The organism is Nonomuraea sp. NPDC049152 (genome assembly GCF_040648355.1).
Taxonomy (GTDB): Bacteria; Actinomycetota; Actinomycetes; order Streptosporangiales; family Streptosporangiaceae; genus Nonomuraea.
This window is the reverse complement of sequence record NZ_JBEZDO010000017.1, coordinates 1-56460: the sequence shown is the minus strand read 5'-3', so window position 1 is coordinate 56460 and position 56460 is coordinate 1. Positions and strand designations below refer to the sequence as shown.

General features: G+C 70.6%; 51 protein-coding genes and 1 pseudogene (1 of these 52 only partly in view). 28 read left to right on the top strand and 24 right to left on the bottom strand.

What is annotated here, in order from left to right; genetic code table 11:
* Positions 1 to 499 carry the start of an ADP-forming succinate--CoA ligase subunit beta gene (gene sucC / locus AB0B45_RS28360; RefSeq protein ID WP_358136410.1) on the bottom strand. The gene continues 683 nt to the left of window position 1, outside the view, so 499 of the gene's 1182 nt are visible here — the first part of the coding sequence; it begins with the start codon at positions 497 to 499; its stop codon lies beyond the left edge, outside the window.
* Between the two features lie 220 nt (positions 500 to 719).
* On the opposite strand from sucC, the gene AB0B45_RS28355 reads away from it, so the two are divergent.
* The 4 genes from AB0B45_RS28355 (at position 720) to AB0B45_RS28340 (ending at position 3179) form a co-directional block, all read left to right on the top strand.
* On the top strand, positions 720 to 1541 hold the full coding sequence (locus AB0B45_RS28355) for a hypothetical protein (protein ID WP_358136408.1): 822 nt from the start codon (positions 720 to 722) through the stop codon (positions 1539 to 1541).
* Positions 1542 to 1680: 139 nt separating this feature from the next.
* Complete coding sequence (locus tag AB0B45_RS28350; protein WP_358136405.1) at positions 1681 to 2070, top strand: hypothetical protein; 390 nt, start codon at positions 1681 to 1683, stop codon at positions 2068 to 2070.
* Between the two features lie 37 nt (positions 2071 to 2107).
* Positions 2108 to 2941 (top strand): hypothetical protein, encoded by an 834-nt coding sequence (locus AB0B45_RS28345; RefSeq protein ID WP_358136402.1) that lies wholly within the window; start codon positions 2108 to 2110, stop codon positions 2939 to 2941.
* 64 nt (positions 2942 to 3005) lie between these two features.
* Entirely contained in the window at positions 3006 to 3179 is a 174-nt protein-coding gene (locus AB0B45_RS28340; protein WP_358136399.1) for a hypothetical protein, read from the top strand.
* Positions 3180 to 3270: 91 nt separating this feature from the next.
* On the opposite strand, the gene pcrA is transcribed toward AB0B45_RS28340, so the two are convergent.
* Positions 3271 to 5490, bottom strand: a complete 2220-nt coding sequence (pcrA, locus tag AB0B45_RS28335) for a DNA helicase PcrA (protein WP_358136805.1) — start codon at positions 5488 to 5490, stop codon at positions 3271 to 3273.
* Between the two features lie 127 nt (positions 5491 to 5617).
* On the opposite strand from pcrA, the gene AB0B45_RS28330 reads away from it, so the two are divergent.
* Both AB0B45_RS28330 and AB0B45_RS28325 read left to right on the top strand, forming a co-directional pair.
* Entirely contained in the window at positions 5618 to 6319 is a 702-nt protein-coding gene (locus AB0B45_RS28330; RefSeq protein ID WP_358136397.1) for a PIG-L deacetylase family protein, read from the top strand.
* A 63-nt stretch (positions 6320 to 6382) separates the two neighbouring features.
* Positions 6383 to 7129, top strand: coding sequence for an ABC transporter permease (locus AB0B45_RS28325; RefSeq protein ID WP_358136394.1), 747 nt, complete (start codon positions 6383 to 6385; stop codon positions 7127 to 7129).
* On the opposite strand, the gene AB0B45_RS28320 is transcribed toward AB0B45_RS28325, so the two are convergent.
* From AB0B45_RS28320 to AB0B45_RS28290, 7 genes are all read right to left on the bottom strand, one after another.
* Positions 7071 to 7751 carry a CPBP family intramembrane glutamic endopeptidase gene (locus tag AB0B45_RS28320; RefSeq protein ID WP_358136392.1) on the bottom strand — a complete coding sequence of 227 codons (681 nt, stop codon included), beginning with the start codon at positions 7749 to 7751 and terminating at the stop codon, positions 7071 to 7073. The genes AB0B45_RS28325 and AB0B45_RS28320 overlap by 59 nt on opposite strands.
* A 9-nt stretch (positions 7752 to 7760) precedes the next feature.
* Positions 7761 to 8024 carry a WhiB family transcriptional regulator gene (locus tag AB0B45_RS28315; RefSeq protein ID WP_358136389.1) on the bottom strand — a complete coding sequence of 88 codons (264 nt, stop codon included), beginning with the start codon at positions 8022 to 8024 and terminating at the stop codon, positions 7761 to 7763.
* A 62-nt stretch (positions 8025 to 8086) separates the two neighbouring features.
* Complete coding sequence (locus AB0B45_RS28310; RefSeq protein WP_358136386.1) at positions 8087 to 8731, bottom strand: neutral zinc metallopeptidase; 645 nt, start codon at positions 8729 to 8731, stop codon at positions 8087 to 8089.
* Positions 8732 to 8855: 124 nt separating this feature from the next.
* On the bottom strand, positions 8856 to 10226 hold the full coding sequence (locus AB0B45_RS28305) for a glutamate--cysteine ligase (protein WP_358136384.1): 1371 nt from the start codon (positions 10224 to 10226) through the stop codon (positions 8856 to 8858).
* Between the two features lie 113 nt (positions 10227 to 10339).
* Complete coding sequence (locus AB0B45_RS28300; protein WP_358136381.1) at positions 10340 to 11476, bottom strand: FAD-dependent monooxygenase; 1137 nt, start codon at positions 11474 to 11476, stop codon at positions 10340 to 10342.
* 57 nt (positions 11477 to 11533) lie between these two features.
* Positions 11534 to 12166, bottom strand: a complete 633-nt coding sequence (locus tag AB0B45_RS28295; protein ID WP_358136379.1) for a response regulator transcription factor — start codon at positions 12164 to 12166, stop codon at positions 11534 to 11536.
* Positions 12163 to 13365, bottom strand: a complete 1203-nt coding sequence (locus AB0B45_RS28290) for a PspC domain-containing protein (protein ID WP_358136376.1) — start codon at positions 13363 to 13365, stop codon at positions 12163 to 12165. Before AB0B45_RS28290 ends, AB0B45_RS28295 begins: the two co-directional genes overlap by 4 nt.
* Positions 13366 to 13490: 125 nt before the next feature.
* On the opposite strand from AB0B45_RS28290, the gene AB0B45_RS28285 reads away from it, so the two are divergent.
* From AB0B45_RS28285 to AB0B45_RS28250, 8 genes are all read left to right on the top strand, one after another.
* Positions 13491 to 15110: a PspC domain-containing protein gene (locus AB0B45_RS28285; protein ID WP_358136373.1), complete on the top strand. Its 1620-nt coding sequence runs from the start codon at positions 13491 to 13493 to the stop codon at positions 15108 to 15110.
* A complete protein-coding gene (locus AB0B45_RS28280; protein WP_358136372.1) occupies positions 15100 to 15306 on the top strand; it encodes a hypothetical protein in 207 nt (68 codons plus the stop codon). The genes AB0B45_RS28285 and AB0B45_RS28280 overlap by 11 nt, the downstream gene beginning before the upstream one ends.
* 138 nt (positions 15307 to 15444) lie before the next feature.
* Entirely contained in the window at positions 15445 to 15912 is a 468-nt protein-coding gene (locus AB0B45_RS28275; RefSeq protein WP_358136369.1) for a (2Fe-2S)-binding protein, read from the top strand.
* Between the two features lie 50 nt (positions 15913 to 15962).
* Positions 15963 to 18299 carry a xanthine dehydrogenase family protein molybdopterin-binding subunit gene (locus AB0B45_RS28270; protein ID WP_358136802.1) on the top strand — a complete coding sequence of 779 codons (2337 nt, stop codon included), beginning with the start codon at positions 15963 to 15965 and terminating at the stop codon, positions 18297 to 18299.
* On the top strand, positions 18296 to 19138 hold the full coding sequence (locus AB0B45_RS28265; RefSeq protein ID WP_358136367.1) for a xanthine dehydrogenase family protein subunit M: 843 nt from the start codon (positions 18296 to 18298) through the stop codon (positions 19136 to 19138). Before AB0B45_RS28270 ends, AB0B45_RS28265 begins: the two co-directional genes overlap by 4 nt.
* A 197-nt stretch (positions 19139 to 19335) precedes the next feature.
* Entirely contained in the window at positions 19336 to 20004 is a 669-nt protein-coding gene (locus AB0B45_RS28260; protein ID WP_358136364.1) for an SRPBCC family protein, read from the top strand.
* A gap of 80 nt (positions 20005 to 20084) precedes the next feature.
* On the top strand, positions 20085 to 22760 hold the full coding sequence (locus AB0B45_RS28255; RefSeq protein WP_358136361.1) for a CDP-glycerol glycerophosphotransferase family protein: 2676 nt from the start codon (positions 20085 to 20087) through the stop codon (positions 22758 to 22760).
* Positions 22757 to 23806: a glycosyltransferase gene (locus AB0B45_RS28250; protein ID WP_358136359.1), complete on the top strand. Its 1050-nt coding sequence runs from the start codon at positions 22757 to 22759 to the stop codon at positions 23804 to 23806. Before AB0B45_RS28255 ends, AB0B45_RS28250 begins: the two co-directional genes overlap by 4 nt.
* Here AB0B45_RS28250 and AB0B45_RS28245 read toward each other — a convergent pair.
* The 3 genes from AB0B45_RS28245 to AB0B45_RS28235 are packed head-to-tail and all read right to left on the bottom strand — an operon-like array spanning position 23791 to position 27258.
* Positions 23791 to 24834, bottom strand: a complete 1044-nt coding sequence (locus AB0B45_RS28245) for a sulfotransferase (RefSeq protein WP_358136357.1) — start codon at positions 24832 to 24834, stop codon at positions 23791 to 23793. The two genes, AB0B45_RS28250 and AB0B45_RS28245, sit on opposite strands and share 16 nt — an antisense overlap.
* On the bottom strand, positions 24827 to 25741 hold the full coding sequence (locus AB0B45_RS28240; RefSeq protein WP_358136354.1) for a CDP-alcohol phosphatidyltransferase family protein: 915 nt from the start codon (positions 25739 to 25741) through the stop codon (positions 24827 to 24829). The genes AB0B45_RS28245 and AB0B45_RS28240 overlap by 8 nt, the downstream gene beginning before the upstream one ends.
* Before the next feature lie 23 nt (positions 25742 to 25764).
* Entirely contained in the window at positions 25765 to 27258 is a 1494-nt protein-coding gene (locus tag AB0B45_RS28235) for a glycosyltransferase family 2 protein (RefSeq protein ID WP_358136351.1), read from the bottom strand.
* 124 nt (positions 27259 to 27382) lie between these two features.
* Here AB0B45_RS28235 and AB0B45_RS28230 point away from each other — a divergent pair, with 124 nt between their 5' ends.
* Both AB0B45_RS28230 and pseI read left to right on the top strand, forming a co-directional pair.
* Positions 27383 to 27883: a GNAT family N-acetyltransferase gene (locus tag AB0B45_RS28230; protein WP_358136348.1), complete on the top strand. Its 501-nt coding sequence runs from the start codon at positions 27383 to 27385 to the stop codon at positions 27881 to 27883.
* Positions 27880 to 28923 (top strand): pseudaminic acid synthase, encoded by a 1044-nt coding sequence (pseI, locus tag AB0B45_RS28225; RefSeq protein ID WP_358136346.1) that lies wholly within the window; start codon positions 27880 to 27882, stop codon positions 28921 to 28923. The genes AB0B45_RS28230 and pseI overlap by 4 nt, the downstream gene beginning before the upstream one ends.
* 35 nt (positions 28924 to 28958) lie before the next feature.
* Here pseI and AB0B45_RS28220 read toward each other — a convergent pair whose 3' ends face one another.
* Both AB0B45_RS28220 and AB0B45_RS28215 read right to left on the bottom strand, forming a co-directional pair.
* On the bottom strand, positions 28959 to 29912 hold the full coding sequence (locus AB0B45_RS28220) for a hypothetical protein (protein ID WP_358136343.1): 954 nt from the start codon (positions 29910 to 29912) through the stop codon (positions 28959 to 28961).
* A complete protein-coding gene (locus tag AB0B45_RS28215; protein ID WP_358136341.1) occupies positions 29909 to 30637 on the bottom strand; it encodes a glycosyltransferase family protein in 729 nt (242 codons plus the stop codon). Before AB0B45_RS28215 ends, AB0B45_RS28220 begins: the two co-directional genes overlap by 4 nt.
* A gap of 128 nt (positions 30638 to 30765) precedes the next feature.
* On the opposite strand from AB0B45_RS28215, the gene pseB reads away from it, so the two are divergent.
* Both pseB and AB0B45_RS28205 read left to right on the top strand, forming a co-directional pair.
* Complete coding sequence (gene pseB, locus AB0B45_RS28210; RefSeq protein ID WP_358136338.1) at positions 30766 to 31725, top strand: UDP-N-acetylglucosamine 4,6-dehydratase (inverting); 960 nt, start codon at positions 30766 to 30768, stop codon at positions 31723 to 31725.
* A complete protein-coding gene (locus AB0B45_RS28205; protein ID WP_358136336.1) occupies positions 31725 to 32849 on the top strand; it encodes a DegT/DnrJ/EryC1/StrS family aminotransferase in 1125 nt (374 codons plus the stop codon). The genes pseB and AB0B45_RS28205 overlap by 1 nt, the downstream gene beginning before the upstream one ends.
* Here AB0B45_RS28205 and AB0B45_RS28200 read toward each other — a convergent pair.
* The 3 genes from AB0B45_RS28200 to AB0B45_RS28190 are packed head-to-tail and all read right to left on the bottom strand — an operon-like array spanning position 32842 to position 37216.
* Complete coding sequence (locus AB0B45_RS28200; RefSeq protein ID WP_358136333.1) at positions 32842 to 34713, bottom strand: glycosyltransferase family 2 protein; 1872 nt, start codon at positions 34711 to 34713, stop codon at positions 32842 to 32844. The two genes, AB0B45_RS28205 and AB0B45_RS28200, sit on opposite strands and share 8 nt — an antisense overlap.
* An 11-nt stretch (positions 34714 to 34724) precedes the next feature.
* Positions 34725 to 36383, bottom strand: a complete 1659-nt coding sequence (locus tag AB0B45_RS28195) for a hypothetical protein (RefSeq protein WP_358136330.1) — start codon at positions 36381 to 36383, stop codon at positions 34725 to 34727.
* On the bottom strand, positions 36374 to 37216 hold the full coding sequence (locus AB0B45_RS28190; RefSeq protein WP_358136327.1) for a hypothetical protein: 843 nt from the start codon (positions 37214 to 37216) through the stop codon (positions 36374 to 36376). The genes AB0B45_RS28195 and AB0B45_RS28190 overlap by 10 nt, the downstream gene beginning before the upstream one ends.
* Before the next feature lie 172 nt (positions 37217 to 37388).
* Here AB0B45_RS28190 and AB0B45_RS28185 point away from each other — a divergent pair, with 172 nt between their 5' ends.
* From AB0B45_RS28185 to AB0B45_RS28165, 5 genes are all read left to right on the top strand, one after another.
* Positions 37389 to 37628, top strand: a complete 240-nt coding sequence (locus AB0B45_RS28185; protein WP_358136325.1) for an acyl carrier protein — start codon at positions 37389 to 37391, stop codon at positions 37626 to 37628.
* Positions 37615 to 38361 (top strand): glucose 1-dehydrogenase, encoded by a 747-nt coding sequence (locus AB0B45_RS28180; protein WP_358136322.1) that lies wholly within the window; start codon positions 37615 to 37617, stop codon positions 38359 to 38361. Before AB0B45_RS28185 ends, AB0B45_RS28180 begins: the two co-directional genes overlap by 14 nt.
* Before the next feature lie 98 nt (positions 38362 to 38459).
* Complete coding sequence (locus AB0B45_RS28175) at positions 38460 to 39773, top strand: AMP-binding protein (protein WP_358136319.1); 1314 nt, start codon at positions 38460 to 38462, stop codon at positions 39771 to 39773.
* Positions 39770 to 40798 carry an acyl-protein synthetase gene (locus AB0B45_RS28170; protein WP_358136316.1) on the top strand — a complete coding sequence of 343 codons (1029 nt, stop codon included), beginning with the start codon at positions 39770 to 39772 and terminating at the stop codon, positions 40796 to 40798. The genes AB0B45_RS28175 and AB0B45_RS28170 overlap by 4 nt, the downstream gene beginning before the upstream one ends.
* Positions 40798 to 42048 (top strand): acyl-CoA reductase, encoded by a 1251-nt coding sequence (locus tag AB0B45_RS28165; protein ID WP_358136314.1) that lies wholly within the window; start codon positions 40798 to 40800, stop codon positions 42046 to 42048. Before AB0B45_RS28170 ends, AB0B45_RS28165 begins: the two co-directional genes overlap by 1 nt.
* Here AB0B45_RS28165 and AB0B45_RS28160 read toward each other — a convergent pair.
* Positions 42008 to 43429, bottom strand: coding sequence for a glycosyltransferase family 39 protein (locus AB0B45_RS28160; protein WP_358136311.1), 1422 nt, complete (start codon positions 43427 to 43429; stop codon positions 42008 to 42010). The genes AB0B45_RS28165 and AB0B45_RS28160 overlap by 41 nt on opposite strands.
* Before the next feature lie 160 nt (positions 43430 to 43589).
* On the opposite strand from AB0B45_RS28160, the gene AB0B45_RS28155 reads away from it, so the two are divergent.
* From AB0B45_RS28155 to AB0B45_RS28145, 3 genes are read left to right on the top strand one after another with little or no spacing between them, the layout of a single operon-like run.
* Positions 43590 to 44270 (top strand): polysaccharide deacetylase family protein, encoded by a 681-nt coding sequence (locus tag AB0B45_RS28155; protein ID WP_358136309.1) that lies wholly within the window; start codon positions 43590 to 43592, stop codon positions 44268 to 44270.
* Between the two features lie 44 nt (positions 44271 to 44314).
* Complete coding sequence (locus AB0B45_RS28150; RefSeq protein ID WP_358136307.1) at positions 44315 to 45694, top strand: hypothetical protein; 1380 nt, start codon at positions 44315 to 44317, stop codon at positions 45692 to 45694.
* Between the two features lie 10 nt (positions 45695 to 45704).
* Positions 45705 to 46856, top strand: a complete 1152-nt coding sequence (locus AB0B45_RS28145) for an acyltransferase (protein ID WP_358136304.1) — start codon at positions 45705 to 45707, stop codon at positions 46854 to 46856.
* Here the strand turns inward: AB0B45_RS28145 and AB0B45_RS28140 are convergent.
* Complete coding sequence (locus tag AB0B45_RS28140) at positions 46843 to 47259, bottom strand: helix-turn-helix domain-containing protein (RefSeq protein WP_358136301.1); 417 nt, start codon at positions 47257 to 47259, stop codon at positions 46843 to 46845. The two genes, AB0B45_RS28145 and AB0B45_RS28140, sit on opposite strands and share 14 nt — an antisense overlap.
* A 79-nt stretch (positions 47260 to 47338) precedes the next feature.
* Between AB0B45_RS28140 and AB0B45_RS28135 the strand changes: the two genes are divergently transcribed.
* A complete protein-coding gene (locus tag AB0B45_RS28135) occupies positions 47339 to 48733 on the top strand; it encodes an MFS transporter (protein WP_358136298.1) in 1395 nt (464 codons plus the stop codon).
* 117 nt (positions 48734 to 48850) lie between these two features.
* On the opposite strand, the gene guaA is transcribed toward AB0B45_RS28135, so the two are convergent.
* The 4 genes from guaA to AB0B45_RS28115 all read right to left on the bottom strand — a co-directional run bounded on the left by guaA (position 48851) and on the right by AB0B45_RS28115 (position 54225).
* Positions 48851 to 50416: a glutamine-hydrolyzing GMP synthase gene (gene guaA, locus AB0B45_RS28130; protein ID WP_358136295.1), complete on the bottom strand. Its 1566-nt coding sequence runs from the start codon at positions 50414 to 50416 to the stop codon at positions 48851 to 48853.
* Between the two features lie 69 nt (positions 50417 to 50485).
* Entirely contained in the window at positions 50486 to 51325 is an 840-nt protein-coding gene (locus AB0B45_RS28125; protein ID WP_358136293.1) for an SDR family NAD(P)-dependent oxidoreductase, read from the bottom strand.
* Between the two features lie 104 nt (positions 51326 to 51429).
* Complete coding sequence (locus AB0B45_RS28120; protein WP_358136290.1) at positions 51430 to 52923, bottom strand: DUF885 family protein; 1494 nt, start codon at positions 52921 to 52923, stop codon at positions 51430 to 51432.
* A gap of 324 nt (positions 52924 to 53247) precedes the next feature.
* A complete protein-coding gene (locus AB0B45_RS28115) occupies positions 53248 to 54225 on the bottom strand; it encodes a LacI family DNA-binding transcriptional regulator (protein ID WP_358136287.1) in 978 nt (325 codons plus the stop codon).
* 91 nt (positions 54226 to 54316) lie between these two features.
* Here AB0B45_RS28115 and AB0B45_RS28110 point away from each other — a divergent pair, with 91 nt between their 5' ends.
* The gene (locus AB0B45_RS28110; RefSeq protein ID WP_358136285.1) at positions 54317 to 55549 is read left to right on the top strand and encodes an MFS transporter; all 1233 of its coding nucleotides are present in this window, start codon (positions 54317 to 54319) and stop codon (positions 55547 to 55549) included.
* A 231-nt stretch (positions 55550 to 55780) separates the two neighbouring features.
* Here the strand turns inward: AB0B45_RS28110 and AB0B45_RS28105 are convergent.
* Positions 55781 to 56239, bottom strand: a pseudogene (locus AB0B45_RS28105) (pyridoxal-dependent decarboxylase); the annotation flags it as partial.
* Positions 56240 to 56460 lie beyond the last annotated feature (221 nt).

The following is a 56460-nucleotide window of genomic DNA, read 5'->3' as shown; positions in this document are numbered from 1 at the left end:
CCAGGGACTGCTCGGGCAGCCCGCCGGCGACGGCGATCTCGCGCGCCTTGGCGCGGTCGACGCCGGTCATCGCGGAGACCGGCACCTTGGCGACCTTGTCGGGTGCGCTGTGGGCGACCTCTTCGATGTCCATGCCGCCGGCGGCGGAGCAGATCGCGAGGAAGGTACGGTTCGCACGGTCGAGCAGGAAGGAGAAGTAGTACTCCTCCGCGATCGCGCTGGCCTCCTCCACGAGCACCTTGTGGACCGTGTGGCCCTTGATGTCCATGCCGAGGATGTCGGTGGCCTTCGCGACGGCGTCCGCCGCGTCATCGGCGACCTTGACGCCGCCGGCCTTGCCACGACCCCCGGTCTTGACCTGGGCCTTGACGACAACACGGCCGGTCAGCTGCTCGGCAGCCGCACGCACCTCCTCCACGGTGTGCGCGACGATGCCGCGTGGCACCGGGATGCCGTAGTCCGCGAAGAGCTCCTTCGCCTGATGTTCGAACAGGTCCACGAGGGTCCGTCCTTGCTATTCGACTGATGTTCGACGGCCCGGGCCCACCCCGTGTGCCGGGCGTTTCCGCCAAGGAAGCCTAGTCCCAAGCTTGACCTGCCCAGGTCATCGGGTCATACATATCGCTTGCGAGCCATACCAATGTGCGGTAAATCGCCCGATTGTCCCCTTTAGCGATCTAGGATGTCCCGCACATCTGACCGAAGGGGCACATAAACACATGAGGCGTTTGATCGCCGCCACCGCGCTCACCGTATCCGCGGTCGCGGTCGCCACCCCCGCATTCGCGTTCTCCGCCGCGCCGAAGAACCCGGTTGAGGCGCTGAAGAAGCAGTTCGTCGCCGGCAAGGGCGTCAAGGTCTCCGAGACCACCACCATGCTCACGGACGGCAAGCCCTCCGGCGGCGTCGGCCGCATGACCGGCGTGCTCGCGTTCGGCAAGTCGGGCGTCGTCGCGTCCGACCTGACCCGCCGTACCAAGGGCCCGAAGGTCAAGGCCGACGACGAGTTCGCCGCCCTGTTCAGCCCCACCAGGTACATCAGCGTCAAGGGCCAGACGTACGCCAAGGGCGGCCTCTACTCCCGCGACCTGCCCGAGGGCAAGAAGTGGGTGCGCGTCGAGGGCGCTCCCGACGCCACCATGTCCAGCAGCCAGCTGATCAACATCTTCGACGCCTCGGTGCTGAAGACCGTCCTCAAGGGCGCCAAGAACGCCAACGGCGGCGTCTACAAGGGCGCGATCAGCCTCAGCGACCTCAGCAAGGCCTCCGGCGGCTCCTCGCTGCCCGGCAAGATGGGCAAGGTCAAGGTCGCCTACGCGATCACCCTGAACTCGAAGCAGCTCGTGACCAGGGTGACCACCGTGGCGAAGCTGGACTTCGGGCTACTGGGCGTCATGAGCATGACCGCCGACACCCGGTACAGCGACTGGGGCTCCAAGGTCACCATCACCGCTCCGCCGGAGGAGGAGGTCGTCGACGCGGCCGACCTCGACACCGAGGTTCCCGAGCTGCCCAGCGTCCTCACCGAGGCCGCCGGCTAACTTTCCCCGTCAGCCCGGCGCCCCCATCCCGGTGCGCCGGGCTGCTTCCTGCCCCGGAAGTACTGGCCTGCACCGAAATTTCACAATCTGTGCGCATCGCCTCCCTCCTTTTGTGATCTTCGGTTGGCAGGCTCGCCGCATGCTCGTCTTGTCGATCCTGACGGCGGCCGCCCTGGTCGCCCCGCCCTCCCGCCGCGGGCGCGTGATCGAGGGAAGCACGCCGTACGGGAGGCTCGTCGCCGTGTCGCCGTCGTTCCGGCGGGACTTCGAGGACCTGGTGAACATGGCCCCGCACCTGCGTCTCCGTTGGGCGCTCCACCTGGACTCCAGGGGGCTGGTCCAGCGGTTCACCAGCACCGCCCGGCTGGGCAGGGACGAGTTCGTCAAGGCGGATCTGAGATTCACCGGCTGGGGCTCGCGAGCCGCCGTCACCGCGCCACCCGCCGGCCAGGTGATCGACGAGTCGGAGCTCGACGACACGCTGCCCGGAAAGCCCACTTCGCGAGACAGCCTCGTGATCTCCAGGTGAAAAGATCTTTCCCCCCTCTAGAAGGACACGTACACGTATGAAGCGAACCATCATCGGCCTCGCCTTGACGACAGGCGTCGCGTTGATCACCGCCGTTCCGGCTCAGGCGGCGGCGCCCAAGGCCGACCCGGTCAAGGCGCTCAAGTCCCAGTACGTCGCGGGCAAGGGCGTCAAGACCTCCTCCACCATCCGGATGTCGATCTCGGGCGACCCGATCATCACCACCCGTGAGAGCGGTGTCTCCGAGTTCGGCACGTCGGGGGTCGCCGCCTCCGACAAGACCATGAAGTTCAGCATCAGCCCGATCGTCGCCTCGGCGCTCGACGACGAGGAGGAGGGCCAGGCACTCAAGGACCTGGTGCGCACTCCCACGCGCCAGATCGACATCAAGCGCTGGAGCTACCTCTCGGGCGGGCTCGTGGCCGGCTCGCTGCCCGAGGGCAAGACCTGGGTGCGCGGTCCGAGGGTGAACGCCAGTCCGCTGGGCCCCGAGGTCGACCTGTTCACCCCTGGCACGCTCAAGGCCCTGCTCGCCAGCGCCTCCTCCGTCAAGAACGGCGTCGCCAAGGGCACCATCAAGGTGGGCCACCTCCCCAGCAGGCCTGCCGGCTTCAAGGCCAGCCAGAAGCTCACCTGGGCGCTCTGGTTCGACGGCAAGGGCCTCGTGAGCCGGTTCACCACCAAGATCTCGCTTCCCGCGGGCCGCGGCGAGAAGCTGGACTTCACCGCCGACAGCAGGTTCAGCGGCTGGGGTTCCAAGGTCAAGGTCACCGAGCCGGCCGCCGAGACGTGGGTCGACGCCAAGGACCTCGACAAGGGGATCCCCACCGTTCCCGGCATGCCCGAGGCGCTCACCGAGGTGGGCAAGTGAGGCGTGTCATCGCCGGCCTCGCGCTGACCACCGGCGCCGCCCTGACAGGCCCTTCCCGTCGAACGTGAGCGTCCAGGAGACGCTGCCCGACGCCGACGGCGTCTCGGTGAAGACCGAGACGCGGGTCAGCCGCTGGGGTTCGATCAAGGTCACGCCGCCGGCCGGCGGGGTTTACGACTCCGACGCGCTCGGCGAGGCGGTCCCCATCCCTGACCCGATCGCCGAGGCGAACAAGTAGGTGAACGACACGAACGGCGGCCCATGACAGGCCGCCGTTCGTCCGTCCGAGTTCGGCTCCCCCGAGAAACGCGTGGGGCCCGACGACCCGGCTAGAGCTTCTCCAGGGGTGCGTAGGCGAGCAGGAGCGTCTTCTCGCCGCCGCTGCCGAAGTCGATCTTCACCTTGGTCTTCTCCGCCATGCCGTCGACGGACACCACGGTGCCCAGGCCGAAGGCGTCGTGGGTGACCCGGTCACCGGGCGCCAGGGACGGCATCGGCTTTCCTCCGGTCTTCTTCGCCGGGGCGGGGCTCTCCCTGCGGGCCGTGGCCGCGGTCCACGCCGACTTCTCCGGGTCGCTGCGCCACTCGATGAGCGTGGCGGGCACCTCGTTGACGAAGCGCGAGGCGGGGTTGAACGACGGGGAACCCCACGAACTGCGCACCGCCGCCCGCGTGATGTAGAGGCGCTGCTCGGCACGCGTGATGCCCACATAGGCCAGGCGCCGCTCCTCCTCCAGCTCCTTCGGCTCGCCGAGCGAGCGGATGTGGGGGAAGACGCCGTCCTCCATCGCGGTGAGGAAGACGACGGGGAACTCCAGGCCCTTGGCGGTGTGGAGGGTCATGAGCGTCACCACACCCTGGCCGCCGTCGCCCTCGGGGATCTGGTCGGCGTCGGCCACCAGCGAGACCTGCTCGAGGAACTCCACCAGCGTGCCCTCGGGGTTGGCCTCCTCGAACTCGGAGGCGACCGAGATCAGCTCGTTGAGGTTCTCCAGGCGCGACTCGTCCTGCGGGTCCTCTGAGGCCTCCAGCTCGGCGCGGTAGCCGGTCGACACCAGGATCTCCTCGGCCAGCGCCGAGGGGGGCATCCCCTCGCCCTTGCCGATGAGGTCCTCGATCAGGGCGACGAACTCGCGGATGGCGTTGAGCGACCTGGTCGCCATGCCGTACGCCTCGTCGGCCCTGCGCAGCGCGTCCCAGAAGGAGATGCGCTCGCGCGAGGACAGCGCCTCGATCAGCGCCTCCGCGCGGTCGCCGATGCCGCGCTTGGGCACGTTGAGTATGCGGCGCAGGGAGACCACGTCGTTGGGATTGGCCAGCACCCGCAGGTAGGCCAGCAGGTCCTTGACCTCCTTGCGCTCGTAGAAGCGCACACCCCCGACCACCTTGTACGGCAGGCCGGTGCGGATGAAGATCTCCTCGAACACACGGGAGGCCGCGTTGGTCCGGTAGAAGACCGCCACGTCGCCTGGCCGCACCCCCTCCTCGTCGGTGAGCTTGTCGACCTCCTGGGCGACGAACATGGCCTCGTCGTGCTCGTTGTCGGCCACGTAGCCGACGATCTTCGGCCCGTCGCCCTGGTCCGACCACAGGTTCTTCGGCTTGCGCGACTCGTTGCGCGCGATGACCGAGTTGGCGGCGGCCAGGATGTTCTGGGTGGAGCGGTAGTTCTGCTCCAGCAGGATCGTGCGCGCGTCGGGGTAGTCGCGCTCGAACTCCAGGATGTTGCGGATCGTCGCGCCGCGGAAGGCGTAGATCGACTGGTCGGCGTCGCCGACGACGCACAGCTCGGACTGATCGGCCCCCGACCGCACGGGATCGCCGTCGACGGTGGTCAGCTGCGGCCGTCCGACCAGCTCCCTGATCAGGATGTACTGGGCGTGGTTGGTGTCCTGGTACTCGTCGACGAGCACGTGCCTGAAGCGCATCCGGTAGTGCTCGGCCACCTCGGGGAAAAGCTGGAACAGCACCACGGTGTTCATGATGATGTCGTCGAAGTCCATCGCGCCGGACTCGGTCAACTTCAGCTGGTAGGCCTTGTATGCCTGGGCCAGCACCTTCTCCAGGTGTGAGCCCGCCTTGTCGATGGCGCTCTCGTAGTCGATCAGCTCGTTCTTGAAGTTGCTGACCTGGGCGGAGAACGAGCGCGGCGGGTAGCGCTTGGGGTCGAGGTCCATCTCGCGGCAGACCATCGCCATGAGCCGCTGGGAGTCGGCCTGGTCGTAGATGGAGAAGCTGGACGGGTAGCCGAGCCGCTTGGCCTCCCTGCGCAGGATGCGCATGCAGGCGCTGTGGAAGGTCATCACCCACATGGCCTTGGAGCGCGGGCCGATCAGCCGGTCGATGCGCTCCTTCATCTCCTTGGCGGCCTTGTTGGTGAAGGTGATCGCCAGGATCTCGCCCGGGTGGACGTGGCGCTCGGCCAGCAGGTAGGCGATGCGATGGGTGAGCACCCGAGTCTTGCCTGACCCCGCCCCCGCGACGATGAGCAGGGGGCTGCCGTGATGGATCACGGCCTCGCGCTGCTGCGGGTTGAGGCCGTCGAGCAAGGGGTGGTCAACAGAGACTTGGGTGGGCACGGACCTAGGGTAAAGCGCGCCACCGACAAACGCGTCAAGGAATGCGCCGCCGCTCTCCAAGGTTGCCAGATTGGATCCCCCTTCCGAAGGAGAGAACATGGAGATCACCCGCGTCCTTGTGGTGACCGCACACCCCGACGACGTCGACTTCGGCGCGGCGGGCACGATCGCCCAGTTCGTCGACAAGGGCATCGAGGTGACCTACCTGCTCGTGACCTCGGGGGACGCCGGTGGCCACGAGCGCGAGCTCGACGGCGAGGGCATGGCCGAGCTGCGCAGGGCCGAGCAGTCCGCGGCCGCCAAGGCGGTCGGCGTCACCGACGTGCGCTTCCTGTCCGGCTACCACGACGGCAGGGTCGAGCCCACGATCGAGCTGCGCCGCGACATCGCAGGCGTGATCCGCCAGGTGCGCCCCGACGTGGTGATCACGAGCACGCCCGAGCGCAACTACCAGTTCATCGGCCCCAGCCACCCCGACCACCGCGCGGTCGGCGGCGCCACGCTCGACGCCGTCTACCCCGACGCGCGCAACCCCTACGCCTACGCCGAGCTGGCCGACCTCGAGCCGTGGACGGTCGGCGAGGTGTGGTTGATCGGCGGCATGAGCCCCAACCACTGGGTGGACATCACCGACACCATGGACCGCAAGATCACCGCGCTGTCCGCGCACGTGAGCCAGGTCGGGCACCGCGAGGGCTTCGAGGAGTTCGTCCGCGAGCGCTGGGCGGGCATCGCGCTGAAGGGTGGTCTGGGCGAGGGCCGCTACGCCGAGGCCTTCCAGGTGGTCCCCACCGCCTGACCCGGCCCGCGCGTCCGAGCGGCATGACGCGGAAGTGCCGCCGGTCCCAGGTAGAAACCTTGCATGGGACTCACGCTCACCCCCGCGCTCGCCGTCGTCGTCGTCCTGCTCGCCGTGGGCGGGGCCGCCGTGGCGGGGCTGGGCGGGCTCGGCCACGCCCGCGCCATCCTCACCGCGAGCCTTCGCGCCGCCGTCCAGCTGGGCGCCGTCTCCCTGGTGATCGCCTGGGTGGTCGGCACACCGCCCGCGATCGCCGCCTTCGTGCTGGTCATGTACGGCGTGGCCACCGTCACCGCGGGCCGCCGCATCGCCAAGGACCGCCCGTGGCCGGCCGCCGTCCCCATCGCCGCGGGCACCCTCCCCGTCCTGGTCGCGCTGTTCGGCACCGGCGTGGCCCCCATGCGCGGCGTCACCGTCATCCCGATCGCCGGGATCCTGCTCGGCGGCTGCCTCACCGCCACCGCCATGGCGGGCAGGCGCGCCCTCGACGAGCTGCGCCAGCGCAAGGGCGAAGTCGAGGCCGCGCTGTCGCTCGGCTTCCTCGACAGGGACGCCAACCTGGAGATCTGCCGCCCCGCCGCGGCGCAGGCGCTGATCCCCGCGCTCGACCAGACCAGGACCGTCGGCCTGGTCACGCTGCCGGGCGCGTTCGTGGGGATGCTGCTCGGCGGCGCGCGACCGCTCGAAGCGGGCGTGGTTCAGCTCGTCGTGCTGGTCTCGCTGCTCGCGGCGGAGGCGGTCGCCGTGCTCGTCACCGTCGAGCTGGTGGCGCGGGGGCGATTCGGGCGAACAGGTACCCCAGCGAGTTAGTGGCCAGATGCAGCAGCGAGGGCGCGAGCAGCCCCGCCCTGCGGCGCAGCTCGCAGAACAGCACGCCCGCCGCCGCCGTCGAGACCACGCTGCCCACGACGACCTTGGTCACGTCGGTGCTGCCCGAGGCCAGCTCGCCGAGCGCGGGGTTGGCGCGGGCCATCTCCATCGCGGGCAGGATGTGCCACAGCCCGAACAACGCCGACGAGACCGCCGTGGCCGTCGCGGCGCCCCGCTCGCGGCGCAGCATGCCGTACAGGGCGCCTCTGAAGCCGACCTCCTCCAGCAGGACCGTGCCGACGGGCACCTGCAGCAGCGCCGCCTCGATCACCTCGGCCTTCGACAGCGACAGCGCCCGCTCGTCGCGGAACAGCTCGCGGGTGCGCGGGATGGCGATGCCCGCGGTGTAGCCGGCGGCGACCGTGGCGGCCAGCGCGCCGCCCGCCTTGGCGCCCCGCAGCCCGCGGGTGAAGCCGATCTCCTCCCACGACAGGCCCGACCTCCTCGCCATGGCGACCAGCACGCCGGTGGCGAGCGCGGAGGTGAGGGGCGCGAGCCTGGGGGCGACGCGGTTGTTCATGATGTTGGCCGCGACGAGGACGGCGAGGGAGCGAAGCAGCACCCCTGCAGGCTATGCGCTCCGCTGCCGCCATCCGGCGGGGAAGCGCAGCCTTCTGCGCTCATCTGGAGTGAGACCACCCCAGATGCCCTCGGACTCCCCCGCCCGCAGCGCGTAGGCCCTGCACTCGGCGAGCACCTGACAACCCGAGCAGACCGCCTTGGCCTGCGACTCCTGCACCGGTGACGGCGCGGGAGGGAAGAAGAGATCGGGATCGCTGGTCCTGCAGGCTCCCCGCCGCAACCAGCTGATCTCCCGGACGTTCCCCAGTGGCATGCGTTCAAGCTAGACCGCCAGGCCGGTCACCGCATCACCCTGGAGGCGTACTTCCGCCTACCTCAGCAGGCGCCCACGCCGTTGGTGAAACCGGTCGCGAACGACTGCTGGCGCTGCTCAGCCGTGCCGTGGGCGTCGCGTCTGAACCAGTTGTCCGTGGGGTCGCCCGCCGCCTCCAGATTGAGCATCAGCTCCGTTTCGTCGCCTGGTTCCGCGCTCAGGACGTCGGCCTTCACGAGCCCGGCCAGCGCGCCGCCCGCGTAGCAGTCCGCCTGGAGCTCCCGCTGCACGTTGAGCTGGAACTCCGTCCCCAGCTGCGCCTGTACGGCATGCCCGATCTCGTGCGGAATGATCAGATAGGTGGACCCGTCGCCGAGCTCCTTCCAGAGCGCCTCCATCCAGTCCTTGTCGTAGGCGATGAAGTGGCCCTCGGAGCAGTAGAACGCGTTGTTCGGCACGGCGCGCTCCCCGCCGCACGAAGGCCCGTTCTCACCCCGGTAGGGGATGAACTTCGTCACCGGCTCGTAGGTGCGGCCGAGCGCCTGGAACTGCGCGGCCCAGAACTTCTCCGTGTAGACCTGGGCGAGCTCGACGTCCTCCTCGAAAGTGTCGCCCTTGACCTGGCTGGTGGAGGTCAGGCCTGCCTGCCCCCCGCATCCGGCCAGCACGAGGACCAGCAGGGCGGCGAGCAGGGGGCGCGCGGTCATGCCTGCATCTTGCCCAGCAGGTCGGGACATACGCCCCGGGACGGCGGATCGGGGGGCGGGGTCTGCGGGAAGATCGCGAGGGGTCGGGGGCGGGCGTTCCTTCGGGGACAGCGCGGGCCGGGGGTCAGATGTTCCAGGTGTGGGCGGGTTCGTTGCTGTGCATGCGCTCGATGTACTCCAGCGTCATCCTGCGCAGTGCCTCCCGCCGGTCACCGCCGACCGCCTCGACCGCCTCCACCTGCCACGTCGCCCCCGTCCGCCCGAGCAGGCAGCGGCCCTCGATCACCCCGAGCAGCCGGTCGGCGACGGCCCCGTCGACGCCCCACTGCGCGAGCCCCTCGGCCGCCATCGGCAGCAGCCTGCGCAGGATCAGCTCGGCCGCGGGCACCTCGCCGAGTCCCGGCCAGTACAGCCTGGCGTCGAGGCCGTGCCTGGCCGCGCTCGACAGGTTCTCCTCCGCGGCGGCGAACGACATCTGGCTCCACACGGGCCGTTCGGCGTTGGGGAGCATCCGCATGAGCCCGTAGTAGAAGGCCGCGTTGGCCGTGACGTCCAGGCAGGTGGGCCCTGCGGGCAGGACGCGGTTCTCCACCCGCAGGTGCGGGGCGTCGTCGACGACCGCGTACACCGGCCTGTTCCAGCGGTAGATGGTGCCGTTGTGCAGGGTCAGCTCGTCGAGGGAGGGGATGCGCCCCGCCGCCAGCTCCTCGCGGGGGTCCTCGTCCGAGCAGAGCGGAAGCAGCGCGGGAAAGTAGCGGACGTTCTCCTCGAACAGGTCGAAGACGCTCGTGATCCACCGCTCGCCGAACCACACGCGGGGCCGTACGCCCTGGCTCTTGAGCTCGGTGGGGCGGGTGTCGGTGGCCTGCTCGAACAGCGCGATCCTGGTCTCCCTGTGCAGCTCCTTGCCGAACAGGTAGGGCGAGTTGGCCGCGACGGCCACCTGCGGGCCCGCGATGGCCTGGGCGGCGTTCCAGTGGGCGGCGAACGCCTCGGGGCTGACCTGCAGGTGCAGCTGGACGCTGGTGCAGGCGGCCTCGGGGGTGATGCTGTCGGCGTAGGTGTCGAGCCGTTCGGTGCCCTCGATGAGCAGGTGCAGATCTTCGCCCCTGGCGGCGAAGATCTGCTCGTTGAGCAGCTTGTAGCGCGGGTTGGCCGAGAGGGTGCCCTCGTGGGTGTCCTCCTGGCGCAGGGTCGGCAGGATGCCGATCAGGACCAGGTGGCCGCCTTCGGAGCGCGCGCGTTCCTCGGCGTGGTTGAGCCTGGCGCGCACCGACTCCTCGAGGCGGAGCGCACCGTCGCCGTCCAGGCCCTGCGGCGCGACGTTGATCTCGACGTTGAACTGGCCGAGCTCGGTCGCCCAGTCGGGCTGGGCGATGGCGGCGAGGACCTCCGCGTTGCGCATCGCGGGCTCGCCGCGCTCGTCCACCAGGTTGAGCTCGATCTCCAGCCCCGCCTGCGGCCGGTCGAACTCGAAGCGCGACTCTCGCAACATCTGGGCAAAGATGTCCAGATTTCGCCGCACTTTGTCACGGTAATTCCGTCGATCGTCACGACTGAACACGATGACCGGCACGTCTCTGCCCATATCCGAAATGTCGCATGAGACTAGTAGTCCTTCAAGGTCAAGCCCCCTGCGACCTCGGCGAAGTCCTCACCGTCGAACTCCACACCGGCCCGTTCGGCCTCCATCCTCTCCTTGTTGGCGTAGGCGAGCTCCTGGTTGCGCCTGACGTACTCGCGCAGCTCCCGCTCGTATGCCGCGAACGCGGCCACGTGGTCGCCGCCGGCCGCGGCCAGCTCGCCCGCCAGGACGTAGGCCCCCACCATCGCCATGCTCGTGCCCTGCCCCGACAGCGGCGAGCCGCAGTAGCCCGCGTCGCCGAGCAGCACGACCCTGCCGCTCGACCAGCTGTCCATGTGGATCTGGGACATCGAGTCGAGGTGGAAGTCCTTGGCCTCCCACATGTGCCCGAGCAGCTCGGGCAGCACCCAGCCCGCCTCGCCCAGCCGGTCCTGCAGGATGCGCTTCTGCGCGGTGACGTCGCGGTAGTCGTAGTCGAGCGGCTCCGACTCGAACCCCATGTAGACACGCGCCTCGCTGTTGCGGCGCACGCTCATCACGCCGCCGCCCCAGTTGCCGCCCGGCACCTGGTGGAAGACCTGCCAGCGGTCGAGGCCGAGGATGTTGGGCGCGGTCCACACGGCGAGGTAGGTGCCGAGGTGACGGCTGAAGTCCCGCTCGGGGCCGAAGACCAGCCTGCGGGTGTTGGAGTGGAGCCCGTCGGCGCCCACCACGGCGTCGAACGTACGGCGCAGCCCGCTGTCGAAGGTGACGTGCGCGCCCTCGTCGTCCTGGACGATCTCCCTGATGGAGTCGCCGAAGAGGTACTCCACGTCCTGCGCCGCCCCTGCCATGATCCGGCTCAGGTCGTCGCGCAGGATCTCGATGTCGGGGCTGGACAGGTCGCCGCCGGTGAACGTGTGCTCCTCGGAGCGGTAGATCTCATTGCCCTCGGCGTCGACCATGGACATGCCACGCATGTCCACCTTGCCGGCGCGGATCTCCTCCAGCAGGCCCATCCGCTCGGCCACCTCGAGGGCGGGGCCGCGCACGTCGATCGCCTGCCCGCCGGGCCTGAGGCCCTGCGACAGTTCCACGATCGTGACGTCGAAGCCGTACTTCCTGAGCCAGAAGGCGAGGGCGGGACCACCGATGCTTGCGCCGGAAATCAGAATGTTCATGATAGGTACGGTGGCCGGAGCCGCGCACCGCTCACGCACCGGACGCTGACCGGCCGCTCAAACGAGGCGTCTGGCGGTGGCCCAGCGCGACAGCTCATGCCTGTTGGACAGCTGGAGCTTGCGCAACACCGACGACACGTGGGTCTCCACGGTCTTGACGGAGATGAACAGCTCCTTGGCGATCTCCTTGTAGGCGTAGCCGCGCGCGATGAGCCGCAGGACCTCGCGCTCGCGCTGGGTGAGCGAGTCGAGCTCGGGATCGATGGAGGGCGCCTCCGTCGAGGCGAAGGCGTCGAGCACGAAGCCCGCCAGCCGGGGGGAGAACACCGCGTCGCCGTCCGAGACGCGGCGGATGGCGTCGGTCAGCTCGCGGCCGCTGATGTTCTTGGTGACGTAGCCGCGCGCCCCTCCCCTGATCACGCCGATCACGTCCTCGGCGGCGTCGGAGACCGACAGGGCGAGGAAACGCACCTGCGAACCGGCGCCGAGCACCCTGCGCAGCACCTCCTGGCCGCCGCCGCCGGGCATGTGCACGTCGAGCAGCACCACGTCGGGCTCGAGCGTGGCGATCGCCTTCACCGCCGACTCGACGTCCTCGGCCTCGCCCACGACCTGGATCGAGTCGCCCAGCTCGGCGCGGACGCCGGAACGGAACAGCCGATGGTCATCGACGATCAGCACGCGAATCATTTGTCCACCTTCACCGTCAACATCACTTCCGTGCCCTCGCCGGGCTCGGTGCGCACCCTGGCGCTGCCGCCATGGCGCTCCATCCTTCCGATGATGGACTCCCTGATCCCCATCCGGTCCAGTGGCACCTCATCGAGATCGAAGCCCTTGCCCCGATCCTTCACGAAAATGGTGACTTCTTCACCCTCTACCTCCGCGTAGACGGAGATGACCGAGCTTTCAGAGTATTTCGCCGCGTTGACCATCGCCTGCCGCGACGCCTTGAGCATCGCCGCGAGCCTGCCGGCGGAGTCGAGCTCGGTGTCGCCCACGCAGACGACCTCGATGGGCACGCCGTGCGCGTCCTCCTCCTCCGCCGCGATCCGCCGTACGGCGGCGGCGAACGTGGCGTCGGCGTCCTGCGCCGGCTGGTACAGCCAGTTGCGCAGGTCGCGCTCCTGCGCCCGTGCCAGCCTGGTGACCTCGCGCGGGTCGTGCGCGACGCGCTGAATGAGGGTGAGGGTGTGCAGCACCGAGTCGTGGACCATCGCGGCGACCTCGGCGCGCTCCTCCTGCCTGATGCGCTCGCGCCGTTCGAGCTGGAGCTCCTTCCACAGGCCCGCCAGCCACGGCGCGGCGATGACCGCGAGGCCGCCGACCACGACGGCCGTGTAGAGCAACCCCGGCCTGGCGGCGTCCAGTTCCCCTTGGAGGGCGAGGAAGCCGATCGCGCCGACGATCACGAGGATCACGCCGAGCAGCGTGCGCACGCGGTTCTGGCGCATGCCCTTGGTGGCGCCGCTGACCCAGTTCTTACGACGTTCGGGATCGGCCTGTTGCCAGAGGATGAGCGTGCCGATGCCGCCGACGGCGAACGGCAGCATGCCGAGCCCGCCCTTGGAGGCGCCGGTCAGCCACCCGAACGCGGCCAGCGCCACGCCGATCGCGGTGAAGGCGGCGAGCTGGCTCCAGTCGCGCGCGGGGACCGGGCCCTCGGCCTGCCTGCGCGGCGTGATCATCCACAGCACGGCGTAGGCCGCGAGGCCCACGCCGTCCACCACACTGAGCAGCACGAAGCTCAGCCTGATCACGATGGGGTCCAGCTTCAGCTGGGCGGCGAGCCCCTGGGCGACGCCGCCCACCAGCCGCCCCTCCATCGGACGGGTCAGGCGGGGAAAGGGCGCGTCGTCCGTCTCGCGCAGAGTCTGTTGGTCAGCCATAACACCGCCATAGTCACACGTCGCGGTCATGCCCGACATCAGGGGAGAGCCCTGGTTCCCCTTCTCGGGGTCGCCTCAGGGGAGTCCCGGATGCGTGTCCCCGCCGCGCACGCCACGATGGTGTCATGACCGAAGCACCGCCCACTGACCAGGCAGCCCCACCTCGCGTGCTCAAGCGGAGCGGCGAGGGCAGGATGCTCACCGGTGTGTGCGCGGGGCTCGGCCGCTACACGCGGATCGACCCCGTGGTCTTCCGCGTCGGATTCGCCATGCTGGTGCTGGGGTCCGGCATCGGCCTGTTCCTCTACATCGCGGCCTTCCTGCTGATGAAGGAGTTCAACGGCCGTCCTGGATACGTCGAGCAGTGGTCGCGGCGCGACTTCGACGCCGAGACCGTGTTCGCGCTGCTGACGGGCATCGCCGGGTTCGGGCTCATCATCAACCTGGCCACGGTCTGGCTCGGCACCGGCACGCTGGTGGTGGCCACGCTGATGGCGATCGTGCTGCTGACCGCGCACGCCAGGGGGCTCGATCTGCCCGCTCTCGCGCGGTCGCTGCCCGAGCGGCTCAACCGCAGGACCGAGCCGATCGCGCCGGAGGACATCGCCTTCGACCCCGCGCCGGCCGCCTTCCACAGGGAGCCCGCTCCCGTACGGCGCGAGGCCCCGCCGACGACGGCCTTCGACACCGCGGCCTTCAGGACTCCTCCCGGAACCACCGCGCAGGCTCCCGTCACCCCGCCCGAAGCGCCCGAGGCTCCACGAGCCGCCGAAGCTCAGGAAGCCCCGGAGACGAGGGCAACGCCTGAGGCAGCGGCCCAGGAGACCTCCGCGTTCCGGGCCGCAGCCGAGCCTCCCGCGGACGAGGCGCCCGGCGAGCCGGTGGCGCCGACGAGGGTCAACGAGGTCCCGGAGGCGCCGCCGTACCGGCAGCCCTCGCCGCCACCCGGCCGGCCCGCGCCATCGGCCGGGCAGTCCGCGCCGCCGCCGAGGCAGCCCGCCTACTCCTACGGCCAGCCGTTCGCCCCGCGCGGCCCCTTCCAGCCGCTGGACCCCCGCAGGCGCGCCGGCCACTCGCCCTACGACCTGAGCCGTTACGGCGAGCAGGTCGCCACTCCGCGCCCGAGGCGACGCAGGTCGTTCACCGGCGTGGTCACCGTCCTGCTGGCATTGATCGTTGGAGGGATCGTCGTGGCGGCCCAAGCCACCTCAGGATCCACCGCCCCGAGCCTCACCGCCGTGGGCGGCGCCATGCTCATCACCATCGGCGCAGGCCTGCTGGTGGCCACCTGGCTCGGCCGCGGTGCCGGGCTCGTCGCGCTCGGCACCGTCCTGACCCTCATCATCGGCGTGAGCCTGATGCTCGGCGACATACCCAAGAAGATCGGCACCGCCAACTGGGCACCGACGAGCGTGGCCGAGGCCAGCCGTACCTATGAGGTGGGCATCGGCGACGGCACGCTGGACCTGTCGGACCTGAAGCTCACCCCGGGCGCCAGCGTGACGTTCAACGCCAAGCTGGCGGTCGGCGAGCTGGTCGTGATCGTGCCGCCGACGGCGCGGGTGGAGGTCCACGCCAAGTCGAGGGTGGGCGACATCATGATCGGCCAGTCCTTCGAGGGCGGCACCGACGTCGAGGTGGACAAGGTCCTCGAGCCGGAGACGCCGCCGAAGGGCGAGGTCCCCACCATCGTGCTGAACCTCAAGGGCGGCCTCGGCGACATGGAGGTGCGCGTTGCAGCGTGACGTGGCCCCGCGGCAGCGGCTGTTGCACAGGACCGACTGGATGGCCCTGCTCAGCGGCATCCTGTTCGTGGTTCTCGGCATCCTGTTGGTCACCGGCGTCATCGGGGACTTCGTGCTCCTGCTGTCGCTGCTGTTCGGCGGCCTGGGGCTGGCCGGCGTGGTCGCGATCGTCGCGAGGTCGATACGCCGCTCTTGACCTGGCGTTTGTTAGGCGTACGTTCCACTTATCAATGAGAAACCGCCCCCGGACCGTCGCCCTCGCTCCGAGCGGGCGCACCACGCGACGGCCCGGCCCGCGCCTTTCTCGTTGACCTCAGGAATCGAGGGAGGACGTATGCCTCGCATCGCCGTCACCGTCGACGGAATCGGCTACGAGGAGGACGTGGAGCCGCGGCTCCTCCTCGTGCACCTGCTCAGGGACCGGTTGGGCAAGACCGGCACTCCCATCGGGTGCGACACAAGCAACTGCGGCGCCTGCACCGTCATGCTCGACGGCAAGAGCGTGAAGAGCTGTTCCGTGCTCGCCGTACAGGCGGACGGCGGCGACGTGGTCACCATCGAGGGCCTGGCCGCCAACGGCACCATGCACCCGATGCAGCAGGCCTTCCACGAGGAGCACGCCCTGCAGTGCGGCTACTGCACCCCTGGCATGGTCATCGCCGCGATCGATCTGCTCAGGCAGAACCCGGACCCGTCGGAGGAGGCCATCAGGGAAGGCCTTGAGGGCAACCTCTGCAGGTGCACGGGCTACTGCAACATCGTCAGAGCGGTACGACGAGGCGCGGCGGTGAAGACACCATGACCGAAGAACTCGACGCGGGCCTGGTGGCCCAGCAGGTGGCCGAGAGCGGCATGCTCTCCGAACCGGGTGAGGGCAAGGAGGTCGGCAGGGCGCGCAAGCGCAAGGAGGACGCCCGCCTGCTGACCGGCCGCACCCAGTGGACCGACAACATCCAGCTGCCCGGCATGCTCTACATCGCCTTCAAGCGCAGCCCGATGGCGCACGCCAGGATCACGGGCGTCGACGTCTCCGGCGCGAAGGGCATGCCAGGCGTGGTGGCCGCCTTCAGCGGCCAGGACTTCGCGGATGAGCAGGGCAGTCTGCCGTGCGCGTGGCCGGTGAGCGAGAACGTCGTCATCCCCGACCACCCGCCGATGGCCGTCGAGGAGGTGCGTTATCCGGGCGAGGCCGTCGCCTGCGTGGTGGCCACCGACCGCTACCTGGCCGCCGACGCGCTCGACGCCATCGACGTCGACTACGAGCCGCTGCCGGTCGTCCTCGACATGACGGAGGCGCTCACCGACGCCAGTCCCAAGGTCCACGAGGCGGGCAACAGGGCCTTCACGTGGACGTTCGCCCAGGGCGACATGGAGGCCGCGCTCAGGGACGCTCCCGTGGTCATCGACCGCACCTACGTCCAGCAGCGCCTCATCCCGACGGCGATGGAGCCGCGCGCGGTCGTCGCGACGACCGACGGCGACGGCTTCACGCTGTGGACCTCGACGCAGGTCCCGCACGTGCTGCGGGTGATGCTGGCGCTGACCACGGGCGTGCCCGAGCACAAGCTGCGCGTCATCGCGCCCGACGTGGGCGGCGGGTTCGGCTCCAAGCTGCAGGTCACCGCGGAGGAGGTGCTCTGCCTGCTGCTGACGAGGAAGCTCGGCAAGCCGGTCAAATGGACCGAGTCGCGCTCCGAGGGCAACATGACCGTGCACCACGGCCGCGACCAGATCCAGCACATCACGCTCGCCGCCGAGGCCGACGGCAGGATCAGGGGGCTGAAGGTCGAGCTGCTCGCCGACATGGGCGCCTACCTCATGCTGGTCACGCCGGGGGTGCCGCTGCTCGGCGCGTTCATGTTCAACGGGATCTACAAGATGGACGCCTACAGCTTCGACTGCACGGGCGTCTTCACCACCAAGATGCCGACCGACGCCTACCGCGGCGCCGGCCGTCCCGAGGCCACCTACGCCATCGAAAGGGTCATGGACGAGCTCGCGGACGAGCTCGGCCTCGACCCCATCGAGGTGCGCAGGCGCAACTGGATCAGGCACGAGGAGTTCCCGTACACCACGATCGCGGGGCTCACCTACGACTCGGGCAACTACGAGGCGGCCACCGAGAAGGCGCTGGCGCTGTTCGGCTACGACAAGCTGCGCGCTGAGCAGGCCGACAGGCGCGACAGGGGCGACCCCGTCCAGCTCGGCATCGGCGTCAGCACCTACACCGAGATGTGCGGGCTCGCGCCCAGCAGGGTGCTCGGCTCGCTCGCCTACGCCGCGGGCGGATGGGAGCACGGCTCGGTCCGCATGCTGCCCACCGGCAAGGTCGAGGTCGTCACCGGCACCTCGCCCCACGGTCAAGGTCACGAGACGGCGTGGAGCCAGATCGTCGCCGACTCGCTCGGCGTGCCGTTCGAGGACGTCGCGGTCATGCACGGCGACACCGCGATCTCGCACAAGGGCATGGACACCTACGGCTCGCGCTCGCTCGTCGTGGGCGGCATGGCCGTGCTCCAGGCCTGCGAGAAGGTGAAGGACAAGGCCAGGAAGCTGGCCGCGCACGCGCTGGAGTGCTCGGCCGACGACCTCGACTTCGCGCAGGGCTCGTTCACGGTGAAGGGCACCACGTCGAGCAAGACCATCCAGGAGCTGGCACTGGCCGCGTTCGCCGCGCACGACCTGCCCGACGGCCTGGAGCCCAGGCTCGACGCCGACGCCACGTTCGACCCGGACAACTTCTCCTTCCCGCACGGCACGCACCTGTGCGCGATCGAGGTCGACACCGAGACCGGCATGGCGAAGATCCGCAAGTACGTGGCGGTCGACGACGTCGGACGGGTCGTCAACCCGCTGATCGTCGAGGGCCAGGTGCACGGCGGGCTCGCGCAGGGCATCGCGCAGGCGCTGTTCGAGGAGGCCGTCCACGACGCCGACGGCAACCTGCTGACCGCGACCATGGCCGACTACCTGCTCCCTTCGGCCGCCGACCTGCCCGACTTCGTCACCGACAGGACCGAGACGCCCGCGACGTCCAACCCGCTCGGCGTCAAGGGCGTCGGCGAGGCGGGCACGATCGCCTCCACCCCCGCCGTCGTCAACGCCATCGTGGACGCGCTGCGGCCGCGAGGCGTCCACGACATCCAGATGCCATGCACGCCCGAACGGATCTGGAGGGCCATCCGATGATCCCGGCCCCATTCGACTACCTGCGGCCCGCCTCCCTCCGGGAGGCGAGCGAGGCCCTGGCCTCGGACGAGGACGCGAAGGTCCTGGCCGGAGGGCAGTCGCTGCTACCGCTGCTGCGCCTGCGGCTGTCGTACCCGTCGCTGCTGGTGGACGTCAGCAGGCTCAGCGAGCTGACCGGCATCCGCGACGAGGGCGACCACGTCTTCATCGGCGCGATGGCCACGCACGACGACGTGACGCGGTCGGCCGAGGTCACCGCGGGCTGCCCGCTCGTGGCCCTGGCCGCCGCCACCGTCGCCGATCCCGCGGTACGGCACCGCGGCACCTTCGGCGGCTCCCTCGCCCACGCCGATCCCGCGGGCGACCTGCCCGCGGTGGCGCTGGCGCTGGAGTGCGTGATGGTGACCTCGTCGAGGGAGATCCCCGCCGCGGACTTCTTCCTCGACTACCTGGAGACGGCGCTCGGGCCGGGGGAGATCCTGCTCGGTGTCAAGGTGCCCAAGCTGGGGCCCGGGTGGGGCTTCCACTACGAGAAGTTCCACCGTACGGCTCAGGCGTGGGCGATCGTCGGCGTGGCGGCGGCGGTCCGCCGGTCGAACGGCTCGATTCAGGAGGCGAGGATCGGTCTGACGAACATGGGGCCGACGCCGCTGCGGGCGCTGGCCACGGAGACGGCGCTGCGGGGGGTCGAACTCGGTGACGCGGTCGCGCAGGCGTGCTCGCAGGCGGCGGAGGGCACCTCGCCGACGGCCGACCTGCACGCGCAGCCCGACTATCGGCGGCACCTGGCCCAGGTGCTGACCCAGCGGGCGATCCGCGCGGCGGCCGGCGCCCCCTGACGCGCGGGCTTCCTGGAGGGGGTCGGCCCCGGCCCCCTCCCACTCCGCGTGGTGCGGGGCGGCGGGTGTCGTCCGAAACTCCATGGTTGTGGGTTTCGGAGGGGAGGTGGGCTGTTGGCCCGCCCCGGGGGTAGTCAGCGGATGTCCCAAGGACGAGGCTGGGAGAGCGCGACCAGTCAGGTGGAAGGAGCGGATCGATGGCGATGCGGTTCGAGCACGAGTTCACGGTTCCTGTTCCGATCGAGCAGGCTTGGGCGGCCCTGCTCGACGTCGAGCGGGTGGCGCCGTGCCTGCCGGGAGCGACGCTCGACATCGTCGAGGGAGAGGAGTTCACCGGCAGGATGAAGGTGAAGGTCGGCCCGATCACCGTCACCTACCGGGGCACCGCCAGGTTCGAGGACGTCGACAAGGACGCCTACGCCCTCACGCTCGCGGCCTCGGGCAAGGAGGCCCGCGGGTCGGGCACCGCCGCCGCCACGGTCGCCGCCCGGCTGACCCCTTCCGACGGCGCCACCTCGGTGAAGGTCGAGACGGCCTTCAACGTCACGGGTAGGCCCGCGCAGTTCGGCAGGGGCGTCATGGCGGAGGTGGGCGCCAAGCTCATCGACACGTTCGCGGCGAACCTGGCCGAGCTGCTGGGCGAGTCCCACGGCGAGGAGCGCCGCCTGGCCGCCGTGCCCGAGATCGCGGAAGAGGAGGACGTCAGGCCGAGCGGCACGCTGCGCACCTCCCGCACGCCCGACGAGGAGGCACTCGACCTGCTGGAGATCGCGGGAGCGCCGCTGCTCAAGAGGATCGCGCCGATCGTGGGAGCAATCGCCGGAATAGCGCTACTTGTGTGGCTAATCAGGCGAATTGTCCGGTAAAAACGCCATCAAGTCAGGACACTTACTGAATCGGGAGGGAATGTCTGCCTTCGAGCATCGGGACTCGGGGGAGAACAGGCATGCCGGACTGCACCGTTGTCGTGATCACCTACAACGACGCCGCCCGGCTCCCGAGGGCGGTCCGCTCCGTGCTCGACCAGACGCTCCGCGGTCTCGAGGTGGTCATCTCCGACGACGCGAGCACCGACGACACCCCTCGTGTGGCCCAGGCTCTCATGCGTGCCGACCCCCGCGTCCGCTACGTGCGCAGGCAGGTCAACTCGGGCGGGTGCGGGGCGCCGCGCAACGACGGGCTCGACGCGGCGCTCTCGCCGTACGTCATGTTCCTCGACAGCGACGACACGCTGCCCCGGCACGCGTGCAAGAGCATGCTGGCGGAGATCGAGCGGACCGGCGCCGACTTCGTCTCGGGGCAGATCTCGCGGCTGTACGAGCCGAGCGGCAAGACCGAGCGCTACTACCCGCAGCTGTTCGGGAAGCGGCGGGTGGTCGAGGGCATCCGCGAGGAACCCGAGCTGTTCCTCGACTGCTTCAGCACCAACAAGCTGTTCGACGTGTCCTTTCTGCGCCGCAACGCGCTGCACTTCCCCGAGGACATCCACTACGAGGACCACGTCTTCGGCGCCGAGATGTACTGCGCGGCGCGCAGGTTCGCGGTGGTGCCGTGGGTCGTCTACCACTGGCGCAGGTCCCGCGAGCACATGTCGATCTCGATGAGCATCAAGGAGATGGACAACGTCCGCCACCGGGTCGAGGCGGCCAGGCGCAGCGACGCGACGCTGCGCGCGCACGGGTTCGGCGACCTGGTGCCGGATCGGCAGTACCGCTTCGTCCGCCAGGACCTGCGGGTCTATCTCAACCCGCTGCCCTCGCACGACCTGGTGTGGGCCGAGGAGTTCGTCTCGGTGGTCAGGCCGTACCTGCGCGAGGTTTCCGACGAGGTGATCGACCGGATGGACCCGATGGTGCGGGTGTGCTGCCATCTGATCCTCGCAGGCAGGGCCGAGGAGCTGGCGGTGGCGGCCAGGTCGCTGAACGCGCCGCAGCCCCCGCCGCGCGAGGCGGTCACGCACGAGGGGCGCACGTACTGGGGCGGCACGCCCGCGCCAGGCCTGGACATCACCGCGCTGCGCATGGCCGAGCTGCCCTACTCCGCGTCCAGGCTGCGGCACGAGGTGGTCGCGCTCGCGACGGAGGGGACGCGGCTGCGGATGCGGGTGCGCACCTACGACCCTTTCGCGGTCCTCACCGAGTGGACCGCGTTCCTGCGCTGCGGCCCTCTCACGGTGCCGCTCCATCCGCTTCTCTCCCCCGGCGGCGGCCTCGTCAGCGAGGTCACCCTCGACCTGGCGAAGGTGCGGGGAAGCTGCCACCCGAGCATCGGGTTCACCAGGCCCGACGGCCTCACCACGACCGACGCCGTGCTCGCCGACCCCGGCATGGAGCCGTTCGACCTCGGCCACCTGCGCGTCAGAGCCGAGGGCACCGCGGGACAGCTGCGCGTGAGCCCGCGAACCACGCCCCGGGTCGTGCTGTCCAGGGTGAAACGCCGGGTGCTCCGCCGGGTGAGCACGCCCCGGCTGAAGCTCAAGGCCTACAAGACGCTGATCAAGGTGCTGCCGCCCCGCGAGGACCTGGCGCTGTTCGAGGCCGACTGCGGCAATGGCTACACCGGCAGCCCCCGCGCCGTCTACGAGGAGGTACGGCGCCGCGGCCTGCCCGTCGACGCCGTCTGGTCGGTCGCCCGCGGCCGCGCCGGCTTTCCCTCCGACGTCCCCCTCGTACGACGGGGCAGCTGGCGCTACATATGGACCATGGCCCGCGCCGGCGTCTGGGTCGACAGCCACGGTTTCCCCCTCGACTACCCCAAGCCGCACGGCACCCGCTACCTGCAGACCTGGCACGGCCAGGGCATCAAGTCGATCGGCTTCGACGCGCCCGACCTCCGCGCCGACCTCCCCGGCCCGCGCGAGCAGTGGCGCGCGGCCGTCGCCCGATGGGACGCGCTGATCTCGCCGAGCGCCGAGTTCTCCCGCTACTTCGTGCCCGCCCTCGGCTACGAGGGCCCCGTCCTGCGGTACGGCACCCCGCGCTGCGACGCGCTGGTGCGCGGCGAGCCGCCCGAAGGCGTGCGCGAACGGCTGGAGATCCCGCGGGGACGCAGGGTCCTCCTCTACGCGCCCACCTACCGCGACAGCGCGAAGAGCTCGGGCAGGTCGGTGCGGGTGAACCTGCAGGAGCTGGCGGAGGCGGTGTCCGACGAATGGGTGGTGATCCTGCGCACCCATCCGGTCGAGCGCTACAAGGTGCCCCAGCACCTGCGCCATTTCGTCCGGCCGGCCGGCTCGTACCCCGAGATCAACGATCTGATCCTGGTCTCCGACGCGCTGCTGACCGACTACTCCTCCGTGATGTGCGACTACGCGGTGACGGGCAAGCCGATGCTGTTCTTCATCGACGACTGGGACGAGTACCGGCTGTCCGAGCGCGGCGTCAACACCGACCTGCCCGCCATCGCGCCCGGCCCGTGCGTCACCACGGTCGCCGAGCTCGTCGCGTGCCTGCGCGACCTGCCGTCGGTGCACGCCTCCTTCGCCGCCAAGTACGCCGCGGCGCGACGGCTGTGGTGCGAGGAGGAGAGGGGCGACGCCGCCGCCAGGGTCGTGGCGGACTTCTTCGGCGCGCCGCCGGCCGTACCGGCGCCTGAGCAGTCCCAGCTGCGGAGAGCGTCGTGAGCGGGACGGTGGTCTTCGCCTGCCTGGACGCCGACACCCTGGGCGGCATCCAGCAGGTCACCCACACGCTCGCGCAGGGGCTGGCGGGGCGCGGTCACGAGGTGCACGTCGTGGGCCTGCGCAGGGCGGAGGACCCGTTCAGGTACGTCGCCCGGCCGCGCTACCTGCGACACGTGATCAGCGGGTCGCCGCGTTCCTCCGTGTTCGAGAGGATGCGCGCCGGCAGGCTGCTCGCCCGGATCGAGCCCGGCTTCGCCGTCCTGACCTCGCCTGGGGTGGTGACGCGGCTGTCCGGGCTGCTGCCCGCGCGGACGCGCACCATCGGCCAGTACCACGGCTCCTACCAGCACGCCCGCATCTGCTCGCACCTCGGCTCGATCAGGCGTCACTACTGCGGTCTCGACCAGGCGGTCTTCCTCAGCGAGGACGACGCGTGGCTGTTCTCCGAGCACGCGCTACTGCCCAACGTCTGGTCACTGCCCAATCCTCTGCAGAGCTGGCCTGCCGGGCAGGCCGAGCTGACGGCCACGAGAGTGCTGGGCGTCGGCAGGCTGGCGGGCGTGAAGCGGTTCGACAGGTTGGTCAGCGCCTTCGCCAAGGCGTCCGCGCCGCCGTGGGAGCTGCACCTCATCGGCGACGGGCCCGAGGAGCCCCGGCTGCGCGCGTGGGCGCGGCAGGAGGGTGTCGCCGACCGGGTGGTGTTCAGAGGCCGGGTGGACGCGGGCGCCATGGAGCGCGAGTACCTCGGCGCGTCGATCGTCGCGCTGTCCAGCGAGCACGAGGGCCTGCCGCTCGTGCTGATGGAGGCGGCCGCGCACGGGCTTCCGTCTGTCGCCTTCGACGTCTCGGGAGGGGTGCGCTCGATCGGCGGGCTGCTCGCGCCGCCCGGAGACGTGCCCGCCCTCGCCGAACGGCTCGCCGCCCTCATGGAGTCGGCGGGCGAGCGGCGGCGACAGGGCGCCGCCGCTCGCGCCAGGGCCGAGGCGTTCCGCATGGAACCCGTGCTCGACCGATGGGAAGAGCTGTTCGCTCACATGACGCGCTGAGGGAAGTCCGCCTCGACGCGCTGCGGGGGAACTCCGGCGATCGCGCGCTGGCCCGAGGTCAGCAGCGCCGCCACGGGACCCGGCTCGCGCAGCCTGGTGAACCGGTCCCGCATGGTCTTGCGCAGGCGCGCCGCGCGCCGCCTCTGCATGACCCTCTGGAGGTGCGCCGCGTGGTCCCTGGCCGCCTTCGGGACGCCGCTCAGCTCGTAGCCGTTGGCCTCGAGGCGCTCGCCGAGCGCCTGCTCGCACAGGCTGAGCTCCCAGCTGTCCAGGCGCGTCGACCAGCTGCCCACGCGCGACGTGAGGACCTCGCCGTGCGTGTTGTTGTGCCACACCTTGTGGACGGGCACCGCGACGCTGGCAGCCTCACGCGGCGAGCACATCGCGGGTTCGAAGTCCTCTTCGAGGAAGTAGCAGAGCTTCTTCAGCTCCGTCGTGGGGTCGTCGGTCAGGTCCTCGTAGCGCAGCTCGTAGTAGCTGTCCTCCGGCATGATCTTGCGCAGCCGCCGGCCGGCGTCGATCGCCTCCGCCCAGATGGAGATGGCGTGGAAGGAGTCCTGCGTGAACCACGGCATCTCCTTCAGCGAGGAGACGCAGTCGCGGCCGTCCCTGATCAGGTGCACGAACTGCGCGTCGGGGAACAGCCTCACCAGCATGTCCACCTGCTTGACGTAACTCGGGCGCTTGTCGCCCCACCTCGGCTTGTCGAAGCGCTCGGCGTACAGCTTGAACGCGGTGCCGAGCACCGAGCCGAGCGAGCCGGGGCCCTCGACGGCCTGCCTGATGAACTCGTCCTTGTCGACGCCCATCTCACGGAACTTCGTGCGGTCGCCCGTGATCCACTCGGCCAGCGCGAGACGCTTGCCGGCCTGCCGCATGTCGCCGAACGAGCGACGCTTGTTGTAGACGGCGCCCACGAACCTGGTCTCCGGCGGCACCGCGATCCTCGAGTGCGAGTGGAGCATCAGCTGCAGCAGCGTGGTGCCCGAACGTGGACAGCCAACGACGAATACCGGCCTGTCAGACATTTGGTGAACCCCCGATTAGCGCGTGCTCTCGGCTCTCCTCCGGCTTGGGGACCGCGCTGTTGCGGCGGGTGAAGAGCCACATCCGATAGATAAGGAAGATCTCGTTGGTCAGAAGCAGGACGCTGACGGCCGACGTGACGGGGATGAGTGCCGCCTGCCCCAGCAGCGGCGCGATCACGAAGGCCGTCGCGTGGAACTCGATACCGCTGATCAGGTGGGTTCTGACCCTCCGCCTGGCCATGGCCTTGTTGAGCCTGCGCAACAGTCCACGGCGCCGCGGCGCGGCGGACTGCTGCGGCCGCGCGGTCTGCACCCCCGTCTGGTGGGCCGGCGACGGCCGCGTCCCCTGCTGGAGCGTCCCTTGCTGGTGCGGTCTCGGATCCGGAAGCCTGGGCGGTGCCATGGAGGCGATGCCTTCCCTGATCGTCTCCCTGACCCGCTTCATCTGCGACGCGTTGACGTACCTGAACATGTCGAGTGCGGCCACCGCGGCGCCGAGCACGATGAAGTCGACGTTCCCCGTGGCCTTGTACTGGCCGTAGGCGAGCCCGGTCGCGCAGCACAGCTCCCTGATCCTGTCGCCCATGAAGTCGAGCCACAGACCGAACGGCGTCCCCGTGCCCTTGAGGCGGGCGATCTTGCCGTCGACGCAGTCGATCATGAAGCTCAGGTAGAACAGCACCGCCCCCGCGGTGAGCTGTCCCGCCGCCAGGAACGCGGCCGACGCCATGCCGAGAACCAGCGAGAAGACCGTGAGCCCGTTCGGCGTGATGTTCGATCGGTTCGCGACGAGCAGCGCGACCCGGCAGGCGACCGGGTCCACGAAGTACACGGTCCACCAGGAGTCTCTCCGCTTGCATGTCGCGTAGACGTCATCGAGCGAGTAGGTCCTCATGAGTCTCAGCATGACGACAGACTGTGGTCCTTCGATTACTCTCTGGAACTACTGGAGAATGTCCATGCCGCTTCTTGACCATCCCGGCACGCAGCGAGCTCCTGGGTAGATCCGTTCAGGTCCAGGTCGTCGTCGTCCGCGGCGTCACGTTGTTCGCCCATGGGCGCGGGCCGAAGGTATCCGTCCCTCACCAGCCCGCGAATCTCCGCCCGTACGCCGATCCGCCAGTTACCGTGCGTGAGCGTGGCGGTGTCGATCTCGACGGTGAAATCCTGACGCTTCCGCCACCGGGGCTTGAGCGGAATCTTGACCTCGCCCTGCTCCAGCCATAGCGCGATCTTGAGCCTGCGGCCCTCCAGCCGCCTGATGAAGACCTCGCCCTCCACCCTGAGGCGGTCGCCGTTCAGGGAGGCGTCCTTGACCCTGGCGATGAGCCTGAGCTCCTCGGTGATGTCGAAGACCTTGTAGGGAATGTGCAGCGACTTGTCGCCGAGATAGGGGAAGTCGCCGTACCAGCCCTCGTTCTTCCTGTGCACCACGCGGATCTCCCCCGCGGCCTCGGCCCGGTACCTGCGCACCTCGCGCAGTTCGTCGGCCAGCCCGCGCCTGAGCAGGTGCAATTCGAGACGGCGCAGCGCGGGAGCCTCCTTCACCACCGAGCGGCGCAGCCCGGCCAGCCAGGTCCTGCCCAGTTCGAGCAGCTCCTCCCTGTCCTCGGGGCCGGAGTCGGCGATCGCCTGGAGGAGGAACGAGGTGTCCTTCTCCAGGACCACGCGGTCGAAGTGCACGACCAGCCGCGGCGCGGCCTCGGCCAGGAACTCCCGCACCGCCCCGATCGCCGCGTGGCGCGCACGCAGGTTGAGCGGCTCCTGACGCCGCTGGGTGATCGACGGCTCCCCCGAGTCCCGCTCCCTCCACTGGTAGACGACCTCGGACAGGACGTCCACCTGCTCGGCCACGACGTGGGCCATGATGGCGACGGGCAGGTCCTCGTAGATCCCCTCGGCGAACTCCAGCCGCCCGGCGTCCCAGAAGGACCGCCGGTACACCTTGTTCCATACCGTGCGGTCCCTGACGAGGTTCCGCATGCGGGTGATGTGGGTGCGCTCCACGCTGCGCCTGAACGGCTTCGCGTGCAGCGTGGACGGCGACGCCTCTCCCGACCGCAGGCGTTCGACGCCGCCGCAGGCCAGGTCGGAGCCCGTCGTCTCCAGGGAGCCGACGAGCAGGGCGTAGGCGTCGGGCGGCACCAGGTCGTCGCTGTCGGCGAAGGCCAGGTAGGCGCCGCTCGCGTGGCGTACACCGGTGTTGCGGGCGGGGCCAGGGCCCTGGCGCTCCTGGGTGAGGAGAAGGAATCGGGAGTCTCTCGCGACGAAGTCCTCGGCGAGCGCACGGCTCCCGTCGGTGGACCCGTCGTCCACGAGGACCACTTCAAGGTCTGTCAAAGACTGGGCGGCGAGCGACTTCAGGCATTCGGTGATGTATGGCTCGACATTGCAGAACGGCACGATCACGCTGAGCAGGGGCATGCTCGCAGAATGCCCGCCCCATGACGGGACGGCAGCAACCATGCCTGTCCCTGATCAGCTCTTTACCCGCACTCGAATCCGCTACGTTGAGTTTCGACATGAGCACGCTTCGTAGGGGGACGAGGTGCTGAGACACGTCCACGAAGACGACCTGGAGACCATCAGGCGCTGGCGGAACCATCCGAGGGTCCGCGCGGCCAGCCTGACCACCCACGAGATCGGCCCCGACGAGCACGCCAGATGGTGGGCGGGCGTGAGCGGCGACCCGAGCCGCGAAGTGCTCGTCTACGAGCACGGCGGCGCTCCTTCGGGCGTGGTGACGTTCTCCGGGCTCGGCCCCGGCGCCACGACCGCGGCCTGGGGCTTCTACCTCGACCTCGACGGCCTGGAGTCGTCGGGCGAGCTGCTGCGGGCGTGGATCGGCCTGGAGCGGGCCGCGATCGAGCACGCCTTCGGCCCGCTGGGCCTGGCGACGCTGCGCGGCGAGGTGCTCGAGGTCAACGAGTCAGTCAGGCGCCTGCACCGGCGGTTCGGGTTCGCCGAGGTCGGCTCGGACCCGCGCGCCATCGACGGCGTCGACAGGACCGTCATCACCATCCAGCTCAGCAGAGAGGACAACGCGTGATCTCCATCGCAGGGCGTGAGATCGGGCCGGCGCACCCGCCGTTCGTCATCGCCGAGATGTCCGGCAACCACGGCGGCGACCTCGGCCGGGCGCTGGCCATCGTCGACGCGGTGGCGGCCGCGGGGGCCCACGCGCTGAAGCTGCAGACCTACCGGCCCGACACCATCACCGTCGACGCCGACGGCCCCGCGTTCCGCATCGGCGAGGGCCACGAGCTCTGGGGCGGCGAGAACCTCTACCGGCTCTACGAGCGGGCGCACACCCCGTGGGAGTGGCACCAGCCGCTCTTCGAGCGGGCCCGAGCGCGGGGGCTCGTGCCCTTCTCCTCACCGTTCGACCCGACCGCGATCGACCTGCTGGAGAAGCTCGACGCGCCCGCCTACAAGATCGCCTCCTCGGAGATCGTGGACCTGCCGCTCATCAGGATGGCGGCCGCCACCGGCAAGCCGCTGATCATCTCCACCGGCATGGCGACGATCGGCGAGATCCACGCCGCCGTCGAGGCCGCCCGCGAGGCCGGGTGCGCGCGACTGGCGGTGCTGGCCTGCACGGCCAGCTATCCTGCCGCTCCCACCGAGAGCAACCTGCGCGCGCTGCCGCTCCTGGCGGGCCTCACCGGCGCGGTGGTCGGCGTGTCCGACCACACGCCGGGGATCGGGGTGCCGGTGGCGGCGGTCGCGCTGGGCGCCTGCCTCATCGAGAAGCACGTCACGCTCTCGCGCGCCGACGGAGGGGTCGACTCGGCCTTCTCTCTGGAGCCCGCCGAGCTGGCGGCGCTCGTGGCGGAGAGCGAGCGGGCGTGGCAGTCGCTGGGCGCGCCGGTGATCGGGCCACGGCCGAGCGAGCGCGAGGGGCTGCGGTTCAGGCGCTCGCTCTACATCGTGCGCGACGTGCGGGCGGGCGAGCCCGTGACCCCGGAGAACGTCAGGTCGATCAGGCCCGCGGGCGGCCTGCCGCCGGCGGCGGCGAGCGCGGTGATGGGCCGCACGTTCACCAGGGACGCCGCCCTGGGCACCCCGTTGACCTGGGATCTCATCTGACGAACGCCGCACGGGGGACGGCGGCCTCGAAGGGCTCAGCCGAGGAGGGCGTCGGCGACGCGCTCCCTTCCCCTCCCGTCGATCAGCTCGGCGCCGCGCCTGCCGTACTCCGCTCGCAGGCCGGGGTCGGTGAGCAGCCGCCGCAGCGTGGGCACCGCCCGCTCGGCGCTGCCGCCGAGCCCGGCGGCCAGGCCGCGGCCCACCAGCGCCTCGTAGCCGATGAGCTGGTTGTCGGCCACCCAGGTGAGCGCGGCGGGCACGCCGAGATAGAGCAGCTCCCAGATGGCCGAGCCAGCGGCGGTAACCACCAGGTCGGCCTCGGCCATCAGGCTCGGCAGCAGGTCGGTGGGCGGGAGGACGGTGATGCCCTCCCCCGCCCGCAGCGGTGCCGAGCTGATCACGGTGGCGGTGAACGGCACGCCCGTCGCGCGCAGCGCCTCGACCCACGCGGGCGCCACGCCCGCGGCGTCGGTGCCGCCGAAGAAGCACAGCACGTGCGGCGGGGAAGAGCCGGCGCGCGCGGGCGCGCGGACGGCCCGCCGTACGCTGTCGCGCAGCAGCACGTAGCGCACCCCGGCCAGCCGCACCCCCGGGTACGGCAGCGCGAGGGGAACATCCTCCGCGCCGAGGTTCTGGTCGAGGTAGAGGTGCGCCTCCTGACCCAGCGGATCGCCATCGATGATCGCGAGTACCCGCGCGCCCGCGGCCATGAGCACGCCCCCCGTCTCGCGGGGCAGCGTGTAGGAGTCGAGCACGACCGCGTCGAACCCGAGCGCGGCGAGCCGTTCGGGCTCGGCGGGCGCGGGACGCACCGGCAGTGCCCGCAGGTCGAGCTGCCGCATGGCCCACGGCAGCGACCCCATGTCACCCAGGAAGGACACGTGCGTGCCGCGCGCTCGCAGCTCCTCGGCCAGCGCGACGCAGCGCACCAGATGTCCCACGCCGATCGCGTTGCCCGCGTCGCAGCGGATGCCGACGCGCACGATCACGCCTCCCGCAGGGCCTTCTGCTCGACATGCGCGTTGATCAGGCACGCCTCCGGCCGCGCGCGCAGCCACGCGACCAGCTCGCGCACCCGCGCGCAGCGGTCGCCCATGGCGGCCGTCATCGTGGCGATCAGCCGCCAGTCGTCCTCGGTGTCGAGCGTGACCCGCAGGTCGGGAGCGGCGGGGCTGTAGCTGAGGCCGAGCAGGTGGAAGTCGTCGGGGTGGGTGTAGATGTGGGAGGTGACGTGCGTGCGGTGGTAGCCGGCGGCGACCTTGCCGACCGCCTCCAGCACGTCCCTGCCGACGATCTCGACGTCCATGCCGCGCGGCAGCGTGCGGACCAGGCTCGTGGTCATGTAGTCGAGGCCGGGAAGCGCCTGGTAGGCCAGCGCGACCTCCCTGATGACCTCGGGATCGAGCAGCGGGCAGTCGGCGGTGAACCGCATGACCGCCTCGCACGGACGGCTCCGCAGCGCGTCGGTGAACCTGGTCAGCACGTCGTCGACAGGGCCGCGGTGCCAGCCGACGCCGAGCCGTTCGCACTCCTCGACGATCGCGTCGTCGACGGCCTCCCCCGTGGTCGCGACCACGAGGTCGTCGACGACGTCGGACCGGTCGACGGCCCTGACCACCCAGCCGAGCACCGAGCGACCCCCCAGGTCGCGCAGCACCTTGCCGGGCAGTCGCGATGATCCCATGCGCGCTTGAATGACTCCGACAATACGCACTGATGCCCCATTCCCCCGTGTGACCGTGCGTGTCTGCTTCGTCGCGCTAGGCTACCGGCCAGCCTGCGCAAACGCAGGTGGTACCACCGAAATCAGGGGGCGACGTGAGCGTGGTGACCGGATCGTCAATGTTGATCACTGGAGGCACGGGCTCGTTCGGCAAGGCCTTCGTCCGCCACGCCCTCGACCACCTCGGCGTGCGCCGCCTGGTGATCTTCTCGCGCGACGAGCTCAAGCAGTACGAGGCCAGGCAGCTGTTCGGACAGGACGAGCGGCTGCGCTGGTTCATCGGCGACGTGCGCGACCGCGACCGGCTCACCCGCGCCATGCACGGCGTCGACCACGTCGTGCACGCCGCCGCGCTCAAGCAGGTCGACACCGCCGAGTACAACCCCTTCGAGTACGTCAGGACCAACATCGCGGGCTCGCAGAACGTCGTCGAGGCGGCGATCGACTGCGGCGTGCGCAAGGTCGTGGCGCTGTCCACCGACAAGGCCTCCAGCCCCATCAACCTGTACGGCGCGACCAAGCTCGTCGCCGACAAGCTCTTCGTCTCCGCCAACCACTACGCCGCCAGCCACGTGACCAGGTTCGCCGTGGTGCGCTACGGCAACGTGGTGGGCAGCCGCGGCTCGGTCGTGCCGTTCTTCCTCCGCCTGGCCGAGGAGGGCGGCAGCCTGCCGATCACCGACAAGCGGATGACCCGCTTCTGGATCACGCTCGACCAGGCGGTCAGGTTCGTCGTCGACTCCTTCGACATGATGCAGGGCGGCGAGCTGTACGTGCCGCGCATCCCGAGCATGCGCATCACCGACCTGGCCGAGGCGCTGGCCCCCGACAGCCCGATGTACGAGATCGGCGTCAGGCCCGGCGAGAAACTGCACGAGGAGATGATCGCGCCCGACGACGGCAGGCGCACGCTGCGCCTCGCCGACCGCTACGTGGTGCAGCCGACGATCGCGACGTGGGGCTATGACCCGCCGCAGGGCGGGGAGGCGCTGCCCGAGGGCTTCGCCTACCGCTCCGACACCAATGACCGCTGGCTGTCGGTCGACGAGCTGCGCGACATGGTGGCGGTGAACGCCTGATGCTCCCCTACGGACGCCAGTCGATCGCCGACGCCGACGTCGAGGCCGTCAGCGAGGTGCTGCGCGGCGACTGGCTGACGACGGGTCCCGCGGTCACGATGTTCGAGCGCGAGCTGGCCGCGTGGACGGGCGGCGCGCCGTGCGTCAGCGTCACCTCGGGCACCGCCGCGCTCCACGTGGCCTACGTGGCGGCGGGCGTCGGCGAGGGCGACGAGGTGGTCACCACGCCGCTGACGTTCGTCGCCACCGCGTCCACGGCCGCGCTGCTGGGCGCGAAAGTCGTCTTCGCCGACGTGGAGCCCGACACCGGCAACCTCGATCCGGCCGCGGCCGCCGCCGCGGTGACGGGAAGGACGCGCGCGATCACCGCGGTCGACTACGCGGGCCATCCCGCCGAGTACGACCGGTTGCGCCAGGTCGCCGACGGGTGCGGCGCGACGCTGGTGGGCGACGCCGCCCACTCCATCGGGGCCGCCTACAGGGGGCGGCCTGTCGGCTCCGTCTGCGACCTGACGACGTTCTCCTTCTTCCCCACCAAGACGGTGACCACGGCCGAGGGCGGCGCGGTCGCCGCCGGGGACGCCGAGCTGTTCAGGCGCGCGGCGATGTTCAGGAACCACGGCCTGGTCAGGGACCCCGCCCTGCAGCGCGACCCCGAGGTGGGCGGTTGGCACCAGGAGGTCCACACCTTCGGCCTCAACTACCGGCTGCCCGATGTGCTGTGCGCGCTCGGGATCAGCCAGCTCCGCCGCCTGGCCGCCTTCAGGGCGCGCAGGGCCGAGCTGGTGGCGCGCTACAACAAGCTGCTGCGCGGGGTGCCAGGCCTTGGCCTGCCCGCCCGGCGCGACCACGTCGAGCCCTCGTGGCACCTCTACCCGGTCCGCGTCCGCGACGGGAGGCGCCGCGAGGTCTACGACAGGATGCGCGCGGCGGGCATCGGCGTCCAGGTCAACTACATCCCCGCCTACTGGCACCCCGTCTTCGAGGACCTCGGCTACCGCCGCGGCCTGTGTCCAGAGGCCGAGGCGTACTACGGCGAGCAGCTCTCGCTGCCGCTCTTCCCCGGCCTGTCCGACGGCGACCAGGACCGGGTCGTCGAGTGCCTGGCGGGCATCCTCAGCTAGCGCTCTTCTCCCTGATCATGAGGCCGCCGTCCTCTCCCCTGTCGACGAGGAAGCGCCTGCCCCTCACCTCGACCTCCGGCCTGGCCGCGGTCTCCACCGCGAACCTGACGACCTTGCCGTGGTCGAGGACGACATCCCACCACGCCTGCTCCTGCTTGGAGTCGTCGATCTCGGCGAAGGCCAGGCGTGCGGTGAAGGCGTGGCCCTTGAGGGCGACGGGGAAGTAGACCTCCTCGGCGTCGTGCCTGCGGATGAGACGCAGGACCGGCTCGCCGTCGCCCACGCGGCCCAGCTCCCCCGATATCACCAGTTCGTCGTCATGGACGTGACACTCGCGCACGACGGTGTTGCGCCGCGAGAGCCTGATGCCCCATGAGCCGCGGAAGGTCCGCACCGGCGTCAGCCACAGGTCGCCCAGCCGTACGGGCGCCGGGGCCGTGGGCGGCGCCCAGCGCGGGCCGCCGACCTTGCCGTTCAGGAGCAGTCCTGGACGGCGCAGCTCCACGTGGAGTTCCCAGTGACCAGGGCGGCGGGAGGCGAGCGCGGAGGGGTCGAGCGCGAACGCGAAGTCGTAGCCGCTCTCCAGCACCGTGGAGTCGTCACCCCAGGGGATCTCCGCCCAGGTGGGGATGGCCGTTCCGTGGCCGAGCGGGATCCTGGCGCCGCTCTTGCGCTCCTTCAGCCAGGTCCTGAGCTTCACCCGGCCGACGGCGCCCGCGTCGAACCTGCCGATCGAGACCCTTCCTTCGCCGTGGAGCTTGCCCTCGTGCCAGTCCAGCCGTACGAGGCGGGAGGTCAGGGCCAGGTCGCCGGACAGCGGCGTCAGCCGGTCGGGCATGCGGGAGTGCTCGGCGATCCAGGACCGTCCATGCCTGCGCACCATGGGTTGCAGCGCGCCGCTCTCCACCTCGGCGAAGACTCCCGCGAGCGTGTCGAGCTCCCGCCGGTGCAGGAGGTGGACCAGCAGCCGCCGTTCGAACGGCAGGCCGAGCCAGCCCGAAAGGGGGACCTGGTCGAGGTAGGACACGGCCAGGTCGACGATGTCGGGAGGCAGGGTGTCGCCGTGGTGGGCGACCGCCTCCACCACCACGTGCATGTCGATGTCGAGCGTGTCGGTGTCGAACGCGGCGGCCAGATCCGGGGCTCCCCCGCGCAGGATCCTGGAGGCGTCGCACACCGAGAGCAATCGGTCGCGCAGGTTGTCAGGTTCGAGCTTGCGCTGCGTGATGGACGACTCGGCCTCGTCGCGCTGCCGCCAGTGGTAGACGACCTCGCGCAGCACGTCGACGGAGGCGGCGCGGACGTGCGCGGCCATGGTGACGGGCTGGTCCTCGTACATCCGGTCGGGGAAGGCCAGCCGGAGCTCGTCCCAGAACGACCGCCTGAACACCTTGTTCCACACCATGCGGTCGCGGATCAGCAGCGGATGGCGGGTGATGTGGGTGCGCTTCATCGACTTCTTGAAGGCGGCCCTGTGCGCCCACGACGGCATCAGGTGGCCGCCGATGAGCCGCTTGGCGTTGCCGCACGCCAGGTCGGAGCCCGTCGACTCCAGTGAGGCGACCATCTTGGCGAACGCCACGCGCGGCACCACGTCGTCACCGTCCACGAAGGCGAGATAGCGGCGGGTCGCGTGGCGCACGCCGACGTTGCGCGCCATGCCGGGGCCCACGTTGTCCTGGCTGATCAGGCGGAACCTGTCGTCGACCGCGCACATCGCCGCCGCCACGGCCGCGCTGCCGTCGGTCGATCCGTCGTCGACGCAGATCACCTCGATGTCGCGCAGGGTCTGCCGCGCGACCGACTCCAGGCACTCGCCGACGTACTTCTCCACGTTGTGGAAGGGGATGATCACCGAAAGCACTGGGACTCCCTTCAACTGGAGAACTTGCGGAGGACCCTGCGGGCGAGCCGCCTGGGGCGGGCGAACCTGAGCGAGAGCCGGTAGCCCAGCGTTCTGCGGCAGGCCAGGGCCTTGCGCCGGACCTTCCTCAGCTTCGCCTTGGTCTTCTGCAGGTCGCGCTCGCGGAAGGTCAGCTTGGTCTCCAGCCTGGTCACCCTCGCCTGGGAGCTGGACAGGCACTGGTGGAGGTGGTCGCGGGCCTCGAGCAGCTCGCGGTAGGCGGGTGGCGTCCGGCCCGGCTCGATGACGGTGTCGATCTCCTCCTCCAGGCGCATCGCCGACTCCAGGTGCTCCTTGTCGCACGGGATCCCGCACATGCCGGCCAGGGTCAGCGCGAGCTGGTCGGCCTCGATCGGCCACGGCCACGGGTGGTGGTGACCGGCGGCGAGCAGCCGTACGGCGAAGCGCCACAGGATCCTGCAGAGCACGACCTCGACGATGGGAGCGTCGTCCAGCGTCCAGCCGGACTCGGCCAGCCGCAGCCGCACGCCGTCCCACACGAGGTTGTCGGTCGTCCCGAAGACGGCGATCGAGGGCGTCTGCGCCTTCACCCACGCGCCGAGCTCGGTGAAGGTGTCCCTGAGCGCCCGCAGGTCGTCGCGGGCGCACCCCTCGAGCAGGATCTCCTCCAGCACCCTGCCGTGCGGGATGGTCGCGGAGGCGTCCGCCGCCACCATGCGGACCCGGCCGGTCACCGGCGGCGCGGACAGCGCGCTGCGGCTCCAGCCGGTGCCGCCGTAGATCACCTCGTGGACGATCGGGCCACTCTGGAGCAGGCCCGTGGGCAGGATGGTGTGGCTGGGGGCAGATGGCTCCTTCCTCGCGACGCTCACCCACAGCGGGGCCAGCCGATCGGCCAGCTCGTGCCTGAAAGCGGTGCGGGTCAGGTGGAGCGGGTCGGCCACGATCATCCTGGCGTCGTAGCCCCTGGCGCTGAGCGGAACGGTGAGCGCGTCCGGCGGGCGCTGGGCCAGCACGTGGGTGGCCAGCAGCGCGCGCGGCGCCTCACGTGTGGGGAAGGACGCGTAACACGTCTCGGTACTCAGGTTCAGCGCCTGGAGCTCCCGCTCTACCGTCTCAGGGCTGTTGGGATAGGTCACGTCGTAGCCATGCGGCGTCCACTGGGAGTCGTCGCCCTCACGGCCCGCCGGCCTGGCCGACACGAACCGGTCGACGCCCAGATCGTTCTCCACGCCCAGGATCAGCCGCCCGCCATCGGCGATCAGCGCCGAGAGCGCGGCGAGCGACTCGCGCCAGCTCTGCACGGGCGACTCGGCCGAGTGCAGGGCGGCGAACCCGTCGAAGGCCAGGACCAGGTCGTACGGCTCGGCCTGCGCAAGCACGTCCAGCCTGCCGCAGAAGACCCTGGCCGAAGGGTGCCTGGTGGCCAGCGCGCAGGCGTCGGGGTAGGAGCGGAGCAGCGCCGACAGCGAACCCGCGCGCGCGGCCACCATGTCGAACAGGCCCTCGGGGTGCGGCCCCACGACCAGCACCCTGCCACGCTCGGTGACGAAGAGGGCCGCCAGCTCCGTGGCGATGGCGCCCCAGTCTCTCGCCTGTGTCAGGTCCGACCACAACAGCATCTCGCCACCGATCAGCTGGACATTGTCCGGCGTCGTGTTCACGCGCATCGCGCCTTTCTCCATCCGAACAGGCGCCGCAGTTCCTCCGGGCCCGCCTGGTACTCGAAACCGAGCTCGCGCCTCGCCACCTCGTGGGCGAGCTGTCGGTCGACTCGCACGCCGTGCAGGTCGGGCCACAGCCGCATCCTGCGCTCGGTGCCGCCGTACTCGGGGCGTTCGTCCTCGAACTGCATCGGGTCTCCGTACACCGCGATGTCGCAGCCGACGGAGGCGCCGTAGAACAGCGCGCTGCCCAGCCGGTTGGAGGCGACCCTGCGGTGGCGGCGCAGCTCCTTCAGCTGCCCGCGCAGGAAGTCGCGCCCCTTGCCGTCCCAGCGCGAGCCCCTGTCGCCGTGGCTGATGACGCGGAATCCGGCCGACTTGTAGGCCTTCCTGATGGCGGCGTCGCCGTACTCGAGCCAGTAGAGGCAGACGGTCACGGGCCCGGTCTCGACCTCCCGGATCTCCGCCGCGAGCCTGGCGTGGTCGCCGTGGACCGAGCTCTTCTCCCAGCCGTGGAAGGGGTACCAGATCGTGCCCTCACGCCGGTCCTCCGGAATCCTTCCCAGCTCGGGCTCCATGGCCAGCAGGTAGATCCACGGCGCGCCGATGAGGTAGTGATCTCTGCGGCCCATCGACCAGCCCCTGCGGCGCAGCACGTCCGACCAGATGAACCGGGGATAGCCGGGGCTGCACCACTTGTCGTTGGGAGGAAATCCGTGGAGGTAGTTCCAGCCATGCTGTACGAATCCCTGGATACGTGGCAGCACCCCTCCCTGGGCCGTCCCGCAGTAGCCGCCGAAGATCTGTGAGTGCCCGTACCAGTGATTGGATTCGTCCACACCGAACCTCCTCGTTAGCCTGCGCTCAGCAGACCTTTCCAGTCGTCCCCGCGAGCCGCGCGGCGCTATACCCATCCATTACTCGTGGCGGAAGTTGCCTTCACGCGCCGCCCCCAAGCCGTCACGGCGGCGCTACACTGCGTTTCGATTCTGTCGCAGATAGTGAGGAAGCATGAGACATCTCGATCGCCTGCGCGTCGTCTTCCGCAGCTCGCTCAACCTGCCGGAGGGGACCGACGTCGACGGGCTGGAGTATCGCTCGATCCCGCAGTGGGACTCACTGGGCCATATGGCCCTTATCGCCGCGATGGAGAACGAGTTCGACATCATGATCGACACCGACGACATGATCGACATGAGCTCGTTCGACAAGGCCGTGCGGCTGCTGGAGAAGCAGGGTGTCGCGGCCTGAGCCGAGGGTCGCCCTCGTCACCGGGTCCACCAGGGGCATCGGCCGGGCGATCGCGGCCAGGCTCGCCGCCACGGGACACGAGGTCGTCGTCCACGGACGCACGGCGGAGGCCGCGGAGAAGGCGGCGGCCGAGCTCGCCGAGGAGACGGGCGGGCCGACCTGCGCGGTCCACGGCGACGTGGCCGACGCCGACGCGGTCGCCGCCCTGATGCGGGAGGTCCATCGCCGCCACAGGCGGCTCGACGCGTTGGTGATCAACGCGGGCGCCCACGAGGCGGCCCTGCTCGGCATGATGCGCGGCTCGTCGGTGAGCCGCCTGTTCGAGGTCAACGCCGTGGGCGCGGCCCACACCCTGCAGGCCGCCGTGAAGCTGCTGCGCAGGGGCACCGCTCCCGCCGTCGTCCTGGTCTCCTCCGTCATGGGCGCCAGGGGCGGCGCGGGACAGGCCGTCTACTCCGCCACCAAGGCCGCCGTGCTCGGCCTCACGCTCGCCGCGGCCAAGGAGCTCGGCCCCTCGGGGATCAGGGTCAACGCCGTGGCGCCCGGATTCGTCGAGACCGGCATGCTGGACACGCTCGACGAGCAGGGCCGTACCGCCACCGTCGCCGCCACACCGCTCGGCAGGCTCGGCAGGCCCGAGGACGTCGCCGCGAGCGCCGCCTTCCTGCTCTCGCCCGACGCGGCCTTCGTCACCGGCCAGGTCCTCTGCGTCGACGGCGGCCTGGTGCTCTGACCACGCCTCATGGAAGGACCGCGCCACTCGGAGACCGTGCCCCACTCGATGACCGCGTTCCTCTTGCCAAGACCGCGCCCGACAGGAAGGCAGCAGCGATGGACCCGTTCCCTCACCCGCAGGCGAGGCTGGTCGTCGCGGGCACGCAGGACGTGCTCGGCGGCGACGAGCTGGCCGCGCGGGTCGCCGAGGCAGGACGGGCGCTGGCCGGGGCGCCGCCGGGCCCGCTGCTCCTCGGCATGCGCAACGACCTGCCGTCCGTGCTCGGCTACCTGGCCGCGCTGCGCGCGCGCAGGCCCGTCGCCCTGCTCGACCCTGCCCTTCCCGCCGCCGTGCTCGCCGACCTGGCCGACCGCTTCCATCCGGCTGCCCTGTCTGGGTTCGCGGGAGCCTGCGGCGCGCCGAAACCGCGGCCGCGCGGCGCTCCCGACCCGCACCCCGACCTGGCCGTGCTGCTGACCACGTCGGGCTCCACCGGCAATCCCAAGCTCGTACGGCTCTCGCACGCGGCCGTCACCGCCAACGCCCGCGCCATCGCCCAGGCCCTGCGCCTCGGCCCCGCCGACGTCGCCCCCACCAGCCTGCCGCTCCACTACAGCTACGGCCTGTCGGTGCTCAACAGCCATCTGGCCGTCGGCGCCACCGTCGTGCTGACCGGCGCCGGCCTGCTCGAACGCCCCTTCTGGCGGCAACTGGCCGAGCACGGCTGCACCTCGCTGGCGGGCGTGCCTTACCAGTACGAGATGCTGCGCAGGCTGCGCTTCGACCCCGCCGCCTACCCCGCGCTGACCACGCTGACCCAGGCGGGCGGCAGGCTGCGCCCCGAGCTGGTCGCCGAGTTCGCCGCCAAGGTCGACAGGTTCTTCGTGATGTACGGCCAGACCGAGGCCACCGCCCGCATCGCCGTGCTGCCTCCCGACCGCCTGTCCCGCAAGCTCGGCTCGGCGGGTCTCGCCCTTCCCGGCGGCGCCCTCGCCATCGAGGAAGGCGAGGTCGTCTACCGGGGCCCCAACGTGATGATGGGCTACGCCGAGACCGCGGCCGACCTGGCCAGGGGCGACGACCTGGGGGGCGTGCTCAGGACCGGCGACCTCGGGCACCTCGACGCGGAGGGGTTCCTGTACATCACCGGCAGGGTGAGACGCATCGCCAAGATCTTCGGCGTGCGCGTCAACCTCGACGACGTGGAGCGGCTCCTGCGCGACTGCGGCCCCGTCGCGGCCACCAGCGGCGACGACAGGGTGACGGTGTGGACGGAGAGCATGGATCCGGCAGCGCGCGAGACGGTGGCCAGGCGGCTGGCCGACGAGCTGCGCCTGCACTGGAGCGGCTTCGACGTGCGCGGCGTGGACAGGCTTCCCCTCCTCACCACAGGAAAGATCGACTACCGAGCGTTGGAGGCCCGCACGTGAGCGTCTTCACCCTGCCGCAGGAGGCGAAGGAGGCGGCGCTGCTGCCCCAGCTCGCCGCCATGACCGAGCGCCACAGGCGCGACTGCGAGCCGTACGCGCGGATCCTGTCGGCGACAGGGTCGGCGCCGCCGTACGGGTCGGTGGCCGACCTGCCGTGGCTGCCTGTCCGCCTGTTCAAGACGCACGAGCTGCGCAGCGTCCCCGAGGAGCAGGTGTTCAGGGTGCTGACCTCCAGCGGGACGACAGGGCAGCGGCCGAGCCGCGTCTACCTGGACAGGGAGGCGGCGGCCACGCAGACGCGCATGCTCGCGGCCACCATGCGCGGCGTGCTGGGCGAGCGGCGGCTGCCCATGCTGGTCGCCGACACCAGGGCGGTCGTGCGCGACCCCACGCTGAGCGCCAGGGGCGCGGGCGTGCTCGGGATGATGAACTTCGGCAGGGACCACACCTTCGCCCTCGACGAGGAGGGGCGGCCCGACCAGGAGGCCGTGGCGGGCTTCCTCGCCGAGCACGGGCGCGAGCCGTTCCTGGTGTTCGGCTTCACGTTCATGGTCTGGCTCTACCTGCGCGAGCTGGAGGCCGACCTGTCCAACGGGATCCTGATCCACTCCGGCGGCTGGAAGAAGCTGGCCGAGCAGGCCGTGGACAACGCCGCCTTCCGCCGCCACTTCGCGGAGCGCACGGGGCTGACAGCCGTGCACAACTTCTACGGGATGGTGGAGCAGATCGGCACCGTCTACCTGGAGGGCGCCGACGGCAGCGGGCTCTACTGCCCCGACTTCGCCGACGTGGTGATCCGCGATCCCGACACGTGGCAGGAGGCGCCGGTGGGCGCGCCAGGGCTGATCGAGGTGGTCAGCACGCTGCCCACCTCCTATCCGGGACACGTGCTGCTGACCGAGGACCTGGGCGTCGTCCACGGCGTGGACGACGGGGTGTGGCCGGGCAAGAGGTTCTCCGTCCTGGGCAGGCTGCCCAGGGCAGAGGCGCGCGGTTGCGGCGACACGTTCGGAGCGGCCGCCTGATGATCGACGTTCTGTTCCCCGTCCCCGGCAAGTCCGACGTCGAGACGCTGGTCGCCGAGCTGACCGCCACCCCCGCCGGTGGCCCGCTGGCGGTCGGCGACGCCCGGATGCGCGCCTTCCTCACCGCGTTCGGCGCCAGGCTGCTCAGCCCCGCGATCGCCCGCCGCCATCCCGAGCTCGGCTCGCTCGGCTTCTTCCTGCGCCGCGTCGAGCTGGCCAGGGCCCTCGACCTGCTCGAAGGGGAGCACCTGAGGGTGCCGCGCGGGCTGGTCTTCCACGTCCCCCCTGCCAACGTCGACACCGTCTTCGTCTACTCGTGGGCGCTGTCGGCGCTCATGGGCAACCGCAACGTCGTACGGCTGTCGCCGCGCTCGGGGGCCGTCGCCCGCACGATCGTCGAGACCCTCGCCAAAGCGCTGCGCGACGCCGACCCCGCCGTGGCCCAGACCCAGCGGATCGTCTCCTACGACCGTTCCGAGGAGGCCACCGCCGCCTTCTCGGCCGCCTGCGACCTGCGGGTCATCTGGGGCGGCGACGCCGCCGTCACCGCCATCCGCCGCCACCCGCTGGCCCCGCACGCCCGCGACCTCACCTTCCCCGACCGCTCGTCGTTCGCCGTCATCAGGTCGGCGGCGTGGCTGGGCGGCACGGATCCGGTGCTCGCCGCGGCCGCCGACGGATTCGCCAACGACTCCTACTGGTTCGACCAGGCCGCGTGCTCGTCTCCCAGGACCGTGTTCTGGGTCGGCTCGGCCGCCGACACCGGCAAGGCCCACGCCGACTTCACCCTGCGGCTGGCCGCGGCGATCTCCTCTCGCGGCTGGAGCGTCGACGCGGCGATGGCCGTAGAGAAGCGGGTCGCCGCCTACGGGATGGCGGCCGACGGCGCGGGAGAGTCGATCACCTTTCACGGCAACGCGCTGACCGACGTGCGGCTCTCGGCGCCCTCGGCGATGCCGCGGCGCTGGCTGGGCACCGGCACGTTCGCCCACACCAGGCTCGCCGACCTGAGCGAGCTGGTGCCGCTCGTCGAGCGCAAGGACCAGACGATGACGCATTTCGGCTTCGCGAAGGACGAGCTGGAGGCGCTGGCCAGGGCGCTGGCCGGACGCGGGGTCGACCGCATGGTCCCCTTCGGCTCCGCGCTGACCTTCCACCGGGTGTGGGACGGGGTGGACCTGCCCTCGGAGTTCACCCGCATGGTGACGGTCAGCGCACAGGCCCCTGGATCGGCCGCTCGAAGAGAGTGACGCGCGCGCCGGTGAACTTCCAGCGTCCCGCCACCGCGTAGCCGCCCACCGCCCTGATCTGCTCGCGTCTGATCCGTTGGAGACGCTCCACCTCGCCGCTGAAATCGCCTATGCGCACCAGCCACACCCGTCCGCCCGCGTTGAGACGCTCGGCGACCTTCTTGTTGCCCGCGTCGAGGCCGACCAGGGTGCCCACCTCGCGGGGCGACTTCCGCATCGTCACGTCGCTCAGGCGTGAGGCGGGGCCAGGATAGGCCGCCCACATGAGCCTGGGCCAGCGCGGCACGTAGACGATCAGGTCGCCGGCGCGCGTGTGGCTGTTGAGCACGTCCGCCGCGGCCCGCACGTCCATCGGCTTGGCGTCGTGGGCGCGGGCGGCCACGTTCGCGGGTATCAGCAGGACGGCCAGGCCCGCGAGCGCGGCCATGCGCCGGGCGGGACGGAGCGCGGCGATGCCCGCCGCGGCGGCCAGCGCCCACCCCGGCACGCAGAAGAACAGGTAGCGCGGCAGGAAGAGCGACTGGAAGGGCAGCAGGACCAGCAGCGCGACGGACGGCGCGACCATCCACGGCAGGGCGACGGCCGCCACTCCCGGTGTCCTGCTCCTGCCGTGCCACGCGCCCGCGGTGATGAGGGCGACCAGCACGACGGCCCCTGCCGCCGAGCCCGCCAGGCCGCACAGCGCGACCCACAGGCCGCGGGGCGCGGGGGCCGGAATCCACGCCACGGCGCCCTTCTGCGGAAAGGCGATCAGCACCAGCGGAAGCGTGGCCAGCACGCCGGCCGTCGCGGCCGCCAGCCAGTGCAGGACGGTCCGCCGCGCGGGCCGCGTCCACAAGACCGTGGCCGCGTGCGCCGCGACGATCGACAGCGCGATCAGGTTGGTCAGCCCCGCGAGCGCGAGCACCACCGCGTAGCCGGCGAACCACCGCCTGCCGCCGTCCTGGATCCCGCGGACCAGCAGCCAGGAGGCGACGACGGCCAGCAGGGCGACCAGCGCGTAGGAGCGCGCCTCGTGGGCGTACTGGCTCACCACCGGCAGCGCGGCGAACAGCAGGCCGGCGGCCAGGCCCACCCCGCGCCCGCCGAGCCTGCAACCGATCGCCGCCAGTCCCGCGCTCGCGGCGGTGATCGCGGCCACGGAGGGCAGGCGCAGGACGGCCTCCCCCGCCTGGCCCGCCAGCGCGGCCATGCCCTTCGCGATCAGGTAGTAAAGCCCGTGGACGGCGTCCACGTGGGAGAGCATCGTCATGATCTGGCTCATCGACCGCGTGGCGAGATCGGCGGTGACGACCTCGTCGACCCACATCGAAGGCCCGGTGAGACCCCACATACCCAGGCAGAAGGCTATGATCGCGCACGCGAACGACGGGTGTCGCATGACCGGGATCATGGTGCTTCACCCGGTCCGCCGGACCGGACTTTACTCCCTGTTGCCCGCGCCGTCGCAGAGACGGGAACCGACCACGGCGACGAGAGCACGGGCGGAAATGGGGCACGATAGACGGGGCCCGTTGATCCCCCGTCGATGGAGGTGCCTGATGTACGTGCGTGGTCTCGCCATGGCCTTACTGACCGCCATGCTGCTGCCGGCGCTCCCGGCGCAGGCGGCCGAGGTCGACTGCGCGAAGGTCAAGTGCCTCGCGCTGACCTTCGACGACGGGCCTGGACCCTCGACTGGAACGCTCCTGTCCACGCTGAAGAAGTCCAAGGTCAAGGCCACCTTCTTCCTCATGGGCAAGCACGTCGAGGAGCGGCCCGCGCTGGTGAAGCGCATGGCGGCGGAGGGGCACGAGATCGGCAACCACACCTGGTCGCACCCGAGCCTGCCCACGCTGTTCGACGAGGAGATCACTCAGGAGCTGAAGGCGACCCAGGAGGTCGTCGAGAAGGTCACCGGCAGGACACCGGCGCTGTTCCGCCCGCCGTACGGGAACACCGACGCCAGGGTGGCAGGGCTGGCGGGCGACCAGGGGATGGCGCAGGTGCTGTGGACCGGCACCACGCTCGACTGGAAGCTGCGCGACCAGAAGAAGATCAGGGCGGCCGTGCTCAGGCTGGCCAAGCGCGACGGCGTCATCCTCATGCACGACGTGGTCCCGCAGACCGTCCAGGTGATGCCGACGCTGATCAAGGACCTGCGGAAACGCGGCTATCACCTGGTGACGGTGTCGGCCCTGCTCCGGGGCCGCAAGCTCGCACCGGGCGAGACGTACCCGTAGGCCCGTTTTGCTCTGATCCACTTACTCCCCGGACAATAACCTCGATGATGGTCGAACGCTCCACGGTGAGGATCTTCCTCTGCGTCCAGGCGGTGCTCCTGCTGTGGTGGGCCGCCTTCTACCCCGGTCTGTTCAGCCGCGACTCCGTGCTCTATCTGAGCCACACCATCGTCGGCCCCTGGGTGAGCGACCACTCCGTCCTGTACGACGCACTGCTGTGGCTGAGCGTGAAGGTCACGGGCGCCATCAGTCCCGTGACCTTTCTCCAGACCACGGGCATGGCGTTGGCGATCTCGTTGCTCGCCCAGGAGCTCAAGGGCCTCGGCGCGCCCAAGATCCCCACGACCGTGGCCGCCGTCCTGCTGCCCCTCGCGCCGCCGTTCGGGGCCTTCTCGGTGACGTTCTGGAAGGACGTGCCGTTCACCGCCTGCGTCATCGGCATCACAGCCGTCTGCGCGCGGATGGCCAGGGACAAGGGCCCCACCAAGGGGACACTGATCGCGCTCGGCGCGGTGATGCTGGGCGCGGGACTGTTCAGGGCCAACGGGTTCCTGGTCGTGGGCATCGTGGTCGCCGTGCTGATGCTCATCGGGAAGGGGGCGCGGCTGCGGCTGGCGGCCGTTGGCCTGGTCGCGGCGGGCGTGCCCGTCCTGCTCACCAACCTCGTCCTGCCGCACGTGGGCATCGTGCCGCCGTCGCGCACCTTCGTCTACCACACCGCCTACGGGGACCTCGCGGTCGCGTGGAAGGAGCGGACGGAACTGTTCACCACGCGGGATGTGGCGCTCATGGCCGAGATCGCGCCGCTGGAGCGCTGGTGGAGGGGCGGCAACTGCAACACCATCAACCCGCTGATCTGGCGCGGCGACTTCGACTGGAGGCGCTCCGACGAGCTCAGCCCGCAGGTGATGGCGCTGTGGCAGCGCATCCTGGTGGAGGCACCCGACGAGGTGATCAAGATCAGGCTGTGCAGGGGGGCGATCGCTTGGCGCCCGGGAGCCGACCGCTGGTCGGAGGGCGGCGAGACCTACCACTTCTCGCGCCGGTGGTTCGCGTGGGAGTACGTGGGCCCCGACATGATCGAGCGGCACCCCGAGCTGGAGAGCTTCAACCTGAGCCCGCCGTCGTGGCCGCTGCACGACGTCGCCGACAACTGGCTGTCGGCCTCCATGGCGCCCGACCTCGACTGGCTGGTGTGGCGGGGGCCGATCTGGTGCTACGCCGCCTACGTGGCGCTCGCGTTGGCGGCATGGCTGCGCGGCAACAGGTGGGTGCTCGGGATCGCGGCCGCCATGCTCGGCCAGCAGCTCGCCGTGCTCGCCAACATCTCCGCGCAGGACTTCCGCTACATGGCCTCGCCGATCTTCATCGGCTTTCTCATGCTCCCGCTGCTCGTCCGCTTCTGGCGTGCGGGGCGCGGGTAAGCTTCGTCAGATGACAAGACGGCTGGCGTGGCTCGACGCCCTGCGGGGGCTGGGCGCGACGGCCGTCCTCGTCGAGCATCTCAACTACCACTTCCTCGACGGGCTCCGGCCGCGCTGGATGAACCTCGGGATCTACGGGGTCCTGGTCTTCTTCCTGGTCAGCGGCTACATCATTCCCGCTTCGCTGGAGCGCAGAGGCGATGTGAAGGCGTTCTGGATCAGCAGGGTCTTCCGCCTCTACCCGCTCTACCTGCTGCTCATCGCGGTCACGCTGGCGCTGTCGCCGCTGCTGCCGCTACGCGGCGACGCCAACGTGGTCGCGCACTTGACGATGCTGATGGAGGTCACGGGCTCGGCCGGCCTGGTCGAGCCGATGTGGACGCTCTCCTACGAGATGGTCTTCTACCTGCTGGTCACGGGCCTGTTCGTGGCCGGGGTGCACCGGCGCAGCGGCTGGTTCGCGCTGGCCTTCGCGCTGCTGGCGACGCTGGTGGCCTTCACGCTGCCGCGCGAGGGACACCTGCTCGACGGCCCTTGGGCGCCCGTCGCGGTGCTGGCCGTCGCCGCCGGCGGCCTGGCCTGCGTGCTGTTCGGCTCCCGCTCCGCCCGTACGGCGGGCGCGTTCGTGCTGGCCGTCCTCGCGGTGGCGCTGATCTGGATCGGCAGCAGGGAGTCGTGGCAGGGCGCGATGATCCTCTCGGTGATGTTCACCGGCACCGCGATTTATCGCTGGGAGCGCGGGCAGGCCTCGGGCCTGTGGCCGGTGGCGGGCGTCGCGGCGCTGATCCTGCTGGTGCCCTTCCTCAAACCCGTGACGTTCAACGGCCTGACCAACCTGGCCACGATGGGCCTGGCCGCCGCGACATTCGCGCTGTTCTTCGCGCTGCGCGGGCGCGCGCTCCCACGCGTGCTGGCCTGGCTCGGCCTGATCAGCTACTCGGTCTACCTCGTGCACGTCCCGCTGATCAAACTCGCGCTGCTCGTGGTCGGCGACCCTGGGCGGCTGCCCTGGCCCGCGCAGCTGGGTCTCGGCCTGGCGCTGCTCGCGCTGATCCTCGGCACGAGCTGGCTCACCTACCGCTACGTCGAGCTGCCCGCCCAGCGCTACGGCAGGCGGCTGATCGAACGGCGGGCCGCCGGCCGCGAGCTCATTGCTGCCTAGCGTCGTAGAGCTCCCGCGACTTGGCCACGCACGCGCTGTGCCGCCGTGACCAGTCGGTGAGCGTGAGCATCGCCTCGTACAGCTCCAGCGCCATCGGCGTCGCCTGGTACTCCACCTTGGGCGGCACCGTCGGGTAGACGGTGCGGGTCAGCATCCCGTCGCGCTCCAGGTTGCGCAGGGTCAGCGTCAGCATGCGCCGGGAGATGCCCTGGATGAGCCGCTCCAGTTCGGTGAACCTGATCGGCCCCTCCGCCGACGCGACGATGATCTGGATGGCCCACTTGCCGGCGATCCTGTCGAGGATCTCCCTGGGAGGGATCGGGCATTCCCCCATCTCGAGCAGAGCCCTGGCGTCGTCCAGCGTCCTGAGCTGGGTTGGTACAGCGGTGTTCCCCTGGGACATGAAAGTGCCTTCTTCCGTCGGAACTCGATGGTCACACATCATGGCCACTGTTACAAAGCATGCACTAAGGGAGTAAACAGTGACCGTGCAGAACAAGTGGGCAGCGCTCGCGCTGCTGGCCACCACCCAGTTCGTCCTGATCCTCGACCTGACGATCATCGGCATCGCCAGCCCGATCATGGGCACGGAACTGCACCTGAAACCCCAGGAGCTGTCGTGGATGACCACCGCGTACACGCTGGTGTTCGGCGGGCTGCTCCTGCTCGGCGGCCGGTTGGCCGACTTCATGGGCCGTCGCCGCGTGTTCGTCGCGGGGATGCTGCTGTTCGCCGCCGCCTCCCTCGCGGGAGGCCTGGCCTCGACGGGCGCTCTCGTGATCGCGGCGCGGGCCGTCCAGGGGCTGGCGGGGGCGCTGGTCGCGCCGGCCGCGCTGTCGCTGGTGATGACCATCTTCAAGGGCGATCCGCAGCTCAACAAGGCGATGGGCGTGTGGGGCGCGGTCGGCGGCGTCGGCGGCGCGGCGGGCGTGGTACTCGGAGGGTTGCTCACCGACTGGTTCGGCTGGCGCTCGGTCTTCTTCGTGAACGTCCCCGTCGGCGTCGTCGTCGCCGCCCTGGCCTTCCGCCTGCTGCCCACGGCCAGGTCCACCGAGCCGCGCGGCGGGTTCGACCTGGCGGGCGCCATCACCTCCACCGGCGGCCTGGCCCTGCTCACCTACGCCGCCGAGGGCTCGGGCGCGCTGCGGGCCGGCGCGCCGGCCGTCGTCCTGCTCGCGGCCTTCCTGGTCATCGAGTGGCGCTCGAAGAACCCGCTCATGCCGCTGGGGATCTTCCGCAAGCGCCGGCTCCGCGCGGGCAACGTGCTGATGTTCCTGGTACCGGTCGCCATGCAGCCGATCTTCTTCATCCTGACCCTCTACACGCAGCTCGTCCTCGGCTACAGCCCCACCCAGTCGGGCCTGTCCATGGTCGCCATCGCCGTCACCATCGCCGTCACCGCCTCCACCGTCGGCGGCAGGGCGCTCAGCCGGTACGGCGTGCGCACCACGGCCGCCGTGGGCATCGCGTTCATGCTCGCCGGCGTGCTCCTCTACCTGCGGATCGACGTCGACGGCAGCTTCCTGGCCAGCATGCTGGCCCCCGAGCTGCTCACCGGCTTCGGCTTCGGCCTCATGGTCGTGCCCGCTACCGTCGCCGCCACCGCCGAGGCCGCACCGGGCGAGGCGGGCCTGGCCTCAGGCCTGATGAACGTCAGCCAGCAGACCGGCATCTCGATCGGCATGGCCCTGCTCATCTCCCTGGCGGCGACCACCACGGGCGGCTCGACCCAGGCCGCCGACCTGGTGGCCGGCTACCACGCGGCCGTATGGGCGGCCGTCGCCGTCCTCACCATCGCCCTCGCCGCCGCACTGACCATGCTCCCCCGCCACAGGACGACCACCGCGAACGAGAGCGTGGCGCATCAACCGGCTTGACGATCGCAGTCGCTCGAGCGACGCGACCGCCCGCACGAGGGCATTCGTCGATGTAGCCGAAACGCAAAGGGGGAGTCACGGAATGCGATCATTCCGTGACTCCCCGCTAAGCAGTGGCTACTCCCACTCGATGGTGCCGGGGGGCTTGCTGGTCACGTCGACCACCACCCTGTTGATGTCACGCACCTCGTTGGTGATCCGGGTGGAGATGCGCGACAGGACGTCGTAGGGAACCCGCGCCCAGTCGGCGGTCATGGCGTCCTCGGAGGTCACCGGGCGCAGGACCACGGGGTGGCCGTAGGTGCGGCCGTCGCCCTGGACGCCGACGGAACGCACGTCGGCCAGGAGCACCACCGGGCACTGCCAGATCTCGCGGTCGAGCCCCGCCCTGGACAGCTCCTCCCTGGCGATGGCGTCGGCCTCGCGCAGGATGTCGAGGCGGTCCTGGGTGACCGAGCCGATGATGCGGATGCCGAGGCCAGGCCCGGGGAACGGCTGGCGCCACACCATCGCGGCGGGCAGGCCGAGCTCCTCGCCCGCCCTGCGCACCTCGTCCTTGAACAGCGTGCGCAGCGGCTCGACGAGCGAGAACTGCAGGTCCTCCGGCAGGCCGCCGACGTTGTGGTGCGACTTGATGTTGGCGGTGCCCGTGCCGCCGCCCGACTCCACCACGTCGGGGTAGAGGGTGCCCTGGACCAGGAAGTCGACGGGGCCCTCCGACATGATGGCGCGCTGCTCGTCCTCGAAGACGCGGATGAACTCCCGGCCGATGATCTTGCGCTTCTCCTCGGGGTCGGTGACCCCGTCGAGCGCCTTCAGGAAGCGCTCGGCGGCGTCGACCACGCGGAGCTTGACGCCGGTCACGGCCACGAAGTCGCGCTCGACCTGCTCGGCCTCGCCCTTGCGCAGCAGGCCGTGGTCGACGAACACGCAGGTGAGGCGCTCGCCGATGGCGCGCTGGACGATGGCCGCCGCCACCGCGGAGTCGACGCCGCCCGACAGCGCGCAGATGGCGCGACCCTCGGGGCCGATCTGCTGCTGGACGGCGGCGACCGCGTCCTCGACGATGTTGAGCATCGTCCAGGAGGGCCGGCAGCCGGCGGCGTCGAGGAAGTGCTTCAGCACGGCCTGGCCGTGGTCGGAGTGGAGCACCTCGGGGTGGAACTGCACGCCGTACAGGCCCTTGTCGGGGTGCTCGAAGGCGGCCACCGGCGTCTCGTCGGTGGTGGCGGTGACGGTGAAGCCGACGGGCGCGGCGGCGACGCTGTCGCCGTGGGACATCCAGACGGTCTGCTTGGCGGGCAGGCCCGAGAAGAGCACGCCCTCGCGGCCGACGCGCAGTTCGGTGCCGCCGTACTCGGCGACGCCCGTGCGGGCCACCTCGCCGCCCAGCGTCTGGGCCATGACCTGGAAGCCGTAACAGATGCCGAAGGTCGGCACCCCGGTCTCGAACAGGCCTTCGGGAGCGGCGGGCGCGCCCTCGGCGTAGACCGAGGAGGGGCCGCCGGACAGGATGATCGCCTTCGGCTTCTTGGCCAGCATCTCCTCGACGGGCATCGTCGAGGGGACGATCTCGGAGAAGACGTGGCATTCGCGCACCCGCCTGGCGATGAGCTGTGCGTACTGCGCACCGAAGTCGACCACGAGCACTGTGTCGAATTCAGACACCGAGAGAACCCCCAACCAGGTGAATGCGGTGCTCTCAGTGTATCCGTAGGCCGGCGAGCACCCGGCAGGACGGTTGCCGCGGGGTCACTCGTAGTCGAGCGGGTCGGGAACCCCTCCGTCGAGCAGGGCGGACGTCTGCTGGACCAGGCTCTGCTCGTAGCTCGCGTGGGTCAGGACGAGGAAGCGCTCGTTCCTGATGGCCTCGACGGTCGCGTCGGCGACCTCGGCGGGGTCGATGCCCTTCTCCACCAGCGTGTCGAGCCACTCCTGCGAGAAGAGGTCGTCGCGGGTGCGGGCCACGGCCAGGTCGGCAGGCCTGACGCGCTCGGAGCGGCTGATGCCGGTGCGGACCCCGCCGGGGCACAGCGCGGTGACGCGCAGCTTGGAGCCGACCTCGCGCAGGTCGTGGGCGAGGGACTGCGAGGCGGCCAGGGCGGCGTACTTGCTGACCGCGTGCCCGCCGAGGTTGGGCCCGGCGAACAGGCCGGCGACGGACACGCTGTTGACGATGTGACCCTCGGTGTCCTGCTCGATCATGCGTGGCACGAACTCGCGGATGCCGTGGAGCACGCCCCAGACGTTGACCCCCAGGAGCCAGGCGAAGTCCTCCTCCGTGCGGGTCCACATGCGCCCGCCCTGGAAGACGCCCGCGTTGTTGCACAGCACGTGCACCCCGCCGAGCTCGCCGAAGGCCCTGTTGGCCAGATGTTGTACGGCCGGCGCGTCGGAGACGTCGGTGATCTGGGTGAGCACCTTGACCCCCGAGACCGCCGAGGCCATCGTGGCCGTCTCGGACAGGCCGCGCGGATCGACGTCGGCGAGCATCAACGACATGCCCTCCGCGGCGAACCGCACCGCCAGCGCCCTTCCGATCCCGCTCGACGCGCCCGTCACCACCGCGGCCTTGCCGGAGAGCTCCCGCACCGTCCCTCCCTAGCGCTCGCTTGAAAGAGACGTTAGCGTGATCTCCGTCGCGAGGAAAGCACACCAAGGGGCGCGGTAAACGTTACCCGCGCCCTCGGAGGACCTCAGAGCACCCTGTCGAGCAGGCCGAGCGGCGGCGAACCCAGGTCGAGCATGGCCTTGTGGAAGCGCTGAAGCGTGAACTCCGCGCCCCATTCGGCGCGGGCCCGCTGCCTGAGGTCCTGGATGAGCAGCTTGCCCCAGGTGTAGCGGCCGTAGGTGGGGTCGAAGGCGGCCCTGCGGGCCTCGGCCAGCGCGGCGGGACCGGCCAGCTGGGTGTCGGACTCGAAGCGGCGCGCACCGTCGTCGACCGTCATCTGCCCGGTGTGGACGCCGATCGCGCAGGCCAGACGGGTGACGCGGATCAGCGCCTCCAGCCAGACGCCGATCTCGAAGCGCGGGTCGTGAGCCTCGAAGCCCTCCTCGACGCACAGCTCCTCGCCGTAGTGGGCCCAACCCTCGGCGAACGACATCGACAGCAGGTGACGCCTGACGTCGGTGCCCACGTGTCGCAGGGCGCGGCCGTGGGAGAAGTGCCCAGGCGCGACCTCGTGCACGTTGATCGCGGGGAGCGTGGTGTCGCTGAAGACCTCCAGCCATTCCTCCTGCTCCTCCACCGGCCACGAGGCGTCGGGCGGCGTGATGTAGTACCACGACGGGCCCTCGGGCTCGCCGGGCGCGTTCCACGCCATCATCGCCATCGCCCAGCGGCGCGACTCGGGCGCGAGCCCGACCAGGCACTCGCCGTCGTGGTAGGGCACCAGATCCTTCTCGCGGGTGAACGCGATGGCCTTCTCCGTGCCGATTCTGGCCGCCTCGATCACGCCGCCGGCGTCGGGGTGCTGCTTGACCAGCTCACGGGCGACCTCCAGCGGCGGCCTGCCCTGCTCGCCCAGCCTGGCGCAGGCGTCGGCGAGCCGCTCCATCAGCCGGTCGCGCTCGGCGTCGGCGCGCTCGGCGAGCCCGCCGAGGTCGACGGGCAGCCCCTCGGACCCGCCCATCAGCCTGGCCAGCGCCCTGCCGCCGAGAGCGGCGTCGGGATCGCCTTCCGCGGCGGCGCGCTCGACGTGCGCGACCAGCCTGGCGTGCGCCTTCAGCGCCTCGGCGTCGGTGACGCCCGCCGCCAGGCCCTTGACCGCGCCGAGGAGCGAGGTGGCGATGGGCGCGGGGACCTGGTCGAGCGAGGCGATCGCGTGGTCGACGGCCTCGGGCCACAGCGCCAGGTGCGCGGCCCTGGCCGCCGCGCGCTCCGCCTCGGGCGCGTAGTCGCGGCCGTAACAGGCCAGGTCGAGGTTGGACAGGTGGAACAGCGGGTTGCGCCGGTGGAGCTCCAGCTCGCCGAAGGTGACCCTCGCCGCCTCCTCGAACACCTCCAGATGGGCGGCGTCGTAGGCGTCGGCGGGCGCGGGCCCCTCACCGACCCGCGCCAGCCCCGCCCGCACGCCGTCGGGAGACAGGTCCTGGATCGTGCCGTCGTACTCGTGCCTGCCGCCCGTCTCCCGCGCGTCGGCCTGTGCCAGATCGAGGACGGCGCGCAGCCTGGCGTCGAGTTCGGTCATCAGGACCTCCCTGAGAGACCCCGGGCCTCAGCCCTGGGGAGGAACGGGAAGCACGGGAGGGCCGCCAAGGCCCGGACGGTGCCGTGACCGCACAGTTTGCGCATGTGGGTGCCCCTTCTCTTGGTAAGGTTCATGTGTTCGGACAGGCAAGCGATAACCAAGCCGGCCTGTCCGGGCCTACCGCCGGGCTGGCGGGATGTGAAGCCTGTGAGGCCACATAAGACCAGTCGCACACCTTCGGGAGTGCGGGGGCTGTCGCCGGTGAAGCAGGAAGATCCGACCCGTGAGGGTGGAATCCCCCGGCTCTCAGCCGTGGGGAGGATGTCAAGTGGAGTCCCTTCCGATGAGCTGGAGTGTCCAGACGCCGACGTCGCCACACGTCTCGCCGCGGACGAGCCGATCGATCAACGTGGCAATACTGGCAGGAGCCACCGACAGGTCGGGCCTGACGGTGGTCAGCCTGGGCCTGGTCAGGCGCGAAAGCGGCAGGTCGTCGCAGCCCACCACCGCCACGTCGCCGGGAACGCCGAGCCCCGCGTCGTGGAGCGCGGCCAGCAGCAGCATCGCGTAGTCGTCGTTGTAGGCGAACACGCCCTCGCCGCCCGACAGGCTCGCCACGAACGCGGCCGCCTCGTCCTCGTCGAAGGCCAGGTCGACGGCCCTGACGGGCACCCCGGCCGATCGCGCGCCGCGCAGCCGTTCGAGGCCCATGGGCCTGATCCCCTCCTCGCGGGGGACGATCGCCACGATCTCCGGGCGGCCCCTCTCCACCAGGTGCCGTACGGCCAGCGCGCCCACCCCTTCGTGGTCGGTGAGCACGGAGGGGACGCCGCCGACCCCCTTCGATCCCATCCCGATGATCGCCTTGACCCCCGCGGCGCGCAGCACCCCGATGCCCGCGCCGGTGAGCCTGGCCACGTCGGCCAGCACGGCGGCGGGCCGCAGCTCGGCCCACGCCTTGGCCGCGGCCACGCCCTTCACGTCGCGCGCGCCGTACTGGACCATCGTGTAGCCGCGCCCGCCGAGCTCCCTGTCGAGCTGTTCGATGAGGCCGGTGGCCAGCGGCCCCTGGGGGATGTCCGGCAGCGCGACGAGCACCAGGCCGCTGCTGCCCGTGCGCAGGGTTCGGGCGCCCGCGTGGGGGACGTATCCGAGCCGCTCGGCCGCGTCGCGCACGCGAGCCCTGGTCTCCTCGCTGATCCGGCTGCCCGGCCGGTCGTTGAGCACGTAGGAGACCGTGGCCTGGGAAACGCCCGCCGCTCTGGCCACGTCCATGCTGGTGGCTGGCCTGTTGCCGCTCATCACGTTCAGAACATTCCTCTTGTCAGACGACGTCACTCGATGCTATCCAGTGCTTATACGTATAAGCACCCCCCTCAAGTCAGGAGTCGCCATGGTCCCCACCACTGGCGTCCGCCGGGACGGCCTGCCGAAGCTGCTCACCGTCCTCGGCGCGGGCAACGCCGTCATGTACGCCCTCTACATGGGCGTCGGCGGCCTGCTCGTGCAGTCCCAGATCGCCGAGATCGACCCCGCGAACAAGGTCGCCAACGTCGGCCTCGTCGCCGGGGTGAGCGCGATCTTCGCCACGGTCTTCAATCCGATCGGCGGCACGCTCTCCGACAGGACCACCCGCTCCCGCTGGGGCAGGCGCAACCCCTGGATCATCGGCGGCGCGCTCGCGGCCCTGGCCACCATGCTGCTGATGAGCCAGGTCTCGACCATCCCGATGATCCTTCTCAGCTGGTCGCTGGCCCAGGCCATGATGAACATCTACCAGGCCGCCATCACCGCGATCGTCCCCGACAGGGTGCCGGAGGAGCGTCGCGGCACCGCCTCCGCCGTCCTCGGCGTCGCCCTGTCGTTCGGCACCATCCTCGGCACCCAGATCGCGGTGTTCTTCGTCGGCGACATCTCGCTCGGCTACCTCGTGTACGGCTCGGCCGTCGTCCTCGGCGCGCTCCTCGTCGTGACGCTCACCCACGACCCGCGCCCCGGCGAGTACGAGATCGTCGACAGGCCCAAGGCGTCGATCACCGGCTTCCTGTCCGCGCTGAAGCACCGCGACTTCATGTGGGTCTTCCTCGGCCGCGCGATGATGGTGCTCGGCTACTTCATGCCGCTGATGTTCACCCTGTTCATCGTCCAGGACTACATCGGCATCCCGAAGGACCAGGCGCCGCAGGCGGTGGCCACCATCACGATCGTCTCCACGCTGAGCGGCATCGTCGCGACCGTGATCTGCGGGCCGCTGTCGGACCGGCTCGACCGCCGCAAGCTGTTCGTGACGTTCTCGGGCGTCGTGGCGGCGCTGTCGATGCTGCTGCCGCTGCTGTGGCCGACCTGGACGGCGATGCTCCTGTTCGCCGTCGTGCAGGGCGCCGCGTTCGGCGCGTACGGCGCGGTCGACATCGCCATCGTCACGCTGGTCCTGCCCAGCAAGGAGGACGCCGCCCGCGACATGGGCATCCTCAACATCGCCAACGCGGGGCCGCAGATGATCGCGCCCTTCATCGCGGCGGCCATCATCGGGAACCTGGGCGGCTACTCCTCGCTCTGGCTCGCGGCCATCGTCATCTCGCTCGTCGGGGCGGTCGCCGTCCTTCCCGTCAAGGGGGTCAGATAGGGCCTTGGGCGCCCGCGATGGTGTCGAGCAGCGCCTCCAGGTGCTGCTCGTCCGTCGCGGGCGCCATGACGTGACGCGCAGGTGGCGCACGCCGTCCAGCTCGGTCGAGGTCAGGTGGAAGGCGCCGTCGGCCATCAACCGCTCGCGGATCACCGTCTGGTCGCCGTCGCCGTACCTGAAGCAGACGATGTTGCTCTCCGGCTCGTACGGCAGGACGAACCCGGGCCGCTCCCTCGCCAGCTCCCAGAACCTGTGCGCGGTGTCGTACCGCCCTGCCACGTACTCGCCGAGCCCTCGCTCCCCCCGCCACGCCAGATTGAGGAACACCTTCAGGCCGAGCGCGGCCTTGGTGCACTCCACGGTCCTGCTGATCAGGTCGAAGCCCTGGTCGCCGTAGAACAGGTAGCTGGCCTGCTGCTGGAAGGCCGCGTCGAGATCGCCCTCGCGCCGTACCAGGACCGCCGCCGACAGCCCCGAGGTGCGCAGCATCTCGTGCGCGTCCCAGATCACCAAGTCGGCGAGCGAGATCCCGTCGAGCAGGTGCGCGTGCCGTTCGCTGAGCAGCGCCGACGCCCCGTGCGCCGCGTCCACGTGGAACCAGATGCCGTGTTCGCGGCACCACCGCCCGATGGCCCGCAGGTCGTCGTGGAGCCCGGTGCCCGTCGCGCACGCGCCCGCGACCAGCGCCATCGGCCGCCGGTCGAACGAGGACGGCAGGCGGGCGACGTCGATGCGACCCAGCGAGTCGGTGGGCAGCGGGATCACCGCCCGCTGTCCCAGACCGAGGATGCCCGCCGCCCGCGGCACTGCCCCGCCTGGACGGGGTCGCCGCCACGGCGGAGATCGTCAGGATCGCACCGGCGACCCGGGTGCTCATGCTGACGACGTTCGATGACGACGAACTGGTCGTG

Bases quoted from the DNA above. Each gene is read 5' to 3' on its own strand.
- AB0B45_RS28245 (WP_358136357.1), bottom strand. From the start codon at position 24,834: ATGTCTGACAGGCCGGTATTCGTCGTTGGCTGTCCACGTTCGGGCACC.
- AB0B45_RS28310 (WP_358136386.1), bottom strand. From the start codon at position 8,731: ATGACCGCGCGCCCCCTGCTCGCCGCCCTGCTGGTCCTCGTGCTGGCC.
- AB0B45_RS28325 (WP_358136394.1), top strand. From the start codon at position 6,383: ATGGGACTCACGCTCACCCCCGCGCTCGCCGTCGTCGTCGTCCTGCTC.
- AB0B45_RS28155 (WP_358136309.1), top strand. From the start codon at position 43,590: ATGTACGTGCGTGGTCTCGCCATGGCCTTACTGACCGCCATGCTGCTG.
- AB0B45_RS28115 (WP_358136287.1), bottom strand. From the start codon at position 54,225: ATGAGCGGCAACAGGCCAGCCACCAGCATGGACGTGGCCAGAGCGGCG.
- AB0B45_RS28345 (WP_358136402.1), top strand. From the start codon at position 2,108: ATGAAGCGAACCATCATCGGCCTCGCCTTGACGACAGGCGTCGCGTTG.
- AB0B45_RS28285 (WP_358136373.1), top strand. From the start codon at position 13,491: ATGACCGAAGCACCGCCCACTGACCAGGCAGCCCCACCTCGCGTGCTC.
- AB0B45_RS28330 (WP_358136397.1), top strand. From the start codon at position 5,618: ATGGAGATCACCCGCGTCCTTGTGGTGACCGCACACCCCGACGACGTC.
- AB0B45_RS28195 (WP_358136330.1), bottom strand. From the start codon at position 36,383: ATGCGCGTGAACACGACGCCGGACAATGTCCAGCTGATCGGTGGCGAG.
- AB0B45_RS28240 (WP_358136354.1), bottom strand. From the start codon at position 25,741: ATGCTGAGACTCATGAGGACCTACTCGCTCGATGACGTCTACGCGACA.
- AB0B45_RS28260 (WP_358136364.1), top strand. From the start codon at position 19,336: ATGGCGATGCGGTTCGAGCACGAGTTCACGGTTCCTGTTCCGATCGAG.
- AB0B45_RS28270 (WP_358136802.1), top strand. From the start codon at position 15,963: ATGCTCTCCGAACCGGGTGAGGGCAAGGAGGTCGGCAGGGCGCGCAAG.
- AB0B45_RS28315 (WP_358136389.1), bottom strand. From the start codon at position 8,024: ATGCCACTGGGGAACGTCCGGGAGATCAGCTGGTTGCGGCGGGGAGCC.
- AB0B45_RS28110 (WP_358136285.1), top strand. From the start codon at position 54,317: ATGGTCCCCACCACTGGCGTCCGCCGGGACGGCCTGCCGAAGCTGCTC.
- AB0B45_RS28140 (WP_358136301.1), bottom strand. From the start codon at position 47,259: ATGTCCCAGGGGAACACCGCTGTACCAACCCAGCTCAGGACGCTGGAC.
- AB0B45_RS28145 (WP_358136304.1), top strand. From the start codon at position 45,705: ATGACAAGACGGCTGGCGTGGCTCGACGCCCTGCGGGGGCTGGGCGCG.
- AB0B45_RS28150 (WP_358136307.1), top strand. From the start codon at position 44,315: ATGATGGTCGAACGCTCCACGGTGAGGATCTTCCTCTGCGTCCAGGCG.
- pseB (WP_358136338.1), top strand. From the start codon at position 30,766: ATGTTGATCACTGGAGGCACGGGCTCGTTCGGCAAGGCCTTCGTCCGC.
- AB0B45_RS28235 (WP_358136351.1), bottom strand. From the start codon at position 27,258: ATGCCCCTGCTCAGCGTGATCGTGCCGTTCTGCAATGTCGAGCCATAC.
- AB0B45_RS28175 (WP_358136319.1), top strand. From the start codon at position 38,460: ATGGACCCGTTCCCTCACCCGCAGGCGAGGCTGGTCGTCGCGGGCACG.
- AB0B45_RS28275 (WP_358136369.1), top strand. From the start codon at position 15,445: ATGCCTCGCATCGCCGTCACCGTCGACGGAATCGGCTACGAGGAGGAC.
- AB0B45_RS28290 (WP_358136376.1), bottom strand. From the start codon at position 13,365: ATGGCTGACCAACAGACTCTGCGCGAGACGGACGACGCGCCCTTTCCC.
- AB0B45_RS28350 (WP_358136405.1), top strand. From the start codon at position 1,681: ATGCTCGTCTTGTCGATCCTGACGGCGGCCGCCCTGGTCGCCCCGCCC.
- AB0B45_RS28300 (WP_358136381.1), bottom strand. From the start codon at position 11,476: ATGAACATTCTGATTTCCGGCGCAAGCATCGGTGGTCCCGCCCTCGCC.
- AB0B45_RS28265 (WP_358136367.1), top strand. From the start codon at position 18,296: ATGATCCCGGCCCCATTCGACTACCTGCGGCCCGCCTCCCTCCGGGAG.
- AB0B45_RS28255 (WP_358136361.1), top strand. From the start codon at position 20,085: ATGCCGGACTGCACCGTTGTCGTGATCACCTACAACGACGCCGCCCGG.
- AB0B45_RS28120 (WP_358136290.1), bottom strand. From the start codon at position 52,923: ATGACCGAACTCGACGCCAGGCTGCGCGCCGTCCTCGATCTGGCACAG.
- AB0B45_RS28295 (WP_358136379.1), bottom strand. From the start codon at position 12,166: ATGATTCGCGTGCTGATCGTCGATGACCATCGGCTGTTCCGTTCCGGC.
- AB0B45_RS28185 (WP_358136325.1), top strand. From the start codon at position 37,389: ATGAGACATCTCGATCGCCTGCGCGTCGTCTTCCGCAGCTCGCTCAAC.
- AB0B45_RS28355 (WP_358136408.1), top strand. From the start codon at position 720: ATGAGGCGTTTGATCGCCGCCACCGCGCTCACCGTATCCGCGGTCGCG.
- AB0B45_RS28205 (WP_358136336.1), top strand. From the start codon at position 31,725: ATGCTCCCCTACGGACGCCAGTCGATCGCCGACGCCGACGTCGAGGCC.
- AB0B45_RS28160 (WP_358136311.1), bottom strand. From the start codon at position 43,429: ATGCGACACCCGTCGTTCGCGTGCGCGATCATAGCCTTCTGCCTGGGT.
- AB0B45_RS28165 (WP_358136314.1), top strand. From the start codon at position 40,798: ATGATCGACGTTCTGTTCCCCGTCCCCGGCAAGTCCGACGTCGAGACG.
- AB0B45_RS28305 (WP_358136384.1), bottom strand. From the start codon at position 10,226: ATGTTGCGAGAGTCGCGCTTCGAGTTCGACCGGCCGCAGGCGGGGCTG.